General features: G+C 41.3%; 32 protein-coding genes (1 of these 32 running past the window's edge). 28 read left to right on the top strand and 4 right to left on the bottom strand.

Translation table 11 applies throughout. The features are described from left to right. The 4 genes from EYS08_RS18205 to EYS08_RS18190 form a co-directional block, all read left to right on the top strand. On the top strand, positions 1–1,900 hold the 3' portion of the coding sequence (locus EYS08_RS18205; protein ID WP_165456503.1) for a SusC/RagA family TonB-linked outer membrane protein. It extends 1,124 nt beyond the left edge of the window; only the last 1,900 of its 3,024 coding nucleotides appear in the window; the start codon falls outside the window, past its left edge; it ends in the stop codon at positions 1,898–1,900. 11 nt (positions 1,901–1,911) lie between these two features. Further along, on the top strand, positions 1,912–3,459 hold the full coding sequence (locus EYS08_RS18200; protein ID WP_131031449.1) for a RagB/SusD family nutrient uptake outer membrane protein: 1,548 nt from the start codon (positions 1,912–1,914) through the stop codon (positions 3,457–3,459). Between the two features lie 101 nt (positions 3,460–3,560). After that, positions 3,561–4,442, top strand: a complete 882-nt coding sequence (locus EYS08_RS18195) for a sugar phosphate isomerase/epimerase family protein (protein ID WP_244215993.1) — start codon at positions 3,561–3,563, stop codon at positions 4,440–4,442. A gap of 12 nt (positions 4,443–4,454) precedes the next feature. Next, positions 4,455–7,136 (top strand): PQQ-dependent sugar dehydrogenase, encoded by a 2,682-nt coding sequence (locus EYS08_RS18190; RefSeq protein WP_131031447.1) that lies wholly within the window; start codon positions 4,455–4,457, stop codon positions 7,134–7,136. A 230-nt stretch (positions 7,137–7,366) separates the two neighbouring features. Here EYS08_RS18190 and EYS08_RS18185 read toward each other — a convergent pair whose 3' ends face one another. Continuing rightward, on the bottom strand, positions 7,367–8,266 hold the full coding sequence (locus tag EYS08_RS18185; protein ID WP_131031446.1) for an AraC family transcriptional regulator: 900 nt from the start codon (positions 8,264–8,266) through the stop codon (positions 7,367–7,369). 390 nt (positions 8,267–8,656) lie between these two features. Between EYS08_RS18185 and EYS08_RS18180 the strand changes: the two genes are divergently transcribed. The 12 genes from EYS08_RS18180 to EYS08_RS18125 all read left to right on the top strand — a co-directional run bounded on the left by EYS08_RS18180 (position 8,657) and on the right by EYS08_RS18125 (position 30,191). Then, positions 8,657–11,956 (top strand): SusC/RagA family TonB-linked outer membrane protein, encoded by a 3,300-nt coding sequence (locus tag EYS08_RS18180; protein WP_131031445.1) that lies wholly within the window; start codon positions 8,657–8,659, stop codon positions 11,954–11,956. Continuing rightward, on the top strand, positions 11,956–13,911 hold the full coding sequence (locus EYS08_RS18175; protein ID WP_244215992.1) for a RagB/SusD family nutrient uptake outer membrane protein: 1,956 nt from the start codon (positions 11,956–11,958) through the stop codon (positions 13,909–13,911). Before EYS08_RS18180 ends, EYS08_RS18175 begins: the two co-directional genes overlap by 1 nt. Positions 13,912–13,950: 39 nt before the next feature. Then, positions 13,951–15,177 (top strand): DUF4959 domain-containing protein, encoded by a 1,227-nt coding sequence (locus EYS08_RS18170; RefSeq protein WP_131031444.1) that lies wholly within the window; start codon positions 13,951–13,953, stop codon positions 15,175–15,177. A gap of 26 nt (positions 15,178–15,203) precedes the next feature. Next, positions 15,204–16,415: a DUF4998 domain-containing protein gene (locus EYS08_RS18165; protein ID WP_131031443.1), complete on the top strand. Its 1,212-nt coding sequence runs from the start codon at positions 15,204–15,206 to the stop codon at positions 16,413–16,415. 80 nt (positions 16,416–16,495) lie between these two features. Continuing rightward, on the top strand, positions 16,496–18,829 hold the full coding sequence (locus tag EYS08_RS18160; RefSeq protein WP_131031442.1) for a glycoside hydrolase family 95 protein: 2,334 nt from the start codon (positions 16,496–16,498) through the stop codon (positions 18,827–18,829). A gap of 39 nt (positions 18,830–18,868) precedes the next feature. After that, positions 18,869–19,888: an aldose epimerase family protein gene (locus EYS08_RS18155; RefSeq protein ID WP_131031441.1), complete on the top strand. Its 1,020-nt coding sequence runs from the start codon at positions 18,869–18,871 to the stop codon at positions 19,886–19,888. After that, on the top strand, positions 19,885–21,807 hold the full coding sequence (locus EYS08_RS18150; protein WP_131031440.1) for a glycoside hydrolase family 97 protein: 1,923 nt from the start codon (positions 19,885–19,887) through the stop codon (positions 21,805–21,807). The genes EYS08_RS18155 and EYS08_RS18150 overlap by 4 nt, the downstream gene beginning before the upstream one ends. A gap of 33 nt (positions 21,808–21,840) precedes the next feature. After that, positions 21,841–24,018, top strand: a complete 2,178-nt coding sequence (locus EYS08_RS18145) for an alpha-galactosidase (RefSeq protein WP_131031439.1) — start codon at positions 21,841–21,843, stop codon at positions 24,016–24,018. A 327-nt stretch (positions 24,019–24,345) separates the two neighbouring features. Next, entirely contained in the window at positions 24,346–25,695 is a 1,350-nt protein-coding gene (locus tag EYS08_RS18140) for a sugar porter family MFS transporter (RefSeq protein WP_131031438.1), read from the top strand. A 71-nt stretch (positions 25,696–25,766) separates the two neighbouring features. Next, complete coding sequence (locus EYS08_RS18135) at positions 25,767–29,072, top strand: DUF5107 domain-containing protein (protein WP_131031437.1); 3,306 nt, start codon at positions 25,767–25,769, stop codon at positions 29,070–29,072. 173 nt (positions 29,073–29,245) lie between these two features. After that, the gene (locus EYS08_RS18130) at positions 29,246–29,488 is read left to right on the top strand and encodes a hypothetical protein (RefSeq protein ID WP_131031436.1); all 243 of its coding nucleotides are present in this window, start codon (positions 29,246–29,248) and stop codon (positions 29,486–29,488) included. Positions 29,489–29,522: 34 nt separating this feature from the next. Continuing rightward, positions 29,523–30,191, top strand: coding sequence for an Imm19 family immunity protein (locus EYS08_RS18125; RefSeq protein ID WP_131031435.1), 669 nt, complete (start codon positions 29,523–29,525; stop codon positions 30,189–30,191). A gap of 305 nt (positions 30,192–30,496) precedes the next feature. Here the strand turns inward: EYS08_RS18125 and EYS08_RS25820 are convergent, their stop codons facing one another. After that, positions 30,497–30,655 carry a hypothetical protein gene (locus EYS08_RS25820; RefSeq protein ID WP_165456502.1) on the bottom strand — a complete coding sequence of 53 codons (159 nt, stop codon included), beginning with the start codon at positions 30,653–30,655 and terminating at the stop codon, positions 30,497–30,499. Between the two features lie 441 nt (positions 30,656–31,096). Between EYS08_RS25820 and EYS08_RS18120 the strand changes: the two genes are divergently transcribed. From EYS08_RS18120 to EYS08_RS18085, 8 genes are all read left to right on the top strand, one after another. Further along, positions 31,097–32,842, top strand: a complete 1,746-nt coding sequence (locus EYS08_RS18120; RefSeq protein WP_165456501.1) for a 7TM diverse intracellular signaling domain-containing protein — start codon at positions 31,097–31,099, stop codon at positions 32,840–32,842. A 624-nt stretch (positions 32,843–33,466) separates the two neighbouring features. Next, positions 33,467–36,553, top strand: a complete 3,087-nt coding sequence (locus tag EYS08_RS18115) for a SusC/RagA family TonB-linked outer membrane protein (protein ID WP_131031433.1) — start codon at positions 33,467–33,469, stop codon at positions 36,551–36,553. Positions 36,554–36,564: 11 nt separating this feature from the next. Further along, complete coding sequence (locus tag EYS08_RS18110; protein ID WP_131031432.1) at positions 36,565–38,439, top strand: RagB/SusD family nutrient uptake outer membrane protein; 1,875 nt, start codon at positions 36,565–36,567, stop codon at positions 38,437–38,439. A 218-nt stretch (positions 38,440–38,657) separates the two neighbouring features. Continuing rightward, the gene (locus EYS08_RS18105; protein ID WP_131031431.1) at positions 38,658–39,542 is read left to right on the top strand and encodes a polysaccharide lyase; all 885 of its coding nucleotides are present in this window, start codon (positions 38,658–38,660) and stop codon (positions 39,540–39,542) included. Between the two features lie 378 nt (positions 39,543–39,920). Further along, on the top strand, positions 39,921–42,383 hold the full coding sequence (locus EYS08_RS18100) for a glycoside hydrolase family 2 TIM barrel-domain containing protein (protein ID WP_131031430.1): 2,463 nt from the start codon (positions 39,921–39,923) through the stop codon (positions 42,381–42,383). A 3-nt stretch (positions 42,384–42,386) separates the two neighbouring features. Next, the gene (locus EYS08_RS18095) at positions 42,387–43,580 is read left to right on the top strand and encodes an alginate lyase family protein (RefSeq protein WP_131031429.1); all 1,194 of its coding nucleotides are present in this window, start codon (positions 42,387–42,389) and stop codon (positions 43,578–43,580) included. Positions 43,581–43,582: 2 nt separating this feature from the next. Further along, positions 43,583–44,755: a glycoside hydrolase family 88 protein gene (locus tag EYS08_RS18090; protein ID WP_131031428.1), complete on the top strand. Its 1,173-nt coding sequence runs from the start codon at positions 43,583–43,585 to the stop codon at positions 44,753–44,755. 120 nt (positions 44,756–44,875) lie between these two features. Further along, positions 44,876–46,354, top strand: coding sequence for a glycoside hydrolase family 30 protein (locus EYS08_RS18085; protein WP_131031427.1), 1,479 nt, complete (start codon positions 44,876–44,878; stop codon positions 46,352–46,354). A 630-nt stretch (positions 46,355–46,984) separates the two neighbouring features. Here the strand turns inward: EYS08_RS18085 and EYS08_RS18080 are convergent. Together EYS08_RS18080 and EYS08_RS18075 are read right to left on the bottom strand one after the other, a co-directional pair. Continuing rightward, positions 46,985–47,317, bottom strand: a complete 333-nt coding sequence (locus tag EYS08_RS18080) for a hypothetical protein (RefSeq protein WP_131031426.1) — start codon at positions 47,315–47,317, stop codon at positions 46,985–46,987. Between the two features lie 159 nt (positions 47,318–47,476). Next, the gene (locus tag EYS08_RS18075) at positions 47,477–47,944 is read right to left on the bottom strand and encodes a helix-turn-helix domain-containing protein (RefSeq protein WP_165456500.1); all 468 of its coding nucleotides are present in this window, start codon (positions 47,942–47,944) and stop codon (positions 47,477–47,479) included. Positions 47,945–48,011: 67 nt separating this feature from the next. Here EYS08_RS18075 and EYS08_RS18070 point away from each other — a divergent pair, with 67 nt between their 5' ends. From EYS08_RS18070 to EYS08_RS18055, 4 genes are all read left to right on the top strand, one after another. Further along, positions 48,012–49,094: an ISL3 family transposase gene (locus EYS08_RS18070; RefSeq protein WP_131031424.1), complete on the top strand. Its 1,083-nt coding sequence runs from the start codon at positions 48,012–48,014 to the stop codon at positions 49,092–49,094. After that, positions 49,078–49,638, top strand: a complete 561-nt coding sequence (locus EYS08_RS18065; protein ID WP_131031423.1) for a transposase — start codon at positions 49,078–49,080, stop codon at positions 49,636–49,638. The genes EYS08_RS18070 and EYS08_RS18065 overlap by 17 nt, the downstream gene beginning before the upstream one ends. A 54-nt stretch (positions 49,639–49,692) precedes the next feature. Beyond that, positions 49,693–50,184 carry a hypothetical protein gene (locus tag EYS08_RS18060; protein WP_131031422.1) on the top strand — a complete coding sequence of 164 codons (492 nt, stop codon included), beginning with the start codon at positions 49,693–49,695 and terminating at the stop codon, positions 50,182–50,184. A 392-nt stretch (positions 50,185–50,576) separates the two neighbouring features. Continuing rightward, positions 50,577–56,981: an RHS repeat-associated core domain-containing protein gene (locus tag EYS08_RS18055; RefSeq protein ID WP_131031421.1), complete on the top strand. Its 6,405-nt coding sequence runs from the start codon at positions 50,577–50,579 to the stop codon at positions 56,979–56,981. Positions 56,982–57,671 lie beyond the last annotated feature (690 nt).

The following is a 57,671-nucleotide window of genomic DNA, read 5'->3' as shown; positions in this document are numbered from 1 at the left end:
TTTCTCCCGCACCGAAGAATCCTATATCGATGGAGGTGTGTTCGGTATCGCTGCCAATGCGAATCCGCTTTTACCCATCAATGATCAGATTACCTACTTAAGCTGGAAGGGTATTCAAAGTACTGATCTATACAATCCTATCAGAAGTTTAAATATTGATGGTAAAGGCAATTTAAACCGTTTATTAACCAATAACTATGTTGTGGCTACCCTCATCCCGGGATTAAACGTACGCTCGAGTATAGCCCTTGATGTAAGGAATCAAAATTATTACAACTACATTCCCAAAAGTTTAGGCCAGTCGCTTAGAAACTCGACCAACGGCAGTGCCACACAGAAAAAAGAAAGTTGGGTAAACTGGCAGTGGGATAATTCGATTTCATATGATAAAACCATTGGCAAAAATAGCTTCTCGGGTATCCTGAGTTTTGGATTGAGCCAGAACAACTACAATTATAACCAGGTAAATGCATCAGGCTTTGCTACTGACGATTTTTCTTACAAATACCTGGGCGGGGCTTACCTGAAAGATCAATTCCAGTTATCTTCTGATTTTGTAACCAACTCACTGATCAGCTACGTGGCCAGGTTCAATTACAGTTACGATAATAAATATTTTGCAACCCTTACCGGAAGGTACGATGGTTCCTCAAAATTTGGTAATGGCAACAAATGGGGACTTTTTCCGTCACTTTCACTAGCATGGAATGTTGCAAACGAAGATTTTTTCAAGAATATCAAAGCGATCAATGTGCTTAAAATCCGGGCAGGTTACGGTATAGCCGGAAATCAGAAAATCGATGATTTTGCCTACCGTTCCCTTTACCGTCCTGTATTTACCAATGGGTCTGTTACCTATGTGTCAGATGGCCGTTTGGGGAATCCGAATCTTGTTTGGGAAAAGCAAAAACAACTTAACCTAGGACTGGATATCGCCATTTTGAATAATAGACTAACTTTTAATGCCGATTATTTTCTGATCCACAACAACGACTTGTTGATGAGAAGAACGCTGTCAACCACATCGGGATTCAATAATACCATTGCCAATGTAGGCTCATTGCTTAATCAGGGATTCGATTTCAATATTAACGGCGTCATACTAAATGGCAAGGATTTAAAATGGAACATGGGCGCCAATATTTCTGCCTATAAAAGTAAAATCACCAAACTCTATGGTAATGTAGATGCCATTTATAATTATGGCGGATTTACCGGAGTGGAGATCCAAAGGGAAGGTAACTTCTTCCTTAACCAGCCGCTTAATTCTATTTACACCTATAAGTTCGAAAAAATTGCACAGCAATCTGATATGGTACGTGTCCAGGGAATTGATTATGGCGGCCGCACCATTCGTCCGGGGGATATTGTTCCGGTTGACGTAAACGGGGATAAAAAGATAGATGATGCAGACCGTATTGTTGTAGGGAAAAAAGATCCTAAATTTTACGGAGGTTTCTTTACCGATGTGACCTATAAAAATCTTACACTGAACGCGGTTTTCAATTATAGTTATGGTGGCAAGGCCATCAGCGGACTTTACGAAGGCCTATTAAACGGAACAGGTGAATATTCGGGCCATGAAGACGAACTTAACCGCTGGACACCGGCAAACACTGAATCCAACATTCCGAGAGCTTATACCGGAAGTGGCCGTTATAGTGTTGGAGAAACCGACTATGCTGTACAGAATTCATCTTATTTAAGGATGTCGGCCTTAACGCTGGCCTATAATTTTACGCAGGACTTTATGAAAAAGGCGAAATTAAGCAATCTACGTGTTTATGTTACCGGTAGGAACCTGTTAACCGTAACCAAATATAAAGGTTATGATCCTGAAGGGGGTGATGGTTATCCAACTTCAAAAATGTTTGTTTTTGGTATTAATATTGGACTTTAAGAGAAATTATAATGAAAAGGAAATACAGTTTGATCATGCTTGCCTTATTGGTAATACTAAGCGGGTCGTGTAAAAAATTTATAATAGAAGAACCACAGACCGCCCTTACCGAGGAGCAGGTTTTTAAAAGCCTCGATAATATCGAACCTTTGGTGTTGGGCCTGTATACCAGTTGGCGCAATACCAAAAAAGATAGGGGAGGTTTTGTCTTCACCCTGGGCACCGATGAAGCACAACAAGGCGCTTACCAGGTTAGAACCGACGACCGTCAGGCAGGACTCGACCGTTATAATGGCTTCTTAACTGCAAGCAATACAGCACTCGCCGAGCAATGGAACAGCCGCTGGCCTGTGATTTCTGCAGCGGCTAAGGTAATTTATGCCTTAAGCCTGAATACGGAAGACCCCGAACGCAAAAACAGGATTTTGGGTGATGCTTCTTTTATCAGGGCGGCGCTTAATTTTGAAATGAGCCAGTATTGGGGCGAAATACCATTGATAGATCAGGCAAAATTTGCTGAATATGGTACTAAACGTCAACCTTTAACATTAGTGTACAGTAACATCGTTTCAGATCTCGAAAATGCAGTAAAATACCTGCCTGCATCGCAAACCGACAAGCGTAAAGCCACTAGGGGTGTGGCATTGGCGCTATTGGGCAAAGTATACATGTATGCACCTGTTAGTTCTGGAGTACGCGATTTTGTCAAAGCAAGAGATACTTTTAAACAGATCGTAGATGCAGGTACATACCAGCTGGTAGACAATTACGCCGACCTTTGGAATCCTGCAAAACCCAACAGCAGTGAATCTATTTACGAATTTCAGTTCAACAATGTTTATCCGGACAATAACCAAACCCAATGGCAAATGGGATCGAGATCGTTGGCCGAAATCGATCAATATGCTTATTTTGGCGGTTATGACCTGATGGTGCCAACGCAATATTGCTATAAAGATGCAACTGCAGGAGGACTCTGGGAAGCTGGAGATGTTAGGAAAAGCGAAAGCATCCGGTACGATTTTACCTATAAAGGAAATATACCTGTGTTAAACCCAGCCTTTGGCGGGGATGAACTCGATCCACATGTTAAAAAATATGAAGATATCAGAACAGACGGTTCTTTGAGCTTCTGGCTTTCGGGCAAGAATATTTTTTACCTGCGCTATTCGGATGTGCTTTTGTGTTATGCCGAAGCTTTGAATGAAACCGGGGCGACCGCACAAGCTGTTGATCTTGTGAATACAACCGTAAGAAGAAGGGCCTGGAACAACAATCTGCCTGATGATAAAAAATGGAGCGCAGCAATGTCACAGCAGGATTTCAGAACAGCTATTATGGACGAACGCATGCGTGAACTTTGTTTTGAGGGATGGAGAAGGATGGATCTGATCAGAACAGGGAAGCTGGTAGACCTTGTGAAAACCCGTAACAAATGGACAAAAGAGAGCGGCTCTGTTCAGCCTTTCCACAATCGCTACCCAATTCCGCTACAGGAAATTAAACAGAATGACGATATATCCGAAGCAGATCAAAATCCGGGATATTCCAATAATTAAATAATCTTCAATTCACAAAAGCCGCTGATATGCAGCGGCTCATAATTAAAATCGATAGACTCTATCCCTTGCAGCCTATTATAAATAATTCAATATACAATATGAATTTTCACAAACACCAACTTTCCCGCCTGGTTTATGCTATGGGACTTCTATTGATTACTGTAGCCGCTGGCTGCAGGGTTATAGGTGTTACCAGGACCTCTACAAGGGGTTACCAGGAAGAACGCCTGGGCTGGAAATTGGGAACACAGGCATTTACTTTTAACAGATTCAGTTTTATGGAGGCCGCGGCCAAGACGGATAGCTGTAAATTAAGTTATATCGAAGCCTTTCCCGGACAGGAAATAGGAGGAGGGATTCCCGGGAAAATGGACTACCGTATGGAGCCGGCCAAGAGGGTCCTTATTCTTGGACAGCTTAAAAAATACCATGTAAAAATGGCCGCCTTTGGTGTTATCGGAGCGGACAATAAAGCAGATTGGATTAAAATATTCGAGTTTGGGAAGGCAATGGGGTTAGAGACGATAACAGCAGAGCCGGAGGAGAAAGATATGCAACTGCTCTCAGACCTCTGTGAGCAATATAAAATAAATGTTGCGATCCATAATCATGCTAAACCTTCCAGATATTGGAACCCTGATATCATTCTGAATGCCATTAAAGGAAAAAGCAAGCGCCTTGGGCTGTGCGCAGATCTCGGACACTGGGTCCACTCAGGCCTTGACCCCTTTGATTGTATAAAAAAGGCTGAAGGCCATGTACTCCACCTGCACATGAAAGATATGAACGGAAAGGATGAAAATGCACACGATGTGCACTGGGGAACCGGCGCCACTAACGTTGATGCGATCGTTAAAGAATTAAAAAGACAAAAATTTAAAGGCATCATATCTGCAGAATATGAGTATAATTGGGATAATAATACAGCTGATGTTGCAAAAAGCGTTGCCTATTTCCGCGAATCTGTTCAAAAACCTTAATGCATACATAGAATGACAACATTTTTTTTTAGAAGAATTCTCCTTTTATTTTTTTTAAGCATATCTCTTCAGCGTTCTGTCAACGCTCAGGCGGGAAATAAACCGGAGATAAATAGATTTACGAAAATAGTGCTGGCGCAAAAGCTAGAAGAGCCGATGCAGTTTCAGGTTTTGAAAGATGGGAGAGTTCTTTATGCCGAGCGAAAAGGAAAGCTAAAGGTATACAGCCCAGTTACCAAGAACCTTGATATTATTGCAGAAATTCCTGTTAGTACCGAATACGTTGATAAGAATGGTAAAAGGGAAGAGGGTGAGGATGGTCTTCAGGGCGTTATCTTGGATCCGGATTTTGAAAAGAATCATTGGATCTATACTTATTACTCCGTAAAGGGTAGTGAAGCTGTTAACAGTTTGGTAAGATATACCTGGAAAGGGGGCAAAGTTGATCAGCTTTCCGCAAAAGTGTTATTGAAAGTACCGGTACAGCGAGAAGAATGTTGCCATGTAGGAGGAGGGATGTTGTTCGACAAGGATAAAAATTTATTGCTGAGTACAGGGGATAATACTTTTTCGAGATCATCAGACGGTTTTACACCAATAGATGAGCGTGTTGGCGAAAGTGCACGAGATGCACAGAAATCTTCATCAAACACGAATGATCTAAGAGGCAAAATTCTGCGGATCCATCCGGAGCCGGACGGGACCTATACTATCCCTGATGGTAACCTTTTTCCAAAGGGCACAGCCAAGACCAGACCTGAGATTTACACCATGGGCAATAGAAATCCCTGGCGGATGAGCCTGGACAGCAAAACAAACTGGCTGTATTGGGGTGAGGTTGGCCCGGATGGCTCCAATGCATCAGAATCGAGAGGGCCAGCCTCGTATGATGAGTTTAACCGGGCCAGAAAAGCAGGAAACTTTGGCTGGCCCTATTTTATCGGGAACAGCCTTCCTTACCGCTATTACGATTTTGCTACAAAGAAATCCGGGGAACTCTATGATCCGCTCCGTCCGGTTAATAACTCCCCAAACAACACCGGTTTAAATGTTCTGCCGCCTACTGAAACCTCGCTGATATGGTATCCTTATGGAGCAAGTGAATATTTTCCATTGATGGGGAGTGGAGGACGAAGTGCGGTTGGGGGGCCGATATTCCATCAGTCTGACTTTTCCGCTATTCCAAATGTTTTTCCTGCGTATTATGAGGGCAGATGGTTTATTACAGACTGGGTGCGGGGATGGGTACTCACTGTAGAAATGGATGAGGAAGGGAACTATAAATCTATGGAGCGCTTTATGCCAGATCTCACCTTAAGGGGGCCGATTGATATGAAATTTGGCCCGGACGGAAGCTTGTATATACTCGAATATGGTAACGGCTATTTTAAGGATAATCCCGAAGCAGAGCTGATCAAGATCGAATACAATGGTGGAAACCGAAAACCTGTTGTTCAGGTGGCTGCAGATAAAGTATCAGGTGCTTTACCGTTAAAAGTTAAATTGTCATCGGCCGGAACGATGGATTATGATCGCGATGTTTTAAAATATGAATGGCGCATTACCAAAGACAAGATGCTCAAATCGGTTTACAGGACAGCAAATCCTGAAATGCTGCTATTTGCTCCTGGGATTTATAAAGCAACACTTACCGTTACCGATCCATCGGGCGCAAAAAACAGTAAAGCAGTCGAGATATCAGCTGGTAATGCGTCTCCGGTGGTAAAATTCGATTTTATCAAAGGGAATTCCAGTTTTTACTTTCCCGGCAAGGCCATTACGTATAGTGTAAAGGTCAATGATAAGGAAGACGGAAGTTTAGCGGATAAAAGAATCAAGCCGTCGCAGGTTTCTGTATCGATCAACTATCTTTCCGAAGGTTATGATATGACGACCATTGCACAGAATCAGCAACGCTTTGATGCATCTGCACAATTTGAAATTGGTAAGGCGCTCATGAAAAAAAGCACCTGTAAAGCCTGTCATGACCTAACCGCTAAATCATTAGGGCCTTCCTTCACCCTTGTTGCCCAAAAATACAAAGGCGATAAAACTGCCCAGGAACGTTTGGTCAAAAAAGTAATCAATGGCGGTTCAGGTATTTGGGGAGATGCGATGATGCCTGCACATTCTTCCCTGCCAGCGGCCGAGGTTGATGCCATTGTAAAATACATTCTCAGCCTGGGCGATAAACAGGCTGCCCAAAAGAATCTTCCGGTGAATGGTACGTACACCACTGATATTCAACCTGGCCAGAGAAACCTTGGAAGTTTTATATTTAGAGCGGCATATAGAGACAAAGGAGCTAAAAATCTAACCTCACAGTTGTCTGAGGATGTTGTGATACTTAGGGCCCCTTACCTTTCGGTTAACGAATCGGGTGGCAATAAAGGCCTTAGCTTCAGTAAAGACAGGTCAGTTGCTACAGTTTCAGAGAAAGGCGCTTATCTGATGTTCCCAAAAACGGACCTTACCGATCTAAAAGCGATTGAGATAATCGGGGAGAAATCAGCACCCGGACAGGTCGAGGTTCATCTGGGCTGGCCTAATGGAAAGATAATCAGCCGGACAGGCCGCGCCATTGGAAATAAAGCGCTTGCTGATATTGAAAATATCAAAGGTGTATTTGATATTTATCTTGTTTTTTTACAGGCGGGAGTAGAGGTTAAGGGTGTAAATGTAGTTCCACGGTGAATTTTATCGGGTCAAACGTTAACCCCTGATCAGCCTTCTATAAGTTGAATAATTTTTTAAGCCGTCGTTATTTTTAGAAGAAAAGGCAGTTTTCGGAAACGGAAATTGCCTTTTCCATTGTTGGTCAGCGTGACTTATGCTAAAAATTTCCTTTGATGCTGACCAGATAGGAGAGCAATTTTGAAATTTCGTTCTCAGGCGCAATTTACTAAGGGGGCGCTGTCTTTTGATTACCTTTTGTGTAATTTTTTATACTGGGAGGGTGAGCTACCGGTAATCTGTTTGAACAGCCGAGAGAAGTAATACTGGTCTGAAAAACCGAGTTCTGCACAGATCTCCTTAATATTCATATCGCTAAAATACAGGTATTGGCAGGATTCCTGTATCTTAAGCTGATTGAAATAATTAATGGGGGAACTGCCCGTTTTTTGCCTAAAAGAGCGAAGGTAGTGGGACGCCGATAAGTTTTGCTCATGGGCCAGATCTTCAACAGAGAATTTTTTCCTCAGGTTTTTCTTCATGTACACGATGGATTTGCTAATGGAATCTATGTTGTATACATCTGGGTCAAGGTCTTTGTAATAAATGAAAGAGGAAATAAAATTTAATAGCTTGATGTTGATGATTTCCATGTCTTTATCATCTACACTACGCTCCAAAAGCGTATAGATCAAGTTGAACTGTTTAATCCGGGTTTCTACAAATGGAATCTCCTGAACCTGCGTAAGGTTGCCGTCAGCAAAGCGGTCAAAAATATTTTCAGCAATCTCACCGCTAAAATGAGCCCAAAAGATACTCCATGGATTACTTTCGTGGCTTTGGTACTGGTGGCTGATATTTCTGGGGATTATATAATAGGAATTTGGGCTCAGCAATAGTTTTTTGCCCAGGATATTGATGTAGCCGAAGCCTTCAGTGCAATATAGAAAGATATAGTCCCTGCTGCCCGATTTGCGTTCGATATGGTGGTTGGTCGCACGGGGATAATGGCCGATCGCTGTCAGATAAAAGGTTTTTGCGACTTTGTTGTTGAGGATTTTCTTCCTGATGTTCGGAGGGATGACTATACGTTTTTGTCCGATGAAGCCCTCTTTGATTTTTTTTCTGGGCTCAATGATTTTTTGCTCCATAATGACGGTTGAGGAATTATAAGCAGTAAATGCAGTTCCTTTCAACCTCGGCCTTGCATATAGTACTTTATTAACGCAAAATAAGTGTTTTCAATTCAATAACTATAATGGAGGCGATAAAAAATGATAAATATTTTATGCAATCTGGAGAATCTTTTCCGATGGTCATATAATCCATCATTTTTTTGTATTTATCCATTTGTAACGGGATTTTCCTACCCTAAGTTTACAGTTCCAAATATAAACTCGATTATGACAGTCATATCTAAAATCCTAGTGCTGCTACAATCCGTCGTGTGATAAACGCTATTGAATATATCTAGAACATCAAACGATGGATACAACTGAGAATCAAAATCAAACAATTTTTAACTACTAACCAAATAATTTATGAAGTCATTTTTTACTAATTCAGACATTAGGTGGCTCTGCCGAAAACATGTTTTTCCAAATGTGTTAAAGTGCATCCCGTTTTTGTTTTTTGCTTTTCTGGGTTTGCAGGTAACTGCGCAAACCAAAACAACTGTTACCGGAACCGTTAAAGATACCACAGGTGTAGCTCTACCAGGTGTAACCATCACTGTTGAAAACACTAAAACCGGTACACAGACCGATAACAACGGTAAGTTTGTGATCGATGTTGCCAAAGGCGGTGCGCTCCGTGTAGCATTGGTAGGTTATACCGCAAAACGGATTGTAGTAACCGAAAGCACGGTATATAATGTGGTTTTAAAAGAGTCGGTGGTAGTGATGGCTGATGAGGTTGTAATTACCGCGATGGGGCAGAAACAGCGAAAAGAAGCTGTTGTAGGCTCTGTAACCACCATTAAACCCGGCGATTTAAAGATCCCTGCCAGTAACCTTACCGCGGCACTTGCGGGGCAGGCCGCCGGTATTATTGCCTACCAACGCAGCGGGCAGCCGGGGCAGGATAATGCTTCCTTTTTTATCAGGGGGGTAACCACATTTGGTTATAAGCAAGATCCATTGATTTTGATCGATAACGTTGAACTAACGCCAAACGATCTTGCCCGTTTACAGCCCGATGATATTGCCAGTTTTTCGATATTAAAAGATGCCAGTGCTACAGCACTTTATGGTGCACGTGGTGCCAATGGCGTAATTTTGGTCAGTACAAAAGAAGGTAGGGAAGGGAAGGCTAAAATTAATTTCCGCTCAGAGTATTCCTTATCACAATCTACCCAGACCCTTAATTTGGTAGATCCGATCCAGTATATGGAACTTTTTAACGAAGCTTCCTTAACACGTAATCCATCTTTGCCTTTGCCCTTTAACCAAACCAAAATAAACAATACCCGCGCTACAATTAATGGTAGTCCCGGTAGCAATCAATATGTATATCCAGCAGTGAACTGGATTGATATGCTGTTTAAAGATAGGGCCAGCACCCAGCGAAATAATTTAAGTATTAGCGGGGGCGGTGGCGTGGCCAAGTATTACATTTCGGGTTCGTATAATATTGATAACGGGATCTTAAAAACGGATATCCGCAATAATAACGAGAACAACGTTAATTTTAAAAATTACCAGTTACGCTCTAACATCAATATAAACCTGAGCAAAACAACCGAACTCATTGTGAGGCTTTCGGGTACCTTTAGTGATTACAACGGCCCCATTACTTTAGACGGCTCTTTTGCTTCTGATTTATATGCAATTGCCTCTCATGCAAGTCCGGTTTTATTCCCTGCCTACTATCCTGCTGATGCGGCAAATGCAGGCGCAAACCATATCTTGTTCGGAAACGTGGGCGGGCCTGATGGTACCAAAAATAACAGTATCCTTTACCCCAACGGAAATCCTTATGCGCAGCTTTTAAAAGGACATAAAAGTTCTTCGGAATCGCGTATGTCTGCACAGTTGGAGCTTAACCAAGATTTTAAATTCATTACCGAAGGACTTAAACTGAGAACGGTTTTCAATACCAACAGGTATTCTTATTTCGATTCGCAGTTAGCCTACTCGCCTTATTTTTATAGTGCCGACAGTTACGATAAAGTGGCCAATACTTACGCGCTGACCTGGCTCAATCCAAAAAACAATATAGCCAGTAATGTTCCGACAGAATATCTGGTATACAATAGGAGTGAACCTAACGCCAACTCATTTTTCTATTTTCAGGGGGCTTTGGATTATACCCGGAAATTTGGAAATCATACCGTAAGCTCAACCATCATTGGTACTGCACAGCAGACTTTGTATTCGAGTGCGAAAGACCCAAGAACCAATACCACCACATTGCCATATTCGTTGCCTTTCCGCAACATGGGTGTGGCAGGCAGGGCAACATATTCATTTAAAGATCGGTACTTTGTAGAATTTAATTTTGGACTAAACGGATCTGAACGCTTTTCTTCAAACCACAGGTTTGGGTTTTTTCCTACCATTGGTGGTGCATGGGTGCCAACAAACGAAGTATTCTGGCCTAAGAACGATATTGTTAACCGATTAAAAATACGTTTTAGTCATGGTTTGGTGGGTAACGATGCCATCGGCTCGCAACGCTTTTTCTACCTTTCGGATGTTAACCTGAACGGTGGTAATTTTGCACAGTTCGGCATCAACAACGGAAACCAGCTTAATGGGGTATCCATCAGGAGTTATGCAAACTCTAACATTACCTGGGAAACATCAAGACAGACCAACTTAGCGGGAGAAATTACCCTGTTAAAAAACTTCAACATCATTGCCGAGTTTTATAAAAACCACCGTTACGATATTTTACGTAAACGTAATATCCCAGCTACCGAAGGTTTCGAAACCGATGTGTTAACCAATCTGGGTGAAGTAGATTCTAAAGGGATTGATCTATCTCTCGATTATAAGAAAACCTTTAATAATGGCCTTTGGAGTTCAATCCGTGGAAACTTTACTTATTCAACCAATAAATATTCCTACATCGAGGAGCCCAACTACCCTGAAACATGGAGGCATTTTATCGGCCAGCCGATCAGCAGGGGCTATGGCTATATTGCCGAACGTTTGTTTGTAGATGATGCGGAGGTGAAAAACTCTCCTTCCCAGCAGTTTAATACCAGCGATGCCTATAATAATGTAATTACTGGTGCCATACCAAGAGGTGGTGATATTAAATACCGCGATTTAAACGGCGATGGCCGCATAGACGATCTTGATATGGCATTTATGGGCTACCCAAGCACACCAGAAATTGTATATGGTTTTGGTTTCTCAACAGGTTATAAAGGATTCGACCTTTCGGCATTTTTTCAAGGGCAGGCCAGGGTATCTTTCTTTATCGACCCTAGAAAAACGAGTCCTTTTCTTGAACGTAACGTAGCCTATGTAGAAGGTAGGGCGCAGGTATTGCAATCTTTTGCCGATAGCCATTGGTCAGAAGAAAATCAAGATCTGTTCGCCACCTATCCACGTTTGGGTACCAGCTCAGCTGTAGTGGCCAATAACCTGCAGCCCAGCTCATGGTGGTTAAGAGATGGAAGTTTTATTAGGTTAAAATCGGTAGAAATTGGTTATACCCTTCCTAAAGGCATATTAAAAACCTTGAGGCTTTCAAATTGCCGCTTTTACCTGAATGGCCTCAACCTGGTTACCTGGAGTAAATTTAAAATGTGGGATCCTGAACTGGGCGGCAATGGGTTCGCTTATCCGATCCAGAAAGTATTCAATTTCGGTTTAAATGTGAATTTATAATGAAAACAGAAAAAATTAGAGATATGAAATTCTATTATAGACTGATCTGTCTGCTTGTGCTTTGTATCGCAGGCACATCATGTAAAAAATACCTGGATGTTGTTCCCAATAACGTTGGTACCCTTGATTATGCTTTTTCGAACAGGAATGAAGCCGAAAATTACCTTTTCGGGTGTTACAATACCTTTCAGTCGCTAAATCGCGAAGTGGTAAACAATGTGGGTTTTGTAACTTCTTCTGAAATTATATATCCCAATCTGGATGATAACCCTTTCAATAAAATCACAGGTGCGGGTTTTAAACTGATCAGGGGAGGGGTACAGAATGTATCAAACCCGGTAATCGATTATTGGACCGGCAATAACGGTGGCCAGAACATTTATGTGGCACTAAGAAGGTGTAACATTATGCTCGAAAACATCAACAAACCTTTCGATCTGAAAGATGATGAAAAGAAGAGATGGATTGCCGAAATTAAATTTTTAAAGGCTTATTACCACTATTACCTCATCAGGTTATATGGCCCCATTGTATTGATTAAAGAAAACCGCCCAATTGACGGGTCGATCGAAGATACAAAAGCCAAACGCTCAACCGTTGATGAATCTTTCGCTTATGTAGATCAATTGCTCAACGAGGCCATTCCCGATCTGCCATCCGCTGTTGTAAATCCACTTTTAGAGTATGGCCGTACCACTAAATCGATGGGGCTGGCTTTAAAGGCAGAGGCGCTAACTACTGCTGCAAGTCCCTTGTTTAACGGTAATCCCGATTTTGCAAGTTTTAGAGATAAAGATGGTAAAAACCTGTTTTCTACTGCTGTTGATCCACAAAAATGGAGTCTGGCAGCAAAAGCATGTAAAGCAGCCATAGATGAGTTTGTTGCTCAAGGTGGTGCCTTGTACAACCTGGTGCCAACCAATAAAGTAGAAAATGTTTCTGATCAATTGAAACGTGTACTCACCATTCAAATGGTAATTGCCGAAAAACGTGATCAAAATCCTGAACTGATCTGGGGCTCACAGTATGGGTTCGATTATCAGGGCTATGTGTTTCCAAAACTGAGCTCTGATGCCGTTTCGTTTGGTAATGAGCAGCCGTCTAACTGGTCGGTGCCGCTTTCTACCACCGAACTGTTTTACACCAAAAATGGTGTGCCGATCAACGAGGATAATACTGGTATTTTCGATTATTCGGACCGCAATACACCGCAGTTTGGTGATGATGCGAACAAATCGTACATCAAACTGGGTTATGAAACTGCAAAAGCGAATTTTAACCGTGAACCAAGGTTTTATGCCGATTTGGGTTTTGATGGAGGAATCTGGTTCGGAAACGATAAACGGAACGAAAGCGATGCTTTTTATGTGCAGGGAAGAGGGCCATTTGCAATAGCCGGACCAAAAAGCCAGTTTGCAACCAACATTACCGGATACTGGCCTAAAAAACTGGTACCTTACCTGTCTATCATGAACAATGGTATCCAGTTCGAAACATTTTATCTGCCCGTCGTGCGCCTTGGTGGTCTGTACCTGCTTTATGCAGAGGCATTAAACGAAGAAGGTACTGCATCTAAAGCTGAAATCCTATCCTGGGTAGATAAAGTGCGCAGCAGGGCGGGTTTGCAAGGCGTTACCACCTCTTGGCAAACCTATTCAAAAAATCCAACCAAACCAGATACTAAAGATGGCCGACGTGAGATTATCCACCAGGAAAGGCGGATAGAATTGTGTTTTGAGGGCCAGAGTGGCTGGGACTTACGCCGCTGGAAAGAGTTGCAAGGTGTATTGAGCAGGCCATTGCAGGGCTGGAACGTAAACGAAGGCAGTGCGGTAAATTATTATCGCCCGAGGACTGTTGCCGTACCGTTTTTTGGTTTAAAGGACTATTTCTGGCCGATCATAAATTCGGAAGTGGTGATCAACGAAAACCTGGCACAGAACCCGTTCTGGTAGATAAAGTCAATTTTGCAGATGAATATTCAATTATAGATTATGAAAAAAATTAATTACAGAAAAAGCCTCGTGTTTTTGATGTTGGCAACAGCCTTGGTCACTATGTTTTTTGCTTCTTGTAAAACAGCAGAAAATGGTTTCGAAGCCGTTTCTGACGATATGACAAAACCAGGGCCGGTAAGCAATGCCAAAGTTGAGAACATTGACGGTGCTGCCAGGATTACCTATACTCTACCCAATTCGAAAAACCTTTTATACGTGTTGGCACGTTATTCTATTAACGATAACCGTGTAAGAGAAACCAAATCCAGCTATTATACCGATACGGTTATGGTAGATGGGTTTGCAAAGGAAAAAGATTACGAGGTTACACTATATGCGGTAAGCCGCGCCAATGTAATGTCTGATCCGGTTGTGGTCAAAGTGCACCCTAAAACCCCGAATTATATTGCCGTGAATACCGGCTTTAACATTACAGCCGACTTTGGAGGAGCCAATTTCTTCGGACTGAACAAAAACAGGGCATCGCTTTCCGTTCACCTTTTGGTGTTTAACGATAAAACAAAAACGTTTGACGAACAGGAACCCGAATATGTAAGTTCAGATACCATTGATGTATCCATCAGGAACCTTAATCCGGTTCCCTACAAAGTGGGGGTATATACCAAGGACCGTTTTGGCAATACTTCCGACACGGTGATCAAAACAGTTACACCATTATTCGAAACCTTGTTGGATAAGAGCAAAATGTCTACGTATCGTTTACCAAGTGATGCCACAATTGGGTATGGTTGGGAATTCCGCTATTTCTTTGATGGTAACCTCGGCGATCCGGGATGGCATACTTTAAGTTCGCCTAAAAGCATAGGTACTTTTGGCCTTGGTGTATCGGCAAAAATAAGCCGCTTTGTAATCTGGCAGAGACCATCTGATTTTTATGGCTATCAAAACACCCGCAAGTTTACTCTTTGGGGCTCAAATAAAACCAATCCTGTTGATGTAACCTTGCCTAGCAATTCGGCCGAGGGAACTGTTGCAGGTGACTGGGTTAACCTTGGTAATTTTGTTTTCCCGAATCCGCCATCAGGTTTAGCGCCCAACCAGGCCAATGCTGCCGATAAGGATTTTGTAGCCAAGGGCGTCAATTTCAGGATGCCTCGTGCAGCCCAGCAAGTGCGTTACATCAGATATGAGTGTACCCAAACCTGGGGTGGGTTGGATTATGTAAATGCCACGGAAATCAATCTGTACGGAAGTGTTCAGTAATAATCAGTATATATAAGAAATAGATCATGAAAACTACATTTAATATCACTTTCATCTGCTTCATGTCCATTGTTTTCTTTGGCTGTAAAAAGTACGATGATGATTATAAGGCTTTTCTGGATAATAAAGAGATCAAATATTCCGGTAAAATTGGCACAGCAGGTTATAATACAGGTAACCTGCGGGCACAACTGGTATGGAATCCAAGCCCCGATCCAAGCATTACCAAATACATCATTACCTGGAACAACGGTGCCAATAAATTGGAAGTGCAGGCTACTACACACAATCCCCGTGATTTAGTGAAGGTAATTATCCCCAACCTTGATGAATATGTGTACACCTTTTCGGTGGTTTCCTACGATAGCGATGGCAATAAATCCATTGCAACCGAAATCAACAATGTAAGGGTATATGGCGCAGCTTATACTGCCACATTATTAAACAGGGGAGTAAACACTATCGAACCTTATGTGTTCCAGCCGGATGGAACCCTGAAGTTAAACTTTAATAAAAGAGACGCCATGAATGTAGCCACCACCATCCGCTACACCAATATTCTTGGTGCAGTAGAAGAAATGCAGTTGCTGGCAGATGACAATTCTATGGTGATTCCAAATTATAAAACCGGCACAACCATTCAATATCGGTCTTCTTATTATCCCGAAGCAAGTTCCATTGATGCTTTTAATGCCGCACAGTTTTCTGATTTTCCTACGATTATTAAAGTTACTGAGTGCGATAAATCACTATTTAAGGAATTAAATCTCCCAACAGATATCGCATCAGAGTATGGTTGGATATTGCCTCATGTTTGGGATAATATTAAGGGGCAGGACCAAGGTTTCCACACTGGGGGATCAGGCATGCCACAATGGTTTAGCTTCGACATCGGCGAGCAGGTGCAGTTGGATAACTTTAGGCTTTGGCAGCGCGAAAGTGCTTTATATAGTGTAGGCAACATTAAGGTTTTTGAAGTTTGGGTCAGCAATAATCCTAATTCGAATGGCACCTGGGACAGTTGGACAAAACTCCAGACTTTTACTTCATTTAAGCCGTCAGGGTTGCCTAAAGGTCAAAATACCGATCAGGATAAAGCATTTGCCCAGGCAGGTGAGAAATTTGTTTTCCCTACAGCGATTCCGAAATACAGGTACATCCGCATTAAGGTGCTCGAAACTTGGGGCAACGAAGGTTATCTCCACTTTAGTGAACTCACCTTTTATAAACGTAACTAATTCAGTTGTTACGCCACTTTTAAAATGATCAATAAGGTGGCGTAGCTTAAAATCCGATCCCAATTGCCTACTTGCTTCAAATGAAAAGATTTATCTATACGATCCTTATTTTGCTTTTTGGTTTATCAAGAAGCGTTGCACAAACAAAACCTTTTAAACTGTGGTATGATAAACCTGCAAGCCGTTGGGAAGAAACATTGCCTTTGGGTAATGGCCGCTTGGGCATGATGCCCGATGGCGGAATAAACAACGAGCAGATTGTACTGAACGATATTACCCTTTGGTCTGGCGCACCACAGGATGCCAACAACTATGAAGCCTATAAAAACCTACCAGAAATTAGAAGCCTGATTTTGGCAGGTAAAAACGATGAAGCCCAAAACCTCGTCAATCAAAATTTTGTATGTAAAGGAAAAGGATCTGGTGGAGCCAATTGGGGCTGTTTTCAGATGCTTGGCGACTTAAATATCCAATACCAATACGAAGGAAACGATAGGTTGCCGACAGCATACAAAAGAGAGCTTTTGCTTAACAATGCCATTGCCACTACAGATTTTACTCTGAATAAAGTGAATTTTAAAAGAGAATACTTTACCAGTTTTAGCGGTGATGTGGCCATGATCAGGATCACGGCCGATCAAGCTGGGCAGATTAACTGCAAATTATCGCTTAGCCGCCCTGAACGTAGTATCAGCGAAGTTAAAGCAAACAGGATTGAACTTTCTGGTCAGCTGGATAATGGCATTGATGGAAAGGGAATGCAGTACCTTACCTTATTGGCTCCGGTAGTTTCGGGGGGTAAAATAAGTCAGAATGGCAACTCGCTTGAGGTGACAAAAGCCAATGTGCTCACCATTTATGTATCTACCAAAACCAGTTATAAAGACGCGCAGTTTAGGCAAAATGTAACGCTTTTATTGGATAAAGCCATTAAACAGAATTATGCTGCCGAAAAGTTAAAACACCAGCAGGTTTTCCAGAAGATGTTCAACAGGTTGGATATTGATATGGGAACGGGAGAAAACAGTCAGCTCAGCACCGATAAACGCTTAAGCCTATATTATAAAAACCCCGAATTGGATTTACAGTTACCAGCCTTGTTTTTTCAATATGGCAGATACCTGAGTATTTCGAGTACGCGTGTAGGGCTTTTGCCGCCAAATTTACAGGGACTTTGGGCCAACCAGATCCATACCCCCTGGAATGGTGATTACCATTTAGATGTGAACGTTCAAATGAACCACTGGCCATTAGAAGTAGTAAACCTCTCAGAGCTCAACCTTCCACTGGCCGATCTGGTAGCCAATATGGTACCTAACGGACAAAAAACAGCCAAAGCTTATTACAATGCAGATGGTTGGATTGCACATGTAATTACCAATATCTGGGGATTTACCGAACCTGGCGAAAGTGCTTCATGGGGTGTTGCCAATGCAGGCTCGGGCTGGCTTTGTAATAACCTTTGGGATCATTATGCCTTTACGAAAGATTTAAATTATCTAAAGAAAATATACCCCATTATTAAAGGCTCAGCGCAGTTTTACAGCAGTGTGCTGGTTGCTGACCCAAAAACGGGTTGGATGATGACTGCACCATCCGTATCGCCAGAAAACAGCTTTTATATGCCTAATGGAAAAGCGGCCAATGTAACCATAGGGCCAACCATTGATAACCAGATTGTGAGAGAACTCTTTCAGAATGTAATTTACGCGGCTAAAACGCTTGGTAAAGACGATTCGTTAAGAACATCTCTACAGCAAAAACTAAATAAACTTCCGCCAGCGGGCAGAATTTCTAAAGATGGCCGGATCATGGAATGGGTTGAAGATTACAAAGAAACTGATCCCCAGCATCGCCATATTTCGCATCTGTATGGAGTTTATCCTGCTTCATTGATCACTGTAGATGGTACACCAGATCTTGCCGAAGCCTCAAAAAAGACTTTGAATGTACGCGGTGATGATGGGCCGAGCTGGTCAATCGCTTATAAACTCTTGTTTTGGGCCAGGTTAAGAGATGGCAACAGGGCTTTTAAACTTTTTAGGGAACTGCTAAAACCCACCCAGCGCACCGATATCAATTATGGCGCCGGTGGGGGCGTGTATGATAACCTACTCTCTGCCGGTCCTCCATTCCAGATCGACGGGAATTTTGGGGCTACTGCAGGTATTGCCGAAATGCTGATCCAGAGCCACGAAGGCTACATCAGTTTATTGCCTGCTATACCCGATGCATGGAAAAAATATGGAAATGTAAAAGGCTTAAAAGCCAGGGGGAATTACACGGTGAATTTAAACTGGAAAAATGGTTTAGTAACCAATTATCAGATTTTTTCACCCACAGGAAGCCACGTGAAAGTTAAAGTAAACGGGAAACTGATCAACGTAGTTTCTTTAAAAAAGCAAGCTAAGTAAAGAGGTGATTTTGTTACTCAACTCTACCAAAAACATATAATGAACATTACCAATACAACAGAAGATAGTTTAAGCAATCCGGTAGATGAAGTTAAGCTTATTAAAATAACCAATAAGCACGGCGCATCTATTTCATTGACCAATTATGGCGCTACATTGGTGTCGGTGATGGTACCTGACAAAAATGGCTTGCTTGCTGACGTGATACTCGGTTTTGCTCACCTAGAAGATTATTTTGATGATCAGAATTACCTGGGGGCAACCATTGGTCGCTTTGCAAACCGCATTGCAAATGGAAAATTTATGCTTGATGGCAAAATCTTTCATTTGCACACCAACGATGGACTGCACACTAACCACAGTGGGGCTTTTGGTTTTAGCAACAAGGTATTTAATTACCATACAGAAGACAACAAGGTAGTTTTTACGCTGTACAGCCACGAAGGTGAAGGCGGTTTCCCAGGCGACATGCATTGCTCGGTAACTTACGAGCTGACCGATAACTACGAAGTTTTGATCAACTATCAGGCCCAGTCGAACCAAAAAACGATTGTAAGTTTTACCAACCATGCCTATTTCAATTTAAGCGGAAGGCAGGCTGATATTTTTGATCATTGCTTAAGCATCCCATCTGAAGAAATGTTGGAAATGGACAAGGATTATCTCCCTACCGGAAAGATTATACCAACTTTAACCAACACATTTAACGGACAGCAGCTAGCAGATGTGATTGGTCTAAACAAAGGACTGAACAATTATTACCTGCTTGCGAAAAACACATCAACCGCACTTGTTTTAGCAGCTGAGCTATTACATCCCACATCGGGCCGTCGGTTGAAGGTATTTACAGATAGCCCTGGCGTATTGCTTTATACCGGCGATTTTTTGGACACCACAGGCCTGGGCCATCATGGCAGGCCCTATGCCGCATTTAATGGAGTATGCCTGGAATGTCAACATTATCCTGATGCTCCAAACCAGAAAATTGCGCCAGAAGTGGCATTAGAAAAGGGCGCTGTTTACCAACAGAAAATTATTTACAAATTCGATACGTTATGATGATGAAACATTTTTTGCCTACTTTTTTAATGCTTTTTTTGATTGCTCAGCTAACTTTTGCACAGAAAAATTATAACCTGGCTTCGCCAGATGGGAACATTGATGTAATCATTGCCACAGGTAAAACTTTGGGCTATTCAGTTACGCTAAAGCAAAAGGAAATTATTGCATTTTCGCCCATCGGTATGGAAATGGATAACGAGAACCTCGGTGGCGGTGATGTTCCGGATAAAACCTCGAGCCAGAAAACACCACGCTACAATGCCTTGATTTTAAGTTTTGGCAAACGTTATGATGTGGTTTTCAGGTTATATAATGAAGGTTTTGCTTACCGTTTCATCACTCATTTAAAAGATTCGGTGAAGGTTATCAACGAAACGGCAACCTTTAATGTTAAACCAAGTGCGGCAGCCATATTGCAAGAAACCGATAATTACACGACCTGGGAAGGGGTTTATGTTAAAACAGATGCTGTAGAAGCAGTCACGGTAGGGAAAAGGGCTACCACGCCTGCACTTTTTGCTTATAAAGATGGTACAAAAGTAATTGTTGCCGAATCTGATCTTTTCGATTACCCAGGTATGTACGTTAAAAAGGAAAAAGTGGGTTTTGTTGGCGAATGGGCACAATTACCATCACTTGCCGTGCCCGGAAGTTGGGGCAATTTCGTTTCGGTAGTGAAACAACGTTCTCCTTTTATTGCAAAAACATCAGGAGCGCGAAGTTATCCATGGCGCGTAGCCATCATTGCTACAGATGATAAACAATTGTTGACCAATCACCTCGTTAAAGAATTGGCTACGCCATCAAAAATTAAAGATAAAAACTGGATCAAACCCGGAAAAGCAGCATGGGAATGGTGGCATGATGCTTTATTGCCCGGTGCTCCGATCCCATCCGGAATGGATAACCGCAATACCGCGCTGTATAATTATTACGTTGATTTTGCCGCCAGGTATAAACTCGAATATCTAATGGTCGATGCGGGCTGGTCTAACAATTATGATCTCACGAAAATCAACCCAAAGAACGATATCAGGGCCGTGATCGCCAATGCGAAGTCAAAAAATGTAGGTGTGTTTTTGTGGTGTGTAGCCACTACCTTGCTTAAAGATCTGGATAGAAATCTTGATTTTATTCAATCTTTAGGTGCTGCAGGATTAAAAGTAGACTTTATTGATCGTGATGACCAGGAGGCCATTAAATGGTTTGAGACCATTGCAAAAGCTGCGGCAAAAAGAAAACTGATGATCAATTTCCATGGCTGTAGCAAACCTACAGGGCTTGAAAAAACCTATCCAAACATTGTAAACTATGAAGCCGTTAGGGGAGCTGAATCCGATAAGTGGGATTATAGTATCAACCCAGATTTACATGTGTTAATACCTTTTATCCGTATGCTGGCTGGTCCGTTTGATTATACCCCGGGTGCAATGCGCAATAAAACCAAAGCAACTTTTAAACCGATTGATCCCGGATTACCTTCAGCTCAGGGGACCAGGTGCCATGAATTGGCCATGTACGTCATCTACGACCAGCCGTTAGCCATGTTGTCCGATTCGCCAATTGCTTATATGAAAGAAGATACAATTATGCGGTTTTTATCGGCAGTGCCAACCGTTTACGATGAAGAAAAAGCCCTGTCGGCCAAGCTTGGCGAGCAGGTGGTGATGGCCAAAAGAAAAGGCAACACCTGGTTCGTTGGCGGTATGGGTAATTGGAATGAACATAAAGTTAACGTAGATTTTTCTTTTCTCCAGCCAGGACAGCAATACCAGGCAGAAATTTATAGCGATGCACCAAATGCCAATACCGATGCAACCGCATATAGCTACAAAACCATTGTTGTGAACCAGAAAACGGTTTTGCCCATCAATATGGCGAAGGGTGGAGGTTTTGCCATTGTTATCCACCCTTAATTACAGATCGTTTATTCAGAGAACCTATATTATATGAAATTATCAGTCACTTTATTTTCAGGCCTAATGTTATGCTTGCTCGAGGTAAAATCGCAAACGGTTATACCCATAGAAACCAAAGAAAATGCCATTGTTCTACAGGCAGATATCAAAACCAACGTTAAAATGGTGTATTACGGGCAAAAGCTGGCTAAGCCAAGCGATTACGCCAACATTACAAATGCATATAAGCAGGGGAGTGATTATACGGGGGTTAATGATGCCGCCTATAGCACTTCAGGATCAAGAAATTTATTTGAGCCGGCTATTACCGTTACCCATGCAGATGGAAACAATTCACTCGATCTGCATTATGTTAGCCACAGTGTGAAAAAAGAATCCAATAATGTTTCCATCACCAGTATTGTGTTAAAAGATCCTGCATATAACCTCGAAACTATCCTTTACTATAAAGTTTATTATAACGAAAATGTGGTGGAACAATGGAGCGAGATCAGAAATAATGAGAAGGGCAATGTAACCTTGCACAAATTTGCTTCTGCAAATCTTTATTTAAGGGGAGGTTCCTTTTTCCTTACCCAGTACCACGGCGACTGGGCAAAAGAAATGCAGCCCGAAGAAACGAAGATCACGCACGGGATAAAAACACTCGATTCGAAACTCGGTACCCGTGCCAACCTGTTCCAGCCTTCTGTTTTTATGGTATCGATGGATAAGCCTGCTACAGAAAATGAAGGCACTGTGCTTTATGGCACCCTGGCGTATAGTGGTAACTTCCGCACCGATCTGGAACTCGATCACCTGGATAATCTGAGGATTATTTCAGGTATCAACAATTACGCATCGGCGTATACCCTAAAACCGAATGAGGTTTTTACCACGCCGACTTTCCTGACCACTTTATCCAGCACCGGCAAAGGTACCGCAAGCAGAAACCTGCAAACCTGGGCACGTAATTACCGCTTATTGGATGGCAAAGGCACACGCCTGACTTTGTTGAACAACTGGGAAGCCACTTATTTTGATTTCGACGAGAACAAACTATTCGGATTGATAAAAGACACCAAGAAACTTGGTGTCGATATGTTTTTATTGGATGATGGCTGGTTTGCCAACAAATATCCACGGAACGGCGATGTTGCAGGCCTGGGCGATTGGGACGAAAATAAAAAGAAATTGCCAAACGGCATTGCCTCACTGGTTAAAGAGGCCAAAAACAACGACGTGAAATTCGGGATCTGGATCGAGCCTGAAATGGTGAATCCTAAAAGTGAACTTTATGAAAAACATCCTGATTGGGTGGTTAAAGAAGCAAAAAGGGAAGAGTTTTATTTCCGTAATCAATTGGTACTCGATTTAACCAATCCGAAAGTACAGGATTTTGTTTTCGGCGTGGTTAATGATCTTTTTACCAAAAACCCCGAACTGGCTTACATCAAATGGGACTGTAATGCGGTAATTTATAATGCGCATTCGGCAACCCTTAAAAACCAATCACATTTTTATATTGAATATGTGCGCGGATTGTACAAAGTGCTCGAACGCATCAGAAAGAAATATCCAACCGTACCGATGATGTTATGCTCTGGTGGTGGCGGTAGAGTAGATTATGGTGCTTTACAATACTTCACCGAATTTTGGCCAAGCGACAATACTGATCCATTGGAGCGTATTTTTATGCAATGGGAATATTCTTATTTCTACCCAGCCATTTCGAGTTCCAACCATGTCACCGATTGGGGTAAACAGCCGATCAAGTTCCGTACCGATGTTGCCATGATGGGAAAAATGGGCTTCGATATTGTGGTTAGCCATTTATCTCCAAATGATCTTCAGTTTTGTCAGGACGCCATTAAGACATACAATGATGTTAAATCGGTGATCTGGCAGGGCGATCAGTATAGGCTTTCAAACCCACGGGAAAGCAGTGTGGCCTCGATGTTGTACCTCAGCGAAGATAAAAAAACAGGTATCGTGTTCAACTATCTTGTAAACAGCCGCTATGGGGAGGGAAGTAAACTGCCGATAAGATTTAATGGTTTGGATGCTGCTAAAAAGTATAAAATCTCCGAAATCAACGTTTATCCTGGCACCAGATCATCAATAGACAATAACAAAACCTATACGGGGGATTTCCTGATGAAAATTGGGTTTAACCCTGATGTAAACCAAAGTAGGACTAGTGTGATTCTGAAGATGGAAGCCCTGTAGCTCCATAAAAAAAATATTCTAAGCCCTTGTATGATGGGTTATATTTACGCATATTGCCGTAGGACCTGGTGGGTTCTGCGGCTTTTTCATTGGAATCCCGTTTAAGCAATGGGGTTATGCGGTTATGAAATCAGTTGCACTCAAGGAAACTCATTTTTATTTTTGAAAGGCCTGAAGATTGTGGTTGTTTACCTGGATAGTATTGTCCATGTGATTGCGTTAATTATCCATTAAATTGCCTTGATAGGCTATTTGATTGTTAATATTGGATAACTAGTTTTGAAAGTCAGATTTTATTGTGGATCTGCTAACCAAATACTAGTTATAATGGATAATCAAACTATTTCTTACAATAACACTTATATTTTAGGGATATCTTTTATATCGGCACTGGGCGGATACCTTTTCGGTTTCGATTTTGCTGTAATATCAGGTGCTTTACCCTTTTTGCGTACCGAATTTGCACTGAATGCCTATTGGGAAGGTTTTCTTACGGGATCTCTTGCATTGGGCTGTATACTTGGTTGTGTAATGGCGGGAAATATTGCCGATAGCAAAGGCCGCAAGCCAGGATTAATGCTGGCTGCATTAATATTTGCTGTATCCTCTATAGGAATGGCGCTCGCTCACAACCTTACTGTTTTTATCCTCATGCGTTTTGCCGCAGGAGTCGGTGTGGGTATGGCTTCCATGTTAAGTCCTATGTATATCGCCGAGGTTTCTCCGCCCGAAAAACGCGGTAGGAATGTAGCAATTAATCAGCTTACCGTGGTAATTGGGATTTTAGTTACCAATTTGATCAATTATAAACTGGCAGATTATGGGGTAAATGCCTGGCGCTGGATGTTCGGTTTAGGAACCGTTCCTGCTGCACTGTTTTTATTAGGTGTTTTATGGTTACCTGAAAGTCCACGTTGGCTGATCAAAGCCGGCAGGATAGATCAGGCCAAGAAAGTACTGAACAAGATCGGTAATTCTTATTTTGCAGAACAGACTTTTGCCAAAATTAGCACCTCAATGGACGGCGGGGGAGAAAAACAGACTTACAGCGCTGTTTTCGCAAAGGCCATCCGTCCTGCGGTAGTAGTGGGTATCACTTTAGCCGTTTTTCAACAGTTATGCGGTATTAATGTAGTGTTTAACTATACCTCAACGATTTTCGAAGCCGTTGGTGCCAATTTAGACCGCCAGCTTTTCGAAACAGTTGCCATCGGCATCGTGAACCTCGTATTTACCATCATTGCGATGTGGCAGGTAGATAAACTGGGGCGGAGGCCGTTGATGCTCATCGGTTCTTTAGGGCTTTCTATATTGTATATCATCCTGGCTTTCCTTTTGCAGAGCAACGCACAGGCGAACCTGGTGTCGGTTTTCGTGTTGCTAGCCATCGCTACTTATGCCACTTCATTGGCCCCGGTAACCTGGGTGCTCATTTCAGAAATTTTTCCCAATAGTATTAGGGGTAAAGCTTCGTCCGTAGCTATTGTAGCCCTTTGGAGTGCTTATTTCGTTCTAGTATTTACCTTCCCGATTTTGGCGAAATGGCTCGGTGCATTCGGACCATTCTACCTGTATGCCGTAATCTGTTTGGCCGGTTTCTTCTTTGTAAAACGCAAAGTTAAAGAAACCAAAGGGCAGACTTTAGAAGAGTTGGAAACGAGTTTGATCGGACATTAACCTTAAAGTTTACTGTAATCAGATTTCCTTATTAAAAAGACCTATCAAAATATAAAATACTCATTCGGAATATGAAAGTTAAAGTTTGGACAGAAGCTGTTATTATCCCAACCTATGAGGTTGGCCTCCCGGAAAAGAATCCGGTATTTATTGAAAAAAGAGTGTATCAGGGAAGTAGTGGTGCCGTTTATCCTTATCCTGTGATCGAGAAAATTGCCGATGAGAAAATAGATAAATCCTATGAGGCTGTTTACCTGGAAAATGATTTTGTAAAGATCATGATCCTGCCCGAACTGGGCGGGAGGGTACAGATGGCTTTTGATAAGACCAAAAACCGTCATTTCATCTATTATAACCAGGTGATCAAACCGGCCTTAGTCGGTTTGACCGGTCCGTGGATTTCCGGTGGTATCGAATTTAACTGGCCGCAGCACCACCGCCCTTCTACCTTCGATCCGGTTGACTCTTTATTTGAAGAAAATGAAGATGGCAGTGCAACGGTTTGGTGCAGTGAAGTAGAAAGGATGTTCCGCACAAAAGGAACCATTGGTTTTACCCTGTATCCCGATAAAAACTATCTCGAAATCAAAGGTCAACTGTATAACAGAACACCTTTCCCACAAACATTTTTGTGGTGGGCAAACCCTGCTGTAAAAGTTAACGACGATTACCAGTCTGTTTTTCCGCCTGATGTAAATGCGGTTTTTGACCACGGAAAACGTGATGTTTCTTCTTTCCCGATTGCAAAGGGAACTTATTATAAAGTAGATTATTCGCCGGGTACCGATATCTCGCGTTATAAAAATATACCTGTTCCAACCTCTTATATGGCGGTTTCGTCTAAATATAATTTTGTGGGGGGATATGAGAACGATAGTAAAGGCGGATTGCTTCACGTCGCCAATCATCATATTTCTCCCGGTAAAAAACAATGGACATGGGGCAACGGTGATTTCGGGCAGGCCTGGGACCGCAATCTTACCGACGAAGATGGACCATATATTGAACTGATGTGTGGAGTTTATACCGATAATCAGCCCGATTTTTCGTGGATCATGCCGGGCGAATACAAAGATTTTGTACAGTATTATATGCCATACCGCGATTTGGGCGTGGTTAAAAATGCCACCAAAAATGCCATGCTTAATATTGAACAGGTAGAAGGAAAACTGACTGTTAAGGTATATACCACGGGACTTTATCCCCATACTAAAATTGTATTGAAAGATGGTGACCGCGAGTTATTGAACGATCAATACGATGCAGCACCGACGGTATCTTATGAAAAAGAAATTGCTTTTGACGGAAATCCTGAACAATTGCAGATCACCGTTACGGACGAAAAAGGTTATGTTCTAGTGGATTGGAAATGGGAAGGTGAAAATGAAAACGATATCCCCGAAGCTGCAAGCCCTGCAAAGGCGCCTGCAGACATCGAAAACAATGAACAACTGTTCTTGACCGGACTGCATCTGGAACAATACCGTCATGCTATTTATAATCCTTTTGATTATTATAACGAGGCTTTAAGAAGGGATGATGGCGACATCAGATGCAATAATGCCGTAGGACTTTTAAAGTTACGCAGGGGCAAATTCTCCGAATCGGAAGCCTATTTTAAAAAGGCCATTAAAACCCTTACCGCACGCAATCCGAATCCTTATGAGGGCGAACCTTATTTTAACCTGGGTTTATCGTTAAAGTTTCAGGATAAATTGGAAGAAGCCTACGATGCATTCTATAAATCGATCTGGAATGCTGCCTGGCAGAACCAGGGTTATTTTAATATCGCAAAGCTTGATGTGATTAAAGGTGATCTGGAAAGTGCTTTAACGCATGTCGAAAAAGCCATTTCAAAAAACACCAACGACGAAAAGGCCCTGCACTTACACGTAATGATCTTACGTAAACTGGGCAGAACAGAAAAAGCTGTAGCAGCCGTGGAAGCTTATCTGGTGAACGACCACTTTAATTTTGGTATCCGCTTCGAAAAATATCTTTTATCGGAAAAGCCAGACGATTTAACTGAAATACATGCATTGATCCGAAAAAATATTCACAATTATATTGAGTATGCGCTTGACTATGCAGGTGCAGGTTTATATAATGAAGCTATCTTGCTTTTAAATTCTGGTATCGAACTGCAGAAAGATGTTTATCCATTGGCCTACTATTATCTGGCCTGGTTTTACAGTAAAAACGGTAACGGAAAATTAGCGAAAACCACATCTTATAAAGCTGCTGCCGCCAATCCAAAGTATTGTTTTCCAAATCAGATAGAGGCGGTTCTGGCCTTGAACCATGCAATAGCGGAAAACCTGAACGATGCCAAGGCACCTTATTATCTGGGTAATTTCTGGTATGCCTTTAAACACTATGACGAGGCAATCACCTGTTGGGAGAAATCCATTGTGATCGACCCGAACTTCCCAACTGTTTATCGTAACCTGGCTTTGGCCTATTACAATAAAACCGATAAACAGGAGCAGGCGGTAACCTTATTGGAAAAGGCATTTTCGCTTGATAAAAGTGACGCCCGCATCTTGATGGAGCTAGATCAATTGTATAAGCGGCTAAATAAAGACCTTAGCTTCCGGTTTAATTTCCTTGAAGAAAATAAGGGGCTCGTGAGCCAGCGGGATGATGTTTACCTCGAATATGTAACCCTTTTGAATCTTAGGGGCAAACATCAGCAAGCTCTTGATTTATTAGAGAATAGGGTTTTCCATCCATGGGAAGGTGGTGAGGGGAAAGTAGCCATCCAGTATGTGACAGCCTTGGTAGAAATGGCGAAACAGGCCATTGCTGATGGGGATTGCAGTGGAGGAATCAAATGCCTTAATGACGCACGAGATTATCCGCATAACCTGGCAGAGGGGAAGTTAACCGGCGCACAGGAAAATGATATATTTTATTGGTTGGGTGTTGCGTTTGAAAAATTGAATGATTTAAGCTCTGCCGGCAATAATTGGGAAAAAGCAGCAACTGGATTAAGCGAACCTGCTGCTGCAATCTTTTATAACGACCAGCAGCCAGATAAGATTTTCTACCAGGGACTGGCGCTACTTCAGCTAAATAGAAAACAGGAAGCGGATTTACGTTTCCAAAAATTGGTCAATTATGCAAAGGAACATTTAGATGATAAAGTAACCATCGATTATTTTGCCGTATCGCTACCGGATTTAACCATTTGGGAAGATGATCTTGATAAACGTAATAAAATACATTGTTTGTATATGCAAGGACTGGGTTATTTAGGTTTAAAACATATGGAGTCGGCCATTGCCTCTTTTAATGAAGTTTTGGCTATCGAAAAAAGTCATCTTGGCGTGACCCTTCATAAAAAAAACATTACAGAAAGTCTGGCTCAACAATAATATTTCGATGAGGCAATGATGATAGGGCAGATCAGATGGTCTGTCCTTAACTGTAAAAATAATTTTGCTTTTTTTCTTGTTATGCTAAATCTTTGGATCAAATATACGCATGCGCTCCTTTTAAAAAAAGCAAGTCTAACTACTAGCTGAGCTATTTTACGCCGAAAAAAGCATTGAACAATACAACGAGTGGAAGGATTACATCAATAAAGGGGGGATTAAAACTGGCAGGTATGGAGAATGCCAGAATAGAAATCGTTGGGAACGAAAAGTTATTGCACCTGGTGAATCCTTCCGAGGAAGGGGCACATGCCATTCTTCATGGTTCCCGCAGAACCATTTTTGACATCTTTCTTCACTTCCCTAATGGGGAAAGCGAACCTGAGGCCATACTGTTTAATATGCTCGAATACTAGAATTTAATTAAATTGCCAAATAATAAGTGATCTCATGGAGTTTAAATTAACCGATCCGCAGGTTTGTATTTTGCTGTTGATGAATTTTCCTTTCGCATCCGATCCGGAAGCTGAACAGATGCTGGACGAATTTGTGGCTGAAAATTACGAGATTCCATCTGAGGAATGGTTTACCGAAGTTTCAGGGGATGTGGACGCAAATGGCGAAGAAGTGAGCCCCTGGAATGGCACGGTGTTTTCATTTGTCATCAATGAAGAGGTGACGCTGGTGGTTGAATTTCATCCATTCGAGGTGGTGTATTTTCTGAATGATGTATTTATTGGCAATTCTGGTGGGCATTTCATGCTTTCGCTGCTCAGCTGGCAGGAATTTTTAAAGATTGTGGAAGTCGTAGAGGATGATGCTATGTTGTTTTTCGTGCTGCTGCCTTTTGTTGTGGGGGCAAAGGGAGAGGAACAGGAAATCAGGAAAGAGATTGAAAAGCATCTGGAGCATATGGCATTTAGAGCTGAACACATCCCGGTAATCGCTAATTTTCTGGTTCATCATGCGATATTCAATGAGGATGAGCCTGAAATGTTTTACGATGATTCCGAACTGGGAAAAATCTGTAAACGCAACCATTCGGTGAGAAATAAGGGGAATGCTGCTGAAGATATCTCCAGGGTAAATGGACTGATCCGTATGGCTATGGAGGAATAGATGAATTATTTCAGTTGCTGCTTGGTTTTGGATATAAAGCGATAAATGACATTGAGGATTGAACGAATGATGCTGAGATAATGGCCTTATCTAATTGTTTGATAATCTGTTCATCAGCAGACTATGCTGTACCGCAAGGTCCCAAAGGCGAAGGCGACGGTGGCGCATTCGGATTGGGCCCTACCGGTTTTTTAAAAGGAGCTGGAGGTAATCGGTTTAATAAAAGTTCCTAGTTCTGTTATTACAGAATTCTTAACATCCTGAATCCAACCGCTTAATTCATTGCCAGCTTTATTTTCATCATATTACGAAATTCTTTGACCAGGCCCATTGTTTTCTTCAACTCTATAGATGATCTGCATAGCTTCGACCTGATTGCTTTCTGTTTCTTTACTGAGCCTGTCTTCATGGGCTAAAAATGCCATTGTAGCTAATGAAGGTTCGAAGATTAAGTCTTTTCCCAATAATCATGATAATTCAATTAAATTTTGATGGGACTTCATTTTACATCTGGTTTATTCGATATAGGCAATTTTTCGGTGGCTTTAAACAAATTTATGCATCAAAGGTGATTTAATCAATTTAGTTTTTTTAAATATATCCTGCTCAGGCCGTGGATGATCAATAAATCCCCATAGCTATCCTAATATTTACAAACCATTTTAGGCTATTAATTCATGCAGAAAAGTTTGGACTTGAAATAATGTTTTGATACTTTAGGACTATTCTAACCATTAATGTAACAGATGTCGTCCGCCCACTTGTATCGTGTATTTAATTTCTTTGGTAGTATCAGTTACAGTAGAATTATACGGATACCCGCGTTGTTTACATTATTAATTTGCTTCGCTCAAACGATTCAGGCGCAGCAAATTGTGCAAATTCAGGATAATTCACCACATACAATGCTTTCGTTTGGTCAGATTGATGTTTTGGAAGATCCTAAAGATACATTGAATATTAGACAGATAATAAGTAAAAAATTTCAGCATAAATTCCGTTCAAATACCTTTAGAATCCCTAAAAATGATAATGCAGGGTCAGCTTATTGGTATCGGTTTAAAATCAGTCATAATCAGGAGAGTTCAAAACAATGGATACTTGAGTTTTTTGATCAGTCAATAAGCGAGTTGACATTATATGCATCTGATGGATTGGGTAACTACAAGGCAAATTATTACGGGACTAATTATGGTTTTTCTAATAGAGGATACGACCATAAAAATTTCATATATGATTTAAATAACCATACTGATCAAACCTTCACTTATTATCTCAGGATCAAATCACCGCATTCAGTAAGTACGATTATTGTTTTGCGGGATCTGAGATGGTTTGTCAGCTACGCTTTGGGAGAATATTTGTTATTTGGACTTTTTTATGGGATGATAGCGGTATTTTGCCTGTATAACCTTTTGATGTACTTTGCTGTAAAGGGTAAACAGTATTTGTTTTATGTGCTGTATAACTTGAGTATCGGTATGTATGAAATGTGCAATGATGGTATAGCCTTCCAATATCTCTGGCCTACAAATCCTCATATCAATGTTTATGGATTTGGCGTTTCGCTTTTTTTGAGTAGCATTTTCGGTTTATTATTTACTAGTAGTTTCTTATATCTCAAGTCAAAATCACCATTTTTTTATAAGTTGGTGTTAATTACCATTCTTTTAAGAGGCATCTTCTTTATCGCTTGCCTGATTTATACCCCATTATTTAATTTCAAGATCATTGAATTTATTCCTCTGCTGGTTGCTTTCAGCGCCGGAATTTCTGTACTCTCATCTGGCTATAGGCCGGCGAGCTTTTTAGTTTTTGGTTATGGATTTCTGGTTGCAGGTTTTCTGCTCAAGATCTTACTGCTTTTGAAGTGGATTCCTTATGGCACCCTTAGCTATTACAGTCTAAGTATCTGCTTTATTATTGAAATGATATTGGTTTCCTTCGCGATAGGAAATGCAATACGTACACTCAGAAAGAAAAAAAGCAGAGCACAAAAAAGGATTATTGAACAGCTTAGAATAAATGATGATTTACACCAAACCCTAAATGAACAACTGCAGGTTCTTGTCAATGAACGTACACAGGAGATTCAGCAAAAGACCATAACCATCGAAAGACAAAATGCAGAGATCTCAGTGATGAACCATTTGCTGAAAAAAGATATTTCTGAACTTCATCTTAATATAGAGAAAGTTACCCGCGCAAGAGTTATGCAAAAGGGATTGGATTTTGAGGAATTCAGCAGGATATATCCGGATAAGGATAGTTGTTTTAGATACCTTTCCGAACTGAAATGGAGTCATGGATATGCCTGCAGGAGGTGTCAGAATACGCAACACTCTACAGGTCAAACCTCATTCAGTAGAAGATGTACCAAGTGCGGTTATGATGAATCAGCAATTGCCCATACCATCCTACAAAATTCAAAAATACCCATAAACAAGGCATTGTATATGTTTATTCTGATCTATACCTCTAAGGGTACCATCTCTTCCTATAAGTTATCCGAGATTTTAAACATTCGCCAAAGCACTTGCTGGACCTATAATTCGAAAATGCAAAAGCTTTTGCTTGATAAAAAAGCTTTGCTTAAGAAAAATTCAGATGGGGATTGGGGAAAGCTGCTTTTGGATCCAGCGATTGTGTAATCATATTGATTGCTACAGCAAACCGCATACCATCCAACTTCTAACGGTGTTTTAGTTGACACATTCGAATCAGAAAATTACTTCTTTTCCATTCCGCAGTTAAAGACTGTATTGCCTATCTAAAAACCCATTGATATAAATGACAGCTTTAACATTTTGCTTAAAATGAAATAAGTTTCCTTAGCCTAAGCGGTCTGAAAAATGTGTTCATTTATCTCTATCACCTAAATACGATACCCGATAATATATTTTTTGCCACAATTTCAACCTCACTTGGTATGCGGTATATTAATTCTAATTTATAGTCAAATAAATTAAATGAGCCAGTTATGCTTATTTATCAGCGCGATTGATACAGCATCAGCTTTCCAAAAACCGTATAGAATTCATTATCCTGAAAAAAAATAAGGGATAAAGGATGTTGCTCAGCCGTATTAATCAAAAACAAGCATACTTGAAATGGAAACGATGGAGTGCTTTTATGAAGCGATATAATTGTTGCTATATCGTATTATGAATTTATGTAACTATCTATTTGATAGGTAGTTATGATTTTTTTTTGTTTGGAAAATGAAATATTTAGAATAGGTTTGTATCATCTAATTATTCTAAACCAAATATAAAATGAGAAAAACCATTACCTTACTAATTGCATTGGTTTGCTTTGTGTTTACGCTGTGTTTTGGACAGAGCATAGCTGTGAAGGGAACCATTAAAGACAAAGCCGGGGTAGGCCTGCCAGGCATTTCGGTGAAAGTGAAGAATGCTCAAACTGCTGTATCCTCCGGAGCTGACGGAAGCTTTTTAATATCAGTTCTGCCTAATGCAACGCTTGTTTTTTCTGCCGTGGGATTCACCACGCAAGAGATTTCGGTTGGCCAGAGAACAAGCATTTCTGTTACTCTAAGTGAAGAATCCAAAAGCCTAACAGATGTTGTCGTAATAGGCTATGGTACCACAACAAAACGTGATGCTACCGGCGCCATTTCCAGCGTAAAAGCAACCCAGCTTGAAAATGAAAATCCACAAAGTATAGCAGATGTACTAAAAGGTAATATTCCTGGATTGTCTGTTGGACTTAGTTCAAGTGCCAAGGGTGGCGGAGACTTACTGGTAAGGGGGAAGTCGACCTTAAGTGCAGGAACCTCACCACTTATTGTCTTGGATGGTATAATTTACAATGGGCAGCTCGCTGATATTAATCCAAATGATATTGATGGAATAGACGTTTTAAAAGACGCCAGTTCTCTTGCGGTTTACGGAGCTAAAGCTGCAACAGGTGTTATTGCGATAACGACAAAAAAGGGAAGAGGTGATTCTCCAACCATTACTTTTAATACCAATGTTGGTCTTGCCCAGGTTGCTAAAAACATGCGGCCTTATCAGGATGAAGCATTTTTGTCATGGAGAGGTGATGTGTTGCGGAGCGGTGCCACAACCCCAGATTATTTGTATAACGATCCTAGAAGTCTCCCCGAAGGCGTTAACCTCACCCAATGGTTGAATGGGCAAACTGGTGATCCTGTTGATTTATGGCTCAACAGACTTGGCCTTGTTGCAAATGAGAAGGCAAATTATCTGGCCGGAAAAACAATTAACTGGTATGATGATATCTTTAGAACTGGTTTCCGTCAGGATCATACCCTTTCTTTAAACGGTAAGAAGCAGGAAATTTCCTACTACATGTCTTTAAACTATCAGAAAAACCAGAATGTTATAGAAGGTGGTGACTATACCGCAATCAGAGGAAGGATAAATCTTGAAGGCGAAGCAGCCAAATGGTTAACCCTGGGTATGAACGTTCAATTCGCCGATAGAGATGAAGCCAGAACTGGAGATGGATCAACCGAGGCAGATTGGGCTCAGATATTAAACTTGTCACCTTATGGAGATAAATACCTTTCAAACGGGCAATTAAGGCGCATTCCAACAGATGATAGCGGTTTAAATGCCAGAAATCCTTTTTTAAGTATGACATACAATGAACGCATGAATAAGCAGAATACAATTTTTGCAAGCGTTTATGGACGTGTAAAATTGCCTTTCGGAATCACCTATCAACTGAATTTTAGTCCAGGTCTGGATTTCTATAGAACATTCGATTATCGATCTTCCAGAAACCCGAATGTTGTAACTCCCGGAGGATCTGCAACACGGGCTAATGAAACCCGGTACAACTGGCAGGTGGATAATTTACTTAAATGGAACAAAACCTTCTCCAACATTCACAACCTGGATGTAACACTATTGGCAAATGCTGAAAAATACCAGACCTGGTGGACACAAGCTTCAAATGAAGGCTTCGTTCCCAGTGACGTGCTAAGTTATCATAATCTTTCGAGCGGTATCAAACCTGTAACAAATAGTGAAGATAAAGTATATACAGGAGATGCATTGATGGCAAGAATAAATTATAGTTTATTGAGCCGTTATATATTAACCCTTTCGGTTCGTAGAGATGGTTATTCCGTTTTTGGCGTAAACTTCAAACGGGCTACATTCCCGGCAGCAGCATTAGCATGGGTATTTACAGATGAAGCGTTCATGAAAAATCAGAAGTGGTTAAGCTACGGGAAGCTTCGTCTTTCCTATGGTATTAATGGTAACCGTGATTTACGTAACCCTGATAACGGGACTGTCGATCCGTATGCTGCACTTGCTCAGTTAACGAGTGGTAAATACCAAACTGTAAATGGTAGTGGTGCTGCCTCAGATGTGAACACCGTTCAGATTGGGGCGAAAATGGCCAATTCAGACTTAAAGTGGGAAGAAACTACCGCGATGAATGCCGGTTTTGATTTTTCAATTTTTAACGATCGCATTAGCGGTTCTATTGATGTCTATAACAAGAAAACGAGTGATTTATTAGTTAGACAGACATTGCCGAATGTTAGCGGCTATTCTAATGTTTATTCAAACCTTGCCCGTATCAATAATAGTGGAGGAGAACTAAACCTGAATGGTAAAAATCTTGTTAATGGTCCTGTTAAATGGAATACCAATTTCAATTTTTCCTTCAACAGAAATAAAATTGTTGCCCTTGCCTTGCCAACAGACGACCCTGGAAATGGATGGTTTATTGGTAAAGATATCGACATAATATGGGATTATAATATTCAGGGCGTTTGGCAGCAAAGTGAATTGGCCGAAGCGGCAAAATTTACAAAGGCAGCCATTAAGCCCGGAGATTTTAAGTTGGAAGATGTTGATGGGGATTATGCCTATTCTGATAATGACAAAAAGTTTTTAGGTTACCGTACACCACGCTATTTCTTCGCCATGAGAAATGAATTCAATATTTTCAAAAATTTTGATTTTTCATTTCAATTGCTTGCCAACTGGGGACAGCTCAAACAATATAATTCAGCCAAAAACCAACCTGGTAGCGTAGGATTTGCCCGCTCATCATCATATATTTTACCATATTGGACTCCCGCAAACCCAATAAATGATTATGCCAGACTAAATTCTGGTTCCAGCGGTACAAGCTACAATGTGTATTGGGATAATTCTTTCATACGCCTAAACACCGTAGCAGTATCCTATTCGGTACCATCAGATTTGCTTACTAAGTTTCGTTTAAAAAGTGCGAAAATTTATGCAAATGTAAATAATGCAGGCTACTATGCACCAACATGGACATTTTGGGATCCGCAAAATAACGGTCCTACGCCAAGATACTATACTTTAGGTCTTAATGTTAATTTATAACTTAAAAGAAAATGAAAAAAATAAATCAAAATATATCCATCCTATTTGCTTTCGCTGCATTACTGGGCTTTGCTGGATGTAAAAAAGCATATCTGGATTCAGAACAACTCTCCGCTTATGCACCGGAAAATCTAAACAACCTTACCGCTATGAAAGCCGCACTTAATGGTCTTGGATTGGCTACGCGAAGAGAGTTTTTTGGCGATTCTGCTCCGCTACTAACGGAATCGATTTTTTCAGATGTTGCTGTGGATGGAACAACCGATAAAAACACACCCGCTCAGGATTTAATTTCCAGGATCACTCCGGATGCCAATCTTAACAGCGATGACTTCAACAAAATAGGCTGGTACTGGGATAATGAATTTGTTGCGGTACGGCAAGCTAACACAATCATTTCAAACATTGATAAACCAACATATACGTCTGAAGCTGAAAAAAACCTGATTTTAGGATCAGCATATTTTTACCGGGCTTATTATTACTACAGACTTGTTCATCAGTTCGGCGATGTACCATTGCTTTTAAATGATCTGGAATTTCCAAAAGCAGATTTTTATTCCACAAAAAGAGAAGTAATCCTGGGCAAAATGAAAACAGATCTCGAATTTGCCGAAACCTGGGTTACCGATGGAGGCAATAAGGGGGATGTAACCAAAGGTGCTGTTAGCCATTTGCTAACTAAAGTAAATCTGGCACTTGGTAGGTTTGATGATGCAATTGCTTCAGCTTCTAATGTGATTTCGGGTGGGAAATATGGTATGATGACCACGCGCTTTGGAAGCACCGCTTCTGATTTGACAAAAAATGTAATCTGGGATTTGCACCGAATGGATAATAAATCGCTCACCACCAATAGGGAAGCACTATTTTTAGTGATCGATAGAGAAGCTTTTGCTGGTTTTACAGCCTTGGGTTCGCAACTGATGAGAAACACCGTTCCCGCCTGGCATTTTGCAAACGTAAAAACACCATCAGGAGCAACCGCAATTGTGGATTTGGTTACCGCAGAAATTCCACTGACCAGAATGTACGGAAGAGGAATTGGCCGATACCGCGGTACGCCTTACAGCACAAAATACATCTGGACCGATAATACCGATTACCGACATGCAAAAGGCATGTGGATGGATATGTCAGATTTAGTGTACAATAACCCGGCATTGAAAACCTCCACAAACGCTGCGGATAGAGCCTTGTATGGTCAGCCTCTGCAAATGTATTCGGATGCAAATATCAAACAACGTTTTACAAATGGTGCACTTGATACCATTCGCCACTGGTTTGGATGGCCACATTATAAAGTTTTCATCAATTCGACCAACGCGTTAGCAAATGACCCATACTGGACACCACCCCGCGGAACAAATACCGATTGGTACGTATTCCGTTTGGCAGAAACCTATCTACTTAGGGCAGAAGCTTATTATTGGAAAGGTGAACTTGGATTGGCTATGGCTGACTTAAACGTAGTGAGAAGCCGAGCCAATGCAACGTCGTTAACAAATGCCGCACAAATAACAATAGGAACCATTTTGGATGAGCGTGCCCGTGAATTGTTTTGGGAAGAGCCTCGCAAAACAGAACTTACCCGTATGGCATATATTTTTGCACAAACAGGTAAGCCGGCTTATAACGGTAAGAGTTATAGCCTTGCTACTTTTTCTGATAATAATTTTATGTACGACAGGATTATAGAAAAAAATGATTTTTATAAAAATCAGGTGCCAACATTACAAGGTGTAAACTACAAAATTGCACCTTACCACGTTTTATGGCCTGTTCCGGCAAGTGCTCAACGGTTTAACACTGAAGGCAGGATTAACCAGAATAAAGGCTATGCCGGATATGATCAGAATGTACCTGCATTGGATAAGTTACCTTGATAGAAGATAAAGACCGTGTGAGAATATGCATGGTTTTGATTAGGATTGGCAGTCCCTTAACCAAGGACTGCTTTTTTCCTGACCCGGATGAAATCAAAACATTTTAAGTACATATAAATTAATAATAAACTAAAGCAAAACGGTGCACATAGATGTCCAGGACAATAAAGCACGAATAAGAAATATTTAAACAGATTTAAACCTAAAACCAAATTAAAATGAGTGTTAAAATTATAATATCTAAATCAACTGGTATGGCCATGTTAATTTTCTTCAGCGTTATTCTAGGCTGCTCGAAAGATTCATCAGAGGTAAGCCAGGACATTGTTACCCCGGAAAAACTTTTGGTAAATAAAAGTATGACAGCGGCTGCAGCACAAGCTTATCCAAGCAACATCACCACCAGTTTCAATCATCCGGATGGTTCATATTCTTACAGTGAAGCAAGCAGCGATTTCGGCATGGCTGCGCTGACTGGCTGGAACGAAAACCGTGCCTACATATCAGGCGGGTGGGCCAGGGCAACCTTGGCTCCAAACTCCGTGTCCAACGGACTTATCGCTGGCGCGGACCTATCTGATGGTTCTGGATATGAGGCAACGTTTAAGGTTCGTTTTCATAGTCAGTTCGATTGGAGTAGGGGAGGAAAGGTAGGATTTGGCTTTCTTATAGGAGAAGGCAATACGGGCTGTGATATTCCCACCGATGGAAATGGAGGAAGTCTGCGATTAATGTGGTATAACAATGGTAACAGGGTTTATTTTCAACCTTATGTTTATCATAGAGATATGGCTGGTCCCTGTGGAGATACCTTTGGAAGATCTTATCCAACAAGCGGAAGCCTTGTCAAAGGAAATACCTATACGGTACATCTTTATGTGAAAAGTAATACCGGATCTACTAAAAATGGCTGGGTACAGGTACTTATAAATGGTGCAACAGTATTAGATCAGTCTATTCGCTGGACGACAAACGATGCACAGCGCCTAATCAAACGACTATCCTTCCATAATTTCAGGGGTGGAAAGGACGTTGCTGTCTGGGGTTCCAGTCAGACCAGTTATATTTACTTTGATGATTTGGTAGTAAACAAAATTCAATAGCATTTTGATGGTGAAGCTTGATAATCATCATCAAAATCATTTAAAACAATAAGTTAGATAAAATACCCACTACCAATAAGAAAGAAATATAGAAGAACTGGATTTGATTAATTAAGAAAGGTTAAGCTATGGGTTTTGAACTGCAAAAGGCCCAGCCTGGCAACATTAAGTTTAAACAAGATTAAAATAACTAGATTAAAGGATACGAATAAAAATATGTTGAAGCACAAATTACTTTTATGGGTATGGATAGTCATTATTGCTGGTTATAACAGTTAAGAAAAGTTTATTAGCAAATTTAAGCCTTGTGGAATACAGTTGAATGTATGGGTTATGCATTGGCAGCAAGCAAAAAAATAATTTGTTTATTAATTATATATGAAAAAAATAGCCGGATATCTTATTTTCCTCAGTTTCTTTCTGTCATCCGATATAGCATTTGCACAAAAATCAATGCGGTTAAATGCTGGCTGGGAATTTCTTAAACAGGATTTAGGAGGGGTCTGGGAAGCTTTACGCCCTGTTGGGTTGGGAAATCCTGAATCCGTTCCATTATGGGGAAATGTGAATTTACCGCATTGCGTTAATGCTACAGATGCAGTAGATCCTGATGCGAACTATTACCAGGGGCCTGCATGGTACCGTACAAGGCTCAGAATCGAAAATCCTTATCAAAATGGTAGAACCATTTTGCATTTCGAAGGTGCTGGTCAAAAGACGGAAGTTTATGTTTACACCACCAAAGTCGCTTCGCATGTAGGTGGTTACGATGAATGGACGGTTGACATTACAGATGCAGTTGCCGCATTTCAAAATGAGGAAGTTTACCAAAAGCAGTTTAAGGGGCAAGTGCCTGTTTCTATCCGTACGGATAATTCAAGAAATTTGGAAACGATTCCTTCAGATCTATCAGACTTTAATGTTTATGGAGGAATTTACCGCTATTTAAACCTGGTCTATGTTCCACCACTATCTGTTGAGAAAATGTTTGTTAAAGCTGAAGTGGATGTGCAGGGAAAATTTGGTAAATTAAATGTAAGCGGAAGATTTTACAATCCTACGGGCCTAAAAAATGCTACTATCCATCTTAAATTAATCGACCCAAGAGGAAAGGTTGTTGCACAGCAGGAAAAAAAGCTTAATAATTTAAATGATGATACTGATTTATGGAGCTTGCAGATCAATAAGCCGCAATTATGGTCGACCGATAAACCCTTGCAGTATCGCCTGCTCTATGATCTCGTTTCATCCACAGGCAGTTACAAGAGTGAAGATAAAATAGGTTTTAGAAACATTGACTTTGTTGAAAAGGGCCCCTTCAAATTAAATGGAAATCGTCTGCTCTTGCGCGGTACCCATCGGCACGAAGACCATGCAGGCGTTGCGGCAGCAATGACAGCGGAAATGATTCGCACCGAGATGCAGATGATGAAGGATATGGGCGTGAATTTTATCCGACTGGGGCATTATCAGCAATCGGGAATTGTGTTGAACCTTTGCGATAGTCTGGGCATTTTGGTTTGGGAAGAAATCCCCTGGTGTCGGGGTGGTTTAGGTGGCGAAACTTATAAGCAACAGGCCAGAATTATGCTTACAAATATGATTGAGCAGCATTATAACCATCCTTCCATCATTATCTGGGGCTTGGGGAATGAAAACGATTGGCCGGGAGATTTTGCTGAATTTGATAAAGAAAAAATCAGAACCTTTATGAAAGAACTTAATGTACGCGCCCACAAACTGGATTCATCCAGGTATACCGCAATCCGGCGATGCGATTTTTGTGCCGATATTGTTGATGTATATTCTCCATCTATCTGGGCGGGTTGGTACCGTGGTGCCTATACCGATTATAAAAAGGTTTCTCAAGATGAATTTGCTAAAGTTAAGCGCTTTTTACATGTAGAATGGGGAGGTGATAGCCATGCCATGCGACATTCAGAAAATCCTGATAAAGCCCTAAGTAAAATTAAAACCGGTGAAAGCGCTGATGAGCGGGCAGGTGATGCTTCATTATTTGGGGGTGCCGCAAGAATATCCAAAGATGGCGATTGGAGTGAATCCTACATCACCAATTTGATTGATTGGCACCTTAAAGAACAGGAAAACATGCCTTGGCTAAGTGGTTCGGCATACTGGCCATTCAAAGATTTTTCTACCCCTGTTCGTCCTGATAATCCGGTACCTTACATGAACCAGAAGGGGGTTGTAGAAAGAGATTTTACTAAAAAGGAGGCTTATTATGTTTTTCAATCGTATTGGACCGATAAACCAATGGTTCATATTTATGGGCATAGCTGGCCAGTGCGATGGGGTGATGAGGGAGAGGAAAAGATGGTAAAAGTTTATGCTAATTGTACGGAAGCAGAAATATTTCTGAATGGAAAAAGCTTTGGGATAAAGAAAAGAAACAGCCAGGATTTCCCTGCTGCGGGTTTACGTTGGAACCTTCCGTTTCTTAAAGGAGAAAATACAGTTAAAGCCGTAGCTAAAAAAGGTAAGGTTACCGTAAGCGATGAGATAAAATTTATCTACCAAACAGAGAAATGGACTAAAGCCGCTAAAATGACCTTAACCAAAATAAATAAGGAGGCAGATGTTGCAACCTTGGAGGTTAAGCTTTTTGATGAAGCTGGAATACAATGCTTGGATGCAACAAATTGGGTAAATTTTGGATTAACTGGTGATGGAAGATTAATTGATGATTTGGGAACATCGTCCGGTTCGAGAAAAGTGCAGGCTTATAATGGCAGAGCAATTATCAAAGTAAAATTAAATAAAGGCAAAAGTGTTGCTTCGGTGAAATCAGAAGGCATGCCAACCATTTTTGAAACATTATAAGTTATGAGAAGAGCATTGGTTATTTTAATGTTTATTATTTTTTATATCGCTGGAACTGCGTTTTCAGTCAATATTTTGAATACGGAAAAGCTGCCTGTTGATATTAAGAAACAAACTATTGCTTTGCTCAAAAAGCAAATTTTAAATCAGGCAAAATGGGCAATGAAACAAGAGCCGGTTACTATTACCGCATCATCTTCGCCCCGAAGTGCTGGCGGCAAACATGATTTTTTTTCCGAAGCAGATTATTTCTGGCCCGACCCGAAAAACCCGGATGGACCTTATATCAACCGAGATGGGTTAACGAACCCGGATAATTTTGTCGAGCACAGGAAGGCTATGATTCGTTTTAGTAAAATCATCGGTGCATTGGCCTCAGCCTATAAAATAACAGGCAATGAAAGTTATGTAATGCATGCGGTTAAACATTTTCAGGCATGGTTTATAAATCCTGAAACCTTAATGAATCCAAATCTTTTATTTGCTCAGGCAGTAAAGGGCAGATTTACCGGAAGAAATTATGGTATTATCGATACCATTCATTTAATGGAAGTTGCTCAAGGTGCTTTGGTGATGGAAAACGCAAAGGCATTTGATAAGTCTGTCTCCATTGGAATTAAAAAATGGTTTGCCAGTTATACGCTGTGGCTGAATACCTCCAAACCAGGTATACAAGAAAAAACAGTTAAAAATAATCATGCCACGTGCTGGGCTATGCAAGTGGCATCTTTCGCTAAATTGTGTAAAGATGAGCCAATGCTCGATTCGTTGCGCATTAGTTATAAAACCATCTTACTGCCCAAGCAAATGGGTATAGATGGAAGTTTTCCTTTAGAAATGGCCAGAACGAAACCCTATGGATATTCAATTTTTAACCTCGATGCGATGGTGATGCTTTGCCAGATTTTGTCCATTCCAAGTGATGATCTTTGGAATTTTAAAACAGCAGATGGAAAATCGATCCGCAAAGGTCTGGATTTTCTTTATCCTTTTATAGCCGAAAAAAATAAATGGCCTTTAAAAGCCGATGTAATGTATTGGGAAAACTGGCCTGTTGCACAACCCTTTTTAATTGTCGGAGCGGTTCAGTTCAATCAGCATGAATGGTATTCCACCTGGGAAAAACTAGACCATGCACCTCAAGTAGAAGAAGTCATTAGGAATTTACCCGTTCGCAACCCTTTAATATGGTTATAAATATGAAGTTAAAAATTAAAATAACATTATGTTGTGTGTTATTAGCTGGCTCAGCAAGTGCTCAAAAAGTTAACATAAATCAAGCTTTTGCTGCAGCAGCAAAACAAACTGATGTTTTGGTTAAAAATGTTGATTCAGCCCGTCTGGTCAAACCCAATCTGGTATCTCCAAGAACCGTTGAAAAAGGACAGTTTAAAATGGTGGTTTCAAGAGATTGGACAAGTGGGTTTTTTCCGGCAGAACTGTGGTATTTTTATGAATACACAAAAGATAAAAAGTGGCTTGATCTTGCTAAGAAATATACTGCAGATATCAAGAAAGAGCAATATAATCGTGGTACTCACGATTTGGGTTTTATGATTTACTGCCCGTTCGGAAATGGCTATCGCTTAACAAAAGATACCGCTTACAAGTCAGTTATTATCCAGGCGGCTAAATCGCTTTCTACCAGATTTAACAAAACTGCAGGTGTGCTAAAATCATGGGATCATAATGGTGATAAATGGAAATATCCGGTAATTATTGATAATATGATGAATCTTGAATTGCTGTTTGAAGCGACCAAAATGACGGGTGATTCATCATTTTATAAAATCGCTGTGTCCCATGCAGATAATACTATAAAAAATCACTTCCGACCAGATTTTAGTTCTTATCACGTAGTTGACTATGATACTCTCCAGGCTGGGAATATACTTCAGAAAATAACTGCACAGGGTTATGCGAACGAATCGGCATGGGCCCGTGGTCAGGCATGGGCTTTATATGGATATACATTATGTTTTCGCGAAACAAAAAACAATAAATACCTATCTCAGGCAGATGGAATTGCAGGTTTTATACTGAATAACGAAATTACACCAGCAGACGGTATTCCGTACTGGGATTACAATGATCCTGATATTCCAAATGTTCCCAGAGATGCTTCTGCTGCTGCGATAACTGCTTCTGCACTCTATGAGCTCGCAAAATACAGTGGAAATGGAAAAAAGTATAAAGCTGCCGCTGATAAGATTCTTTATTTTCTTAATAAGAATTGCACCAGTAAAATCGGGGATAACTATGGTTTCATTTTGGAGCATAGTACTGGGCATCTTCCAGCAAAATCAGAAATTGATGTGCCCATAAATTATGCTGATTATTATTATCTGGAAGCACTTTTGAGGAGTAAGTAATATGAGGAAACGATTGGATTTCGCAGTATTTCTGGTTTCAATGCGGTAAGAAATGAATCCTAACATAAGCATTATTAAGTTATCAAGAAATGCATTAAGCATACAATAATTTAGAATACAATGAAAAAAAATGTAATTACCCTATTGCTTATAGCAACCACATTTGCTGCAGTGGCACAGCATAAAAAAAATGCTGGGGTAACCGGTAAACCCCTTCAGGGATATGTGCTTGGAAATAAAAAAGTTGTGGTTTACACTACAGCGAGTAAATCTGATTATCGCATCAGTAAAACTGAAACATTAAGTTTTGTAGAAAATAGACAGCCCTTTGAAACCGAACCAACAATTTTCGTAGATCCGAACATCAGATATCAGGCTTTGGTGGGCATTGGCGGTGCATTGACTGATGCATCTGCAGAAACCTTTGCCAAACTTTCCAGTAAAAACCAACAAGAACTGCTTACTGCCTATTATGATAAAGATAAAGGTATAGGTTACACCTTGGCCCGCACGAATATTGCAAGTTGTGATTTCTCAAGCGGAAGTTATACCTATGTTAAGGATAGTGATAAAGATTTAAAAACCTTCAGCATTGCTCACGATAAGCAGTTTAAAATTCCCTTGATTAAAATGGCAACTGCGGCTGCCGGGGGTAAATTATCATTATACGTGAGTCCTTGGTCACCACCTGCCTGGATGAAAGACAACAACAGTCTGATTCATGGAGGACATTTATTGCCCGAATATCGCCAAAGTTGGGCAAATCATTATGTAAAGTTTATTAAAGCTTACGAAGCGATGGGTATTCCAGTTTGGGGTCTTTCGGTTCAAAACGAGCCAATGGCTAAACAGAGATGGGAATCCTGTGTATATACTGCAGAAGAGGAGCGTGATTTTATAAAAAACTTCTTAGGTCCTACACTGCATAAATCAGGTCTATCTTCTAAGAAATTGATTGCCTGGGACCATAACCGCGATCAAATTTTTCAAAGAGCATCTACCATTTTAAATGATAAAGATGCTGCGAAATACGTTTGGGGTATTGGCTTCCACTGGTATGAAACCTGGACCGGAAGTGACATGCAGTTTGGAAATGTAAGGCAGACACGTGAAGCCTATCCGGATAAAGCGCTAATTTTTACCGAGGGATGTAAAGAAAAATATGATGTAAACAAGTTGGATGATTGGACTTTAGGCGAGCGTTATGGCTATTCAATGATCAATGACTTTAATGCCGGAACTGCAGCGTGGACGGACTGGAATATTCTTTTAGATGAAAACGGTGGCCCAAACCATGTAGGAAATTTTTGTTTTGCCCCGGTACATGCCGATACTAAGAAGGATAAATTAATCTATACCAATGCCTACTATTACATGGGGCATTTTTCAAAATTCATCCGTCCCGGAGCCAGAAGAATTGCCACAGCATCCAGTCGTGATCTATTGCAAACCACAGCCTTTTTAAATACAGATGGAAAACTGGTTGTGGTTGTGATGAATCAATCAGATGAAAAAATGAAGTATAGCCTATGGATAAAAGGTCAGGCAGCTACAACTACCAGCTTGCCGCACTCCATTGCCACATTGATATTTGAATAATAGGTGGACTAATGGCTTTTTTCTACAGCGGGAGTGGTGATATGTCTATTTTGTATTCATTGTTTTTTGATGTAACAGAACGCAATTGCTTTAATTTCTCAAGGTAAAGACTTTATCGATCAGGATGAAGTCTTTGCCGGTTAGCCATTAATAATAACTGTATATGATTCATAAGATTTTGGATTGAAGGAGAGTCGAACTTAGTGGCTTAATTGATTGTAAATTAGAATTTGAATTAAGCCTATTTTGTTTCAATGTAAAAAGCTCACCTTTAATTAATTCTCATTTCTGTTATTAAAGGATTCTTAGGTTTAATGTTTATTGGGTAGGAGTCAATCCGCGGAAGTTTGACCCTGTTTGAACATTGTGAAGCTGTAGTAAATTTCGAAAAAGTCTTGAAAAAAAAGTTGAAGGGCATTATCGGAAAAAGAAACTTCCATAATGTTTTTCTTGACCCGAGTATGAGTTTTCAGAATGTGAACGAGAGTTTGACTGTTCATCAGAGGATAGTCTGCTCAGGCCTAGTAGATGGAGCTGATAATCAATCGATCATCCCACTCTATCCAATAGGACTTTTAATTTGCCAAGTGTATGAAAGGATGATTTGAAAAACAAGGAATAAGCTGCGTGTTAGATTTCATCTTTTTCATAGCCGCCAAGGCAGCTCATACAGGAATTGGAATAGCCATCGTATTCCTCATATGCAGCGCCGGGCTTGCCAAACAGGGTTATTATTCTGTCAATCCTTATTTTGCTTTGGTCTGAAAGCACTAAAAAGATTCCATCAGATTGCGAATCCTTCATCTCGACGATAGTGCCCTGCCCCTCACAAATCCCTTCTTCGGGACAGAAGTAGAAGATTTTGCCGTCAGTTTTCTTTTTGCTTTCAGTCTCAATAATTTCTCTGTATTCCCATCCTACGGGAAAGTACAGTCCTGTTAATAATTCGTTTTTTAAGTTCATTGTGTCTTATATTAATTTTTTCTACCTTATCTAATTTCCGAATAAATCGTAACAATTGATTACAGATTAAATTTACAATTTAAATCCCGTATAATCATCTAGGTGGAGATTTCGCTGAAATTGGTTCTTCGTCATTTTTGGTGAAAGTATATTAAAAAACTACACATTATTTGTTAACCCCTGCTTCTTTTTAAAGGTTACGCCAACTTTTTCTAGCAAGTTGTATACCTGTGCTTTCTGATAGGCTAAACCGTATTCCTGGTTAATCCATTTGGCCAAGGTTGGTCCAGTCCACCTGTTTGATTCAAGCCCATAGTCTGAGGGGGCCTGTTTTAGGACAACTGTTTTTATTCTCTCGAGTTGTTCATTCGACAATGCGCTATGCCGTCCTCTTCCTTTCTTGTCCTTTAGTCCTTCTATGCCTTCATTCTCAAAACGATGCGCCCAGTTGGTTATCTGTTTAAAACTTATATTATGAAGTTCAGACAGCTTTCTGCTGGAATGTCCCAATGCAACCAGGTAAACAATATTAAGCCTTGCTCCAACTGTGTAAGCTTCATTCTTGTTTAAGATTTTCTTTATTTCATCAGCTTCTGCACGCTGAATCTTCAGTACTGATTTTCCCACGGTAGCTTTTTTTAAGACCAACAAATATAAGTGTAAATATGTGTAATTTTATAATATACTTTTTGCTATGATATCGCAATTTATACTTCCTACAAATGTGCAGCTTCGAGCTGACTCAATCCATTCGGAACCAGGAATACTATATATTGATACCTCTGTATGTCAAACCTGTTCAATCTGCCCTGTTTGTAATAAAAAGAGCAGTAAAATTCATAGTCGGTATTCCAGGACTCTTTTGGATTTACCTATTTCCGGCCATTTGTCAAAAGTTCAACTTAAAGCTAGAAAATATTTCTGTGATAACCCTGAATGCCCCAGGAAAGTCTTTACCGAACGGTTTGATTGTGAAATAAAACCATACTACAGAAGGATGATCCGATCGAATGATCTTCTCGCCAGAATGGCCCTTGAGCTTGGCGGGAATACAGGAGCAGCTATTAGCCGCTACGCCGGTGTGCCTGTAAGCCCGTCCATAATATTAAGAGTGGTAAAGCGCTTGGATATCCAACCTAAAAAACTAACGTCAGGCGTTATTGGCGTAGATGACTGGGCATTTAAAAAAGGAAAAACTTATGGAACGGTCATCGTTGATTTAGCGAAAAAGGAAGTTGTAGATCTGTTGCCGGACCGGGAGTCGGCTACTTTATCCGAATGGCTGAAACAACATCCCGAGATAAAAACGGTTTCAAGAGATAGATGCGGTCCATATGCATTAGGTATCAAGACAGGAGCGCCTGATGCCAGTCAGGTTGCAGACCGCTTTCACCTGCTTATGAATCTGGGGGATGCGACTAAAAGGATATTTCAATCGAAGGGAAAAGAACTCAGGGAGGCATTTACACTTTATAATCAGCCGAAAAATCATCCTGCTAAGACCGTTGAGACCGAATCAGCAGTTCAAAATATGCTACAGATTACAGAAGATACTTTAACAACTGCCAATATCAGTATTGACAAGCTGCACAAGTTCGAAAAAGTCAAAGATCTTTATAGCAAGGGCAACAGTATAAGGCAGATTGCCAAGACTGTAAAATTAACCCGTACAACCGTGAGAAAATACACGATGATGGAAAAGCTGGTTAAAAGACAGGCACATACCACGACTAATCTGGACGCCTTTATTGGTTTTTTTGATGCAGGAAGAAAATAGAGTAAAAACTTACCGGGAATTGCATAAAACGATTGTTGAGATGGGTTTTAACGGGAAGTACACCCAGTTTTGCAATAAAATGAATGAGCTTAAGAATACGCAACCAGCTCTTAGACCGAAATCCACAGGCCCAATACTGGTAAAAACCTGGTCTCCCACCAGATTATCACTTATGCTATACATGGAGCCCTGGGAACTAAAAAGAGCTGATGACAAAGATTTTCTAAAGCTTCTATTTGAAAAATACCCACAAATGAAGAAAATGGAAAAGTTAGTTAAAGGCTTTAAAAACCTATTTAAGACTAAAAAGGATGGCACGCTGAAAACCTGGATTGAAGAGGTGTTTGAATCTGACTGTGGTTTGAACAATTTTGCGAAAAACATTTTAAAAGACTATGATGCAGTAAATAATGCAGTGATAACCAATATAAGTAATGGGCAGGTTGAAGGGCAGGTCAATCGTATTAAAACAATTAAAAGAAAGATGTACGGCAAGGCAGGGTTTCAGTTGCTAAGGAAAATGGTACTTGCAAAATCAGCATAATTCACCAAAAGTGACGGAGAACCAGTTTCTCCGAAATATACAGTAAAGGGGATATTGTTTGATCTAACACTGAAAGGCCTTGTGGGGCTGAACGGCTACTCGAATTCCATTGGACAGATCAATTCCGGTCTGGCAATTTACAGCAAACTGGATGCTAAAGGCAACCTTATTGTTGCTGAGAGACTTGGCGGTGGGGTGACAGTTGGCAGGCCTGCTTTTTATCAATCCCAGTTTCTGGGAGGCCAGGGCAATTTATTAGGGTACAGGCAGCTCAGGTTTGCCGGTGAGCAGAGTGTTTATAATAATTTGGAGCTTAGGCTTAAGCTGGGTGACTTCGTCAATTATGTTTTGCCTGGTCAGCTGGGTATGATGGGCCTGTATGATGTTGGCCGGGTTTGGAAAAGAGCTGAAAATTCAGAATTGTGGCACCATGGTGTAGGTGGTGGACTTTATTTTGCACCGGCATCACTTACGGTTTTGCGTTTGATCGGAGCTTACTCTAAAGAAGGATGGTATCCGTATTTCTCCCTTAATTTTCGGTATTAGTTATAATTCGGTAATCTATGGGGCAACTGTTCTTCCTGATAATCAGTTTTATATATCATTATTTTATTATAGCTGATCTTGTCACCTGAGGGGGGTGGTTCACTCTGGGGCTGCTTTTTACAGCTGAAAGAAAACACGAGGCATAAAAGGAGAGGCGTTAAGTATTTTTTCATGTTTAAGGATATAAAAAACCGATTATGGAAATCAGACAGGTTGAAAATTCTTACCAATCCAGCTCAGACCAATAATCCAAGTTCATGTAAGCGACACTGCTGTAGCCAGATATGCGGTTTAAGCCCTCCGTTATGATATGGATAAATACCTAGTAACGGGTATTTTTATCCAGCAGATTTTTAGTAAATTTAAGGTGCTCAAACCAAACAGCTCTTTCAATGAAAAAATCGCTCCGAATCTGTTTCACCATCATTCTTGGTGTTTGTGCTCTATCTGTCTTTGCACAGCAGGCAAATAAGCTAGTGGGGGTTATTGACGATACCTATGAGGTAAACCAGACTGGCGGATACAACCATGTGGTGCCCTTAACGGTTCCACCGGGAATAAACGGCCTGGTCCCCAATCTAAGTGTAGTTTACGATTCAAGGGCAGGCATATCTGAAATGGGTTATGGATGGAATATCAGCGGTCTATCCAAAATTGTGAGATCAGGTAACAATTTTGCACAGAACGGTTTTGTTGATGGCATAAATTTCACGGAAAAGGATGTTTTCTTGTTGGATGGTCAATACCTCACCTGTATTGAAAAGAACAACGGGTCAGCTAATTCTGTCTACCGAACAGAAAATGAGGGTTTTGCTTTTATCAGGGCTATTGGCGCGATACCAAACAGTAGTTCTTCTCCAAATTATTTCATTGTAAAACACCCCAATGGACTGAATTATTATTATGGTGAAACTGCGGAATCCAGAAATGAGATTTCAGTTTCTCAATCACGTAAAGAAATTTTGGAATGGAACCTTACCCGTATAGTGGATAGGTTTGGGAATTTTATCCTGTTCGAATACAGCGCACAGCCTGATCACCATATCCGGATCGAATCCATTAGCTACGCTGGTAATGCTAAAATTGGCCCAGGGGCAAAGAACAAGATTCTTTTCAATTATACCACTGACCCATCACGCAAATTCAATATCGGATATCTGGCTGGATCGGTATTCAAAAACAATGACATTCTCTCTTCGATCCAGATGGAAACAAATGGCAGATCGCATAAATATTATGATTTTAAGTACGATACTCCCACGGGAAAACAGCTCATCGAAATCCGGGAATCTGCGGATAAAGATGACGACTCGGCGATTCCAAAAACGACCATCGAATGGTATAAACAATCCCGGATAGAATATAATGCAGTTGATAGTGCCGATCTCCCTGCCCCTATGGCAAATTATAACTTTATCCGTGATCTTAATGGCGATCAGGATGATGAATATGTCAGTCTGACAAATACAAAAATACCGGGAAAAGACTCATTATCACTGAACGTTTTTATAAAGCAAGCCGGCAAATACGTTCCGGCAATCATCAACCTTCCTATAGCTGTAGGTTATACGACTATTAGTGGAATAAATTTCCTTGATCTAAATGGTGATCAGCTTGCCGACCTGGTTACGCCAAATTTTGTATTTTTAAATAAAAGCACAGCAGAAAAGATCTCATTTTCAAGGTATCCGTCGAACCTTCCGATGTATGGCGTTTTCGAAAGAACAGCGGTAGACCTGGATGGGGACGGCCGGCAGGAACTCTTTTGTAAAAGCTTCGCAAACAGCTACAGCGTTTACAGTTTGAACGAGAAAAATGAGCTTTTTCAAAGTGCTAATATGTCATTTGGAAATCCAACGCTCCTGACAAAACAATTTTTAGGTGATTTCACCGGTTCGGGAAAGACCCAGATCCTGATATCATTAATTGCTGATGGTCAAATGAAAGGAGGGATACTCAAGCTTAGAAATGGGGAAATAGACACAAAAGAGTTTTTATTTCCGGCTGGCCTAACTACGGCTGACTGGACCTTTATGCGGTTTATGGACATTAACGGTGATGGACTTTCAGACTTGATAATACCTTCTTCAAATCCTTATAGCATAGATATCCGGATCTTTCTGTTTACCGGGAACGGCTTTGTACCGACCACTATAAACAAACCCTTTGCCAATCCTCCCGGTGTTAAATATTCTTTTGGAAACTATACTTCAGCCGAGGGGATGCAGTACCTTTTGAGCTGGCCGAACGGTAAAACCGAGGTCTACGATATCGTGGTTCCAGACCCTGGAGAGCTCACTTTTGTACTTTCTAAAACCCAACTGAACCTGCCCAAAGGAATTAACCTGTTTACCAGCCTCGAATCGATCAGCTTTGAGGATGTGGACTGGAACGGAAGCCCGGACCTGGTTGTCCGCGCTAAACGTGAAATCAAGTATACAAGCGGAATCGGGCATGAACACAAACTCAGGGAGGTTATCGACGGATTCGGAAACCTTGTAAGAGTTACCTATTCCGGACTGAACGAATACGAGACCTACAAAGCCAACTATGAGGCTACGCTAAAGGCAGGCTATAAGCTTTTTAGAGGTGGTTTTCCAGTTGTTAAATTTCTGACCACCAGTTCGGCATCTGACAAATCCGAAATCTTTACGGAGTATTCCTATGAAGACCTCATAGAGGAAAGAAGGGGCAGAGGACTGGCTGGATTCAGGAAAGTAATACAAAATAATTCCACTGCAAAAATCGTCACTTTAACTACTTATAGATATGATTTCCCCCTGACGGGCAAAATCAGCAGACAGGAAAAAAAGTCGGATGGAAAATTGTTTTTTGTTCAGGAAAACAATTGGGACTTTATGCTTTATCATAAAGGGAATGACTATCAGAACCTAAGCCTGTCCCAGACTTCCAAAAATCTGATTTCTGCGGGCCTTCAAAAGAGTTTCGGGAAAAATTTCAGCCGGAACAATGACAAGGCGATCTCGCTGATGTCAGGATTTTCGCAGAAAATGGATGCCTCACTGCTCAGAATTGATAGTGCAAACAGTTCCAGTCAGCAGGATATTGCCAGCTCGGTTCTTCACGCGGTCAAGGATTTCAGCTCCTCGGGGCTGAGCTATAGGCCCCTGCTGTTGAGCTCCCGGATCATCAAATATGAGACCGATGGAACACTGTCCTCCAATACACTGATCAAAAATAGTTACGATACCCATTCCAACAATACAAAAACTGAAACAGTGCTCTCTGATGGCACGGTGATCTGTGCGGACAGAAAATTTCGGAATTTTAATGCTGACTTAAGTGTAGGTGCAGTTTATCTTTTCGGGGTTCCGCTTAGCGACAGTACCTATGTCTACCATCCGGTAAAGGCTATGGCGACTAAGGGCCGCACCTTCCATTATATCTACAACGCCAACGGGACACTGGTGAAAATAGTGAGGCAGAGGACAGATCCACAATACAGGCACTTCACCGAGCTTATCTATGATGAGGTAGGGAATATCATTGGCAAAAAAAGCTATAACAATCCGGTGAAAATTCTTTCTGAAAGCTATGAGTACACAGATGATAAGCGTTTTATCGCATCATATACCAATCCGATTGGCTTTACTACAACATATGTCAGAAATGTAGATAATGGAAGAATGCTGTCGGAAACTGATCCGAACGGATTTAAAATGGAGTATCAATACGACCTGGCCGGAAACCTCACCAAAGAAATCTATCCCGATGGAAGAGTAATGGAATATAGCTATAGGCTTGCTTCTCAAGCCGATAAAGATCGCTTCGCTTATGCTGTCCTGGAGAAACAGCCTGGTGCAGAGCTGGTGAAGCGCATTATTGACCGAAACGGTAGGGAAATCGCGTCACTTTTTCCCAGCATAGGTCCACAGAATGCAGATAAGTCGCTTTTTAGAAAATCCCTTCAGTACCGCGCACATTCAGATCGCAAACGGACTTTACAGGTCAGCAAACCAGTATTTTTAAATTTCAGGATAGATGAGGATGGAGATCTCGAATTGGATGAACAGGGCCCCGAACCTACAGAGCCAGGTAAAACTGTTTTTCAAAATGATGCCTTCGGTCGACTGATCTCGGTGAAAAATCCCGACGGAAAAATCTCCAGCATAAGCTACCAGGGAATGAACAAGCTGGAGACCAATACGGCCGGACAGATAAAGAAAACAACTTATGATGCCAAAGGCCAGGTAGCGCGGGTGAGTGATTACAGCGGCAGCACCGTGAGCTATGCATACGATCTTTGGGGTAATCTGACATCACTCAAGACTTCTGGTGGCACCATTGAGATCAGTTACGATGTATTGGGAAGAAAGACATCGGTCAAAGATCCCAATCTGGGAACGCTCAATTATGCCTATGATGAATTTGATAGACTCATCAAGGAAACCACCAATGGTACCAGAGAAATTAGGATTGAATATGATGCAGCCGGAAGGATAACCAAAAAATATACGCCTGCAGGTACCACAACGTGGTTTTACGACCGTGCTGTGAAAGGAAAGGTTGACAGTATTGCCCAATCCTCAGGAGATTTTACCGCGTACCGCTATGACCGGTTGGGAAGGCCGATCGCCCAGCACCAGGGAATTGGCAGCCGCGTGTTTGTCAGTACCTTTACCTATGATTCGCTTTCCCGGGTTTCATCCAAACGCTATCCTTCGGGACTGGTGGTTAACTACGGGTACCGGAACAACGTGCAGACTAGACTGAGCAGTCAGGCCGCGGGGGAGGTGGAGAAAAATATCTGGGAGCTGGAGGAGGTAACAGCTTCGGGCATGGTACTTTCAGGTACCCTGGGGAACGGACTGAAGATTGAAAACCGTTACCAGGAAGAAACCGAACTACTGGCAAGCTCCAGTACCTTTAATTCCACCGATCCGACAAAATCATTATTGGCAATAAGTTATGGCTATGATGATCTTTACCGGATCAACAGCAAGACCGATGCAAATACAGGGAAGGTGGAAACCTATAGCTATGATGTGCTCAGCAGGCTTTCTGCTGTTTCCACCCCGGAACATAAAATGGAAGTAAGCTATGCCGATAATGGTAACATTTCAGCGAAAACAGGCTCAGGCATTTACCAATACGATATCCAGTCCAACCAACGCCTGCGCTATCTATATAATAACGGCGAGAAATTAAGAGAGTACAGTTATGATAGCTTCGGTAATATGGTCGATGAGGCTAAAAAAGGACTGAAGATAGGCTATACCTATTTCAATAAGCCCGAAGCGCTGGAAATGAACGGGCTAAAACTAGCGGTTATCTATGGACATAATCAGAATGAGATCAGCAGTACCTTGTTGAAGGCAGGGAAGGTTATCAGTAGAAACACCAGGCCTTTCGCAGATTTTGAGCTTATCGAAGAGGGCAACAAAATTACCCAGCTCCATTATCTCTCTAGCGGAGGCCAGATGACAGCAATACAGCAGATCACTGATTCAGCGGGAAAACGTGAAGTGAGCATAGTTTACCTCCATCTTGATCATCAGGGCTCACTTGCGGCAAAAAGCAACCAAAGCGGCAAGATTACCTCTATTTACAGTTACAGTCCATTCGGAGAGCGATCAGTTAAACAGTTGGACAGGTATGATAGGTATGGTAGGGTTATATCTCAATCCCCGGTTGAACAGGATCTGGGCTATACAGGCCACCGCCATCTCGATGCTTTTGGACTCATTAATGCTGGCGGAAGATATTATGATCCCGAGGTGGGGCGATTCCTCTCTCCGGATCTGTTTGTCGAAGACCCAAGCTCCGCCCAAAGTTTCAACCGCTATAGTTACGTAACGAACGATCCTGTAAACCGATGGGATCCGGAAGGTTTCTGGTCAATACGCAAACCACTGAATTTCAGTAAAGAAACGCGGGCAGTCAGTAGGGTAATCAATAATATCGGCCGGGAAACAGGAAACGGAATCAGGACTTTCGGACAGTTTCATCAAAATATATATAATGAAGGCGACCGCTTTCTGGATAAATACGGCAAGCAGGTAGTGATCATCGCCGCGGCAGCTACAATAACCTATTTCACCTGCGGTGCCGGCACTGCCGCATTCTGGGCAGCGGTGGGCAAAGGTGCACTCATTGGAGCAGGGGTCAGCGGTGGAATGACCGCAGTACAGGGCGGCAGTTTCAAAGAGGTGATGAACGCCTCGATGAACGGCGCTATCAACGGTGCTGCAAGCGCCGCGATGTTCAGCTCTATCGGCTCGAGCTTTGCAAAATTTGGCGAGATGGGATTGGATAAAGACGTCTCTTTCGCGGCTAAGACACTGGCTCACGGTGGCGCTGGGGGAATCAGCTCAGAGCTGTCCGGTGGCAGCTTTAAACAAGGGTTTTTGGAGACTTCGATCGTTCACGCACTTGGACCATTAAACGAGAGTATTTTTGATCAGCGTGACCAGAAATTCTCCCGTATAGCGTTTTCAGGAGGTGTTGGCGCCATAGCGGCCTATGCAAGCGGGGGAAATGTTGTCGCAGGTGCGACCAGCGGTAGCTTTTCAAGATGGTTTAACTGTGAATCTACCCTTCCTCCTCCGGGCAATCCGATAACAAAATTTATGGAACCCGGGTATGTAGCCTGGAAATGTGATCAGCAGATCGCTACAGATCCTTTTTTTAGGGCTGGATATGAAGACTACGGCAGACATTGGGATAGAGGTAGTGACGCCCGGGATGCAATTTTTACTATATATGAAGTAATAAGAAAAATGAGTGCCCAGAAACAACAGCCTGTTCAGGAGGTGAAAGCACCACCGCTACATTAAGTTTATAAAAACCATTCAGATACCTCAAGGGAATGGCTGCTAAAATTGGCGCGCAATGCTCACAGAGAGAAAGCGAGGGAGAATTTGCAATTGATAGGAGGGTAAAAAAAGGATATTCATTTAATCCTGGCACAAGTTTAGGTTTCATGGCCGGCACGCGGAAAGAAATTCCGGCATAAACCCTCCTATGGCGTTCGTGCGCTTTTCTATTTATTCCGTTGCTTCTTCAGCTTTGGCAGCCATGAAACCTGTGGATGCACCATATTTAAATTAAAATATTATGGAAAATGTAAATTATCAGGTAGCGGAAATCGAAATTAGTTACAGACCTAAAGGTTTTTCCATTCCGTTGAAATGAAAGCATAGCGGAATCTAAACGTCATTTCGGCTTTGGATATTCCGACCCATACTACACCACCCATTCCGAGGCATAGTACACCAGTCATTCCGAGCCAAAGTACACCATTTTTTGTTTGAGGTAATTAAATATTCCGAGGCAAAGTGCACCACTTTTGGTTCATTGCAGGATTATTTTACTCTGCCATTCCGACACATACTACACCACTATAATTAACCATATCACTGATTTGGGCATAGTTTAACCCGCCAATTATATAGGTTTGGTAAGCATCAAGCTTACCCCTGTAGATATGGCGAACAAACTGCTCAGCATGAATAAGATTAGACAGA

The sequence above is a fragment of the Pedobacter kyonggii genome, from assembly GCF_004310665.1.
Taxonomy (GTDB): Bacteria; Bacteroidota; Bacteroidia; order Sphingobacteriales; family Sphingobacteriaceae; genus Pedobacter; species Pedobacter kyonggii.
This window is presented reverse-complemented; position numbering and strand designations above follow the sequence as displayed.

Coding starts and splice junctions, on each gene's coding strand:
- EYS08_RS18200 (WP_131031449.1), top strand. CDS start 1,912: ATGAAAAGGAAATACAGTTTGATCATGCTTGCCTTATTGGTAATACTA.
- EYS08_RS18195 (WP_244215993.1), top strand. CDS start 3,561: ATGAATTTTCACAAACACCAACTTTCCCGCCTGGTTTATGCTATGGGA.
- EYS08_RS18190 (WP_131031447.1), top strand. CDS start 4,455: ATGACAACATTTTTTTTTAGAAGAATTCTCCTTTTATTTTTTTTAAGC.
- EYS08_RS18185 (WP_131031446.1), bottom strand. CDS start 8,266: ATGGAGCAAAAAATCATTGAGCCCAGAAAAAAAATCAAAGAGGGCTTC.
- EYS08_RS18180 (WP_131031445.1), top strand. CDS start 8,657: ATGAAGTCATTTTTTACTAATTCAGACATTAGGTGGCTCTGCCGAAAA.
- EYS08_RS18175 (WP_244215992.1), top strand. CDS start 11,956: ATGAAAACAGAAAAAATTAGAGATATGAAATTCTATTATAGACTGATC.
- EYS08_RS18170 (WP_131031444.1), top strand. CDS start 13,951: ATGAAAAAAATTAATTACAGAAAAAGCCTCGTGTTTTTGATGTTGGCA.
- EYS08_RS18165 (WP_131031443.1), top strand. CDS start 15,204: ATGAAAACTACATTTAATATCACTTTCATCTGCTTCATGTCCATTGTT.
- EYS08_RS18160 (WP_131031442.1), top strand. CDS start 16,496: ATGAAAAGATTTATCTATACGATCCTTATTTTGCTTTTTGGTTTATCA.
- EYS08_RS18155 (WP_131031441.1), top strand. CDS start 18,869: ATGAACATTACCAATACAACAGAAGATAGTTTAAGCAATCCGGTAGAT.
- EYS08_RS18150 (WP_131031440.1), top strand. CDS start 19,885: ATGATGATGAAACATTTTTTGCCTACTTTTTTAATGCTTTTTTTGATT.
- EYS08_RS18145 (WP_131031439.1), top strand. CDS start 21,841: ATGAAATTATCAGTCACTTTATTTTCAGGCCTAATGTTATGCTTGCTC.
- EYS08_RS18140 (WP_131031438.1), top strand. CDS start 24,346: ATGGATAATCAAACTATTTCTTACAATAACACTTATATTTTAGGGATA.
- EYS08_RS18135 (WP_131031437.1), top strand. CDS start 25,767: ATGAAAGTTAAAGTTTGGACAGAAGCTGTTATTATCCCAACCTATGAG.
- EYS08_RS18125 (WP_131031435.1), top strand. CDS start 29,523: ATGGAGTTTAAATTAACCGATCCGCAGGTTTGTATTTTGCTGTTGATG.
- EYS08_RS18120 (WP_165456501.1), top strand. CDS start 31,097: ATGCTTTCGTTTGGTCAGATTGATGTTTTGGAAGATCCTAAAGATACA.
- EYS08_RS18115 (WP_131031433.1), top strand. CDS start 33,467: ATGAGAAAAACCATTACCTTACTAATTGCATTGGTTTGCTTTGTGTTT.
- EYS08_RS18110 (WP_131031432.1), top strand. CDS start 36,565: ATGAAAAAAATAAATCAAAATATATCCATCCTATTTGCTTTCGCTGCA.
- EYS08_RS18105 (WP_131031431.1), top strand. CDS start 38,658: ATGAGTGTTAAAATTATAATATCTAAATCAACTGGTATGGCCATGTTA.
- EYS08_RS18100 (WP_131031430.1), top strand. CDS start 39,921: ATGAAAAAAATAGCCGGATATCTTATTTTCCTCAGTTTCTTTCTGTCA.
- EYS08_RS18095 (WP_131031429.1), top strand. CDS start 42,387: ATGAGAAGAGCATTGGTTATTTTAATGTTTATTATTTTTTATATCGCT.
- EYS08_RS18090 (WP_131031428.1), top strand. CDS start 43,583: ATGAAGTTAAAAATTAAAATAACATTATGTTGTGTGTTATTAGCTGGC.
- EYS08_RS18085 (WP_131031427.1), top strand. CDS start 44,876: ATGAAAAAAAATGTAATTACCCTATTGCTTATAGCAACCACATTTGCT.
- EYS08_RS18080 (WP_131031426.1), bottom strand. CDS start 47,317: ATGAACTTAAAAAACGAATTATTAACAGGACTGTACTTTCCCGTAGGA.
- EYS08_RS18070 (WP_131031424.1), top strand. CDS start 48,012: ATGATATCGCAATTTATACTTCCTACAAATGTGCAGCTTCGAGCTGAC.
- EYS08_RS18065 (WP_131031423.1), top strand. CDS start 49,078: ATGCAGGAAGAAAATAGAGTAAAAACTTACCGGGAATTGCATAAAACG.
- EYS08_RS18055 (WP_131031421.1), top strand. CDS start 50,577: ATGAAAAAATCGCTCCGAATCTGTTTCACCATCATTCTTGGTGTTTGT.